Annotated in this window: 52 protein-coding genes (1 of these 52 only partly in view); 28 read left to right on the forward strand and 24 right to left on the reverse strand. The window is 70.5% G+C overall.

Annotated features, from left to right (window positions below; genetic code table 11):
- Positions 1–36: 36 nt before the first annotated feature.
- Entirely contained in the window at positions 37–1230 is a 1194-nt protein-coding gene (locus ABZU75_RS17320) for an MFS transporter (protein ID WP_355554999.1), read from the reverse strand.
- Positions 1231–1422: 192 nt separating this feature from the next.
- Positions 1423–1929 (reverse strand): TetR/AcrR family transcriptional regulator, encoded by a 507-nt coding sequence (locus ABZU75_RS17325; RefSeq protein ID WP_355555001.1) that lies wholly within the window; start codon positions 1927–1929, stop codon positions 1423–1425.
- Between the two features lie 112 nt (positions 1930–2041).
- On the opposite strand from ABZU75_RS17325, the gene ABZU75_RS17330 reads away from it, so the two are divergent.
- Complete coding sequence (locus ABZU75_RS17330) at positions 2042–3205, forward strand: cysteine desulfurase family protein (RefSeq protein WP_355555003.1); 1164 nt, start codon at positions 2042–2044, stop codon at positions 3203–3205.
- Between the two features lie 73 nt (positions 3206–3278).
- Here the strand turns inward: ABZU75_RS17330 and ABZU75_RS17335 are convergent, their stop codons facing one another.
- Positions 3279–4325, reverse strand: a complete 1047-nt coding sequence (locus ABZU75_RS17335; protein WP_355555005.1) for a DUF695 domain-containing protein — start codon at positions 4323–4325, stop codon at positions 3279–3281.
- Between the two features lie 59 nt (positions 4326–4384).
- Here ABZU75_RS17335 and mnmA point away from each other — a divergent pair, with 59 nt between their 5' ends.
- A complete protein-coding gene (gene mnmA / locus ABZU75_RS17340) occupies positions 4385–5455 on the forward strand; it encodes a tRNA 2-thiouridine(34) synthase MnmA (RefSeq protein WP_355555007.1) in 1071 nt (356 codons plus the stop codon).
- Between the two features lie 81 nt (positions 5456–5536).
- Here the strand turns inward: mnmA and ABZU75_RS17345 are convergent, their stop codons facing one another.
- The 5 genes from ABZU75_RS17345 to eccCa all read right to left on the reverse strand — a co-directional run bounded on the left by ABZU75_RS17345 (position 5537) and on the right by eccCa (position 12222).
- Complete coding sequence (locus ABZU75_RS17345; RefSeq protein ID WP_355555009.1) at positions 5537–6178, reverse strand: MBL fold metallo-hydrolase; 642 nt, start codon at positions 6176–6178, stop codon at positions 5537–5539.
- An 87-nt stretch (positions 6179–6265) separates the two neighbouring features.
- The gene (locus ABZU75_RS17350; RefSeq protein WP_355555011.1) at positions 6266–7390 is read right to left on the reverse strand and encodes a transglycosylase SLT domain-containing protein; all 1125 of its coding nucleotides are present in this window, start codon (positions 7388–7390) and stop codon (positions 6266–6268) included.
- Positions 7390–7692, reverse strand: coding sequence for a hypothetical protein (locus ABZU75_RS17355; protein ID WP_355555013.1), 303 nt, complete (start codon positions 7690–7692; stop codon positions 7390–7392). Before ABZU75_RS17355 ends, ABZU75_RS17350 begins: the two co-directional genes overlap by 1 nt.
- A gap of 60 nt (positions 7693–7752) precedes the next feature.
- Positions 7753–8064, reverse strand: coding sequence for a hypothetical protein (locus ABZU75_RS17360; RefSeq protein WP_355555015.1), 312 nt, complete (start codon positions 8062–8064; stop codon positions 7753–7755).
- A 186-nt stretch (positions 8065–8250) separates the two neighbouring features.
- A complete protein-coding gene (gene eccCa, locus ABZU75_RS17365; protein WP_355555017.1) occupies positions 8251–12222 on the reverse strand; it encodes a type VII secretion protein EccCa in 3972 nt (1323 codons plus the stop codon).
- A 176-nt stretch (positions 12223–12398) separates the two neighbouring features.
- Here eccCa and eccD point away from each other — a divergent pair, with 176 nt between their 5' ends.
- The gene (eccD, locus tag ABZU75_RS17370; RefSeq protein ID WP_355555019.1) at positions 12399–13811 is read left to right on the forward strand and encodes a type VII secretion integral membrane protein EccD; all 1413 of its coding nucleotides are present in this window, start codon (positions 12399–12401) and stop codon (positions 13809–13811) included.
- A 1-nt stretch (position 13812) separates the two neighbouring features.
- On the opposite strand, the gene ABZU75_RS17375 is transcribed toward eccD, so the two are convergent.
- Together ABZU75_RS17375 and ABZU75_RS17380 are read right to left on the reverse strand one after the other, a co-directional pair.
- Complete coding sequence (locus tag ABZU75_RS17375) at positions 13813–14571, reverse strand: hypothetical protein (RefSeq protein WP_355555021.1); 759 nt, start codon at positions 14569–14571, stop codon at positions 13813–13815.
- 42 nt (positions 14572–14613) lie between these two features.
- A complete protein-coding gene (locus ABZU75_RS17380; protein WP_355555023.1) occupies positions 14614–15033 on the reverse strand; it encodes a hypothetical protein in 420 nt (139 codons plus the stop codon).
- 176 nt (positions 15034–15209) lie between these two features.
- On the opposite strand from ABZU75_RS17380, the gene ABZU75_RS17385 reads away from it, so the two are divergent.
- The 11 genes from ABZU75_RS17385 (at position 15210) to ABZU75_RS17435 (ending at position 23349) form a co-directional block, all read left to right on the forward strand.
- The gene (locus tag ABZU75_RS17385) at positions 15210–15653 is read left to right on the forward strand and encodes a YbaB/EbfC family nucleoid-associated protein (RefSeq protein WP_355555025.1); all 444 of its coding nucleotides are present in this window, start codon (positions 15210–15212) and stop codon (positions 15651–15653) included.
- Between the two features lie 101 nt (positions 15654–15754).
- A complete protein-coding gene (locus tag ABZU75_RS17390; RefSeq protein WP_355555027.1) occupies positions 15755–16195 on the forward strand; it encodes a YbaB/EbfC family DNA-binding protein in 441 nt (146 codons plus the stop codon).
- Positions 16196–16507: 312 nt separating this feature from the next.
- Positions 16508–16840 (forward strand): WXG100 family type VII secretion target, encoded by a 333-nt coding sequence (locus ABZU75_RS17395; protein WP_355555029.1) that lies wholly within the window; start codon positions 16508–16510, stop codon positions 16838–16840.
- Between the two features lie 58 nt (positions 16841–16898).
- Positions 16899–17204 carry a WXG100 family type VII secretion target gene (locus tag ABZU75_RS17400; protein WP_355555032.1) on the forward strand — a complete coding sequence of 102 codons (306 nt, stop codon included), beginning with the start codon at positions 16899–16901 and terminating at the stop codon, positions 17202–17204.
- An 85-nt stretch (positions 17205–17289) separates the two neighbouring features.
- A complete protein-coding gene (locus ABZU75_RS17405; RefSeq protein WP_355555034.1) occupies positions 17290–17712 on the forward strand; it encodes a hypothetical protein in 423 nt (140 codons plus the stop codon).
- A 15-nt stretch (positions 17713–17727) separates the two neighbouring features.
- Positions 17728–19257, forward strand: coding sequence for a hypothetical protein (locus ABZU75_RS17410; protein WP_355555036.1), 1530 nt, complete (start codon positions 17728–17730; stop codon positions 19255–19257).
- Positions 19241–19720 (forward strand): hypothetical protein, encoded by a 480-nt coding sequence (locus tag ABZU75_RS17415; protein ID WP_355555038.1) that lies wholly within the window; start codon positions 19241–19243, stop codon positions 19718–19720. The genes ABZU75_RS17410 and ABZU75_RS17415 overlap by 17 nt, the downstream gene beginning before the upstream one ends.
- Before the next feature lie 12 nt (positions 19721–19732).
- Positions 19733–21007: a hypothetical protein gene (locus ABZU75_RS17420; protein WP_355555040.1), complete on the forward strand. Its 1275-nt coding sequence runs from the start codon at positions 19733–19735 to the stop codon at positions 21005–21007.
- A gap of 23 nt (positions 21008–21030) precedes the next feature.
- A complete protein-coding gene (locus ABZU75_RS17425; RefSeq protein WP_355555042.1) occupies positions 21031–22059 on the forward strand; it encodes a hypothetical protein in 1029 nt (342 codons plus the stop codon).
- A gap of 67 nt (positions 22060–22126) precedes the next feature.
- On the forward strand, positions 22127–22879 hold the full coding sequence (locus ABZU75_RS17430; protein WP_355555044.1) for a hypothetical protein: 753 nt from the start codon (positions 22127–22129) through the stop codon (positions 22877–22879).
- A 32-nt stretch (positions 22880–22911) separates the two neighbouring features.
- A complete protein-coding gene (locus ABZU75_RS17435) occupies positions 22912–23349 on the forward strand; it encodes a YbaB/EbfC family nucleoid-associated protein (RefSeq protein ID WP_355555046.1) in 438 nt (145 codons plus the stop codon).
- A gap of 97 nt (positions 23350–23446) precedes the next feature.
- Here ABZU75_RS17435 and ABZU75_RS17440 read toward each other — a convergent pair whose 3' ends face one another.
- The 5 genes from ABZU75_RS17440 to ABZU75_RS17460 all read right to left on the reverse strand — a co-directional run bounded on the left by ABZU75_RS17440 (position 23447) and on the right by ABZU75_RS17460 (position 29766).
- Positions 23447–24592, reverse strand: a complete 1146-nt coding sequence (locus ABZU75_RS17440; protein WP_355555048.1) for a hypothetical protein — start codon at positions 24590–24592, stop codon at positions 23447–23449.
- Between the two features lie 97 nt (positions 24593–24689).
- Complete coding sequence (eccB, locus tag ABZU75_RS17445; RefSeq protein ID WP_355555050.1) at positions 24690–26135, reverse strand: type VII secretion protein EccB; 1446 nt, start codon at positions 26133–26135, stop codon at positions 24690–24692.
- Positions 26136–26194: 59 nt separating this feature from the next.
- Positions 26195–27361, reverse strand: coding sequence for a S8 family serine peptidase (locus ABZU75_RS17450; protein WP_355555052.1), 1167 nt, complete (start codon positions 27359–27361; stop codon positions 26195–26197).
- Positions 27362–27399: 38 nt separating this feature from the next.
- Complete coding sequence (locus tag ABZU75_RS17455) at positions 27400–27561, reverse strand: hypothetical protein (RefSeq protein WP_355555054.1); 162 nt, start codon at positions 27559–27561, stop codon at positions 27400–27402.
- A gap of 42 nt (positions 27562–27603) precedes the next feature.
- Complete coding sequence (locus ABZU75_RS17460; RefSeq protein WP_355555056.1) at positions 27604–29766, reverse strand: serine/threonine protein kinase; 2163 nt, start codon at positions 29764–29766, stop codon at positions 27604–27606.
- Positions 29767–30133: 367 nt separating this feature from the next.
- On the opposite strand from ABZU75_RS17460, the gene ABZU75_RS17465 reads away from it, so the two are divergent.
- The 8 genes from ABZU75_RS17465 (at position 30134) to gatB (ending at position 41652) form a co-directional block, all read left to right on the forward strand.
- Positions 30134–31138 (forward strand): methionine synthase, encoded by a 1005-nt coding sequence (locus ABZU75_RS17465; RefSeq protein ID WP_355555058.1) that lies wholly within the window; start codon positions 30134–30136, stop codon positions 31136–31138.
- Between the two features lie 100 nt (positions 31139–31238).
- The gene (gene ligA / locus ABZU75_RS17470; protein ID WP_355555060.1) at positions 31239–33419 is read left to right on the forward strand and encodes an NAD-dependent DNA ligase LigA; all 2181 of its coding nucleotides are present in this window, start codon (positions 31239–31241) and stop codon (positions 33417–33419) included.
- A gap of 127 nt (positions 33420–33546) precedes the next feature.
- Positions 33547–35628, forward strand: coding sequence for an EAL domain-containing protein (locus tag ABZU75_RS17475; RefSeq protein WP_355555062.1), 2082 nt, complete (start codon positions 33547–33549; stop codon positions 35626–35628).
- Between the two features lie 765 nt (positions 35629–36393).
- Complete coding sequence (gene gatC / locus ABZU75_RS17480; protein WP_030913706.1) at positions 36394–36693, forward strand: Asp-tRNA(Asn)/Glu-tRNA(Gln) amidotransferase subunit GatC; 300 nt, start codon at positions 36394–36396, stop codon at positions 36691–36693.
- Positions 36690–38180, forward strand: a complete 1491-nt coding sequence (gatA, locus tag ABZU75_RS17485; protein ID WP_355555064.1) for an Asp-tRNA(Asn)/Glu-tRNA(Gln) amidotransferase subunit GatA — start codon at positions 36690–36692, stop codon at positions 38178–38180. The genes gatC and gatA overlap by 4 nt, the downstream gene beginning before the upstream one ends.
- Before the next feature lie 54 nt (positions 38181–38234).
- Positions 38235–39323 carry an AAA family ATPase gene (locus ABZU75_RS17490; protein ID WP_355555067.1) on the forward strand — a complete coding sequence of 363 codons (1089 nt, stop codon included), beginning with the start codon at positions 38235–38237 and terminating at the stop codon, positions 39321–39323.
- Positions 39320–39886, forward strand: coding sequence for a hypothetical protein (locus ABZU75_RS17495; RefSeq protein ID WP_355555069.1), 567 nt, complete (start codon positions 39320–39322; stop codon positions 39884–39886). The genes ABZU75_RS17490 and ABZU75_RS17495 overlap by 4 nt, the downstream gene beginning before the upstream one ends.
- A gap of 260 nt (positions 39887–40146) precedes the next feature.
- On the forward strand, positions 40147–41652 hold the full coding sequence (gene gatB / locus ABZU75_RS17500) for an Asp-tRNA(Asn)/Glu-tRNA(Gln) amidotransferase subunit GatB (RefSeq protein WP_355555071.1): 1506 nt from the start codon (positions 40147–40149) through the stop codon (positions 41650–41652).
- Between the two features lie 179 nt (positions 41653–41831).
- On the opposite strand, the gene ABZU75_RS17505 is transcribed toward gatB, so the two are convergent.
- From ABZU75_RS17505 to ABZU75_RS17530, 6 genes are all read right to left on the reverse strand, one after another.
- Positions 41832–43970 carry a peptidase domain-containing ABC transporter gene (locus ABZU75_RS17505; RefSeq protein ID WP_355555073.1) on the reverse strand — a complete coding sequence of 713 codons (2139 nt, stop codon included), beginning with the start codon at positions 43968–43970 and terminating at the stop codon, positions 41832–41834.
- Positions 43967–44383 carry a hypothetical protein gene (locus ABZU75_RS17510; protein ID WP_355555075.1) on the reverse strand — a complete coding sequence of 139 codons (417 nt, stop codon included), beginning with the start codon at positions 44381–44383 and terminating at the stop codon, positions 43967–43969. Before ABZU75_RS17510 ends, ABZU75_RS17505 begins: the two co-directional genes overlap by 4 nt.
- On the reverse strand, positions 44368–45354 hold the full coding sequence (locus ABZU75_RS17515) for a TIGR04500 family putative peptide maturation system protein (RefSeq protein ID WP_355555077.1): 987 nt from the start codon (positions 45352–45354) through the stop codon (positions 44368–44370). Before ABZU75_RS17515 ends, ABZU75_RS17510 begins: the two co-directional genes overlap by 16 nt.
- Complete coding sequence (locus ABZU75_RS17520; RefSeq protein ID WP_355555079.1) at positions 45351–46361, reverse strand: MvdC/MvdD family ATP grasp protein; 1011 nt, start codon at positions 46359–46361, stop codon at positions 45351–45353. Before ABZU75_RS17520 ends, ABZU75_RS17515 begins: the two co-directional genes overlap by 4 nt.
- 133 nt (positions 46362–46494) lie before the next feature.
- Complete coding sequence (locus tag ABZU75_RS17525; protein ID WP_355555081.1) at positions 46495–46644, reverse strand: putative ATP-grasp target RiPP; 150 nt, start codon at positions 46642–46644, stop codon at positions 46495–46497.
- A gap of 63 nt (positions 46645–46707) precedes the next feature.
- Positions 46708–46848 (reverse strand): putative ATP-grasp target RiPP, encoded by a 141-nt coding sequence (locus ABZU75_RS17530; protein WP_355555083.1) that lies wholly within the window; start codon positions 46846–46848, stop codon positions 46708–46710.
- A gap of 430 nt (positions 46849–47278) precedes the next feature.
- On the opposite strand from ABZU75_RS17530, the gene ABZU75_RS17535 reads away from it, so the two are divergent.
- Positions 47279–47662: a hypothetical protein gene (locus ABZU75_RS17535; protein WP_355555085.1), complete on the forward strand. Its 384-nt coding sequence runs from the start codon at positions 47279–47281 to the stop codon at positions 47660–47662.
- 43 nt (positions 47663–47705) lie between these two features.
- On the opposite strand, the gene ABZU75_RS17540 is transcribed toward ABZU75_RS17535, so the two are convergent.
- The 3 genes from ABZU75_RS17540 to ABZU75_RS17550 are packed head-to-tail and all read right to left on the reverse strand — an operon-like array spanning position 47706 to position 50779.
- Positions 47706–49199 (reverse strand): tripartite tricarboxylate transporter permease, encoded by a 1494-nt coding sequence (locus tag ABZU75_RS17540; protein WP_355555087.1) that lies wholly within the window; start codon positions 49197–49199, stop codon positions 47706–47708.
- Complete coding sequence (locus tag ABZU75_RS17545) at positions 49200–49814, reverse strand: tripartite tricarboxylate transporter TctB family protein (RefSeq protein ID WP_355555089.1); 615 nt, start codon at positions 49812–49814, stop codon at positions 49200–49202.
- On the reverse strand, positions 49814–50779 hold the full coding sequence (locus tag ABZU75_RS17550; protein ID WP_355555091.1) for a tripartite tricarboxylate transporter substrate binding protein: 966 nt from the start codon (positions 50777–50779) through the stop codon (positions 49814–49816). Before ABZU75_RS17550 ends, ABZU75_RS17545 begins: the two co-directional genes overlap by 1 nt.
- Before the next feature lie 175 nt (positions 50780–50954).
- Here ABZU75_RS17550 and ABZU75_RS17555 point away from each other — a divergent pair, with 175 nt between their 5' ends.
- The 5 genes from ABZU75_RS17555 to ABZU75_RS17575 all read left to right on the forward strand — a co-directional run.
- Entirely contained in the window at positions 50955–52598 is a 1644-nt protein-coding gene (locus tag ABZU75_RS17555; protein WP_355555093.1) for a sensor histidine kinase, read from the forward strand.
- On the forward strand, positions 52595–53290 hold the full coding sequence (locus ABZU75_RS17560) for a response regulator (RefSeq protein ID WP_355555095.1): 696 nt from the start codon (positions 52595–52597) through the stop codon (positions 53288–53290). The genes ABZU75_RS17555 and ABZU75_RS17560 overlap by 4 nt, the downstream gene beginning before the upstream one ends.
- A gap of 348 nt (positions 53291–53638) precedes the next feature.
- Positions 53639–55444 carry a VanW family protein gene (locus ABZU75_RS17565; protein WP_355555097.1) on the forward strand — a complete coding sequence of 602 codons (1806 nt, stop codon included), beginning with the start codon at positions 53639–53641 and terminating at the stop codon, positions 55442–55444.
- Positions 55445–55671: 227 nt separating this feature from the next.
- Positions 55672–56580, forward strand: coding sequence for a 2-hydroxyacid dehydrogenase (locus tag ABZU75_RS17570; protein WP_355555099.1), 909 nt, complete (start codon positions 55672–55674; stop codon positions 56578–56580).
- A gap of 268 nt (positions 56581–56848) precedes the next feature.
- Positions 56849–57021 carry the beginning of an EAL domain-containing protein gene (locus ABZU75_RS17575; RefSeq protein WP_355555101.1) on the forward strand. The gene runs 2485 nt beyond the window's last position, so 173 of the gene's 2658 nt are visible here — the first part of the coding sequence; its start codon is at positions 56849–56851; its stop codon lies beyond the right edge, outside the window.

Consider the following 57021-nt stretch of genomic DNA (forward strand, 5'->3'; position numbering starts at 1 on the left):
CGCACGACATGTGCGGTGCCGTCTCGCGTTCCCGGGTCAGGCCGCCATCGAGAGCTCTCGCCCGGCGGTCTCCGCGGGGACGGCCGCCGCGCGGTGGCGGGGCAGGAACCACGCGACCGCGGCGATCAGGACACCGAGCAGCACGGCGATGCCGAGACTCGTCCTGAGCGTGGCCAGATCGGAGAGGAAACCGATGATCACCGGGCCCAGCAGCAGTCCCGCGTAGCCCATCGCACCGGTCTGGGCGATGGCGGGTCCCGGGGTGCCGGTCGCCTCGCCCGCCAGGGACATGGCCATCGGCGAGACCGTCGCCACGGCGACGCCCACGAACAGCATGGCCGCGAGGGCGACCGGTGCGCTGGGGGCCGTGATGACCACGCCGAAGGTCGCGGCGGTGGCCAGGCCCGAGGCGACCATCATGCCGCGGGCGCCGAAGCGGGCCCGGACCCGGTCGCCGGCCAGCCGCCCGGCCAGCATGCCCGCCTCGAAGATCGGGTAACCCAGGGCGGCCACCGCCTCCGGGGCACCCAGCGCGTCCCGCAGGTACAGGCCGTTCCAGTCGGCGACCGTGCCCTCCACCATGAACGCGCAGAAGGCGATCACGCCGAGCAGGTAGATCACCGGAGGCATCCGGCGGCGGGGCGCGGTGGGGGCGGTGCCGGAGACCACCGTCGGGTCGGGCAGGTAGGTGCGGCTGATCAGGACCGTCGCGGGGAGCGCGAGCAGGGCGATCAGCACCAGGTGGGCGGTGATCGAGAGTCCGGCCGCGATCGCCGCGGTGCCCAGCAGGCCCGCGCCGATCGCTCCGGCGCACCAGCCGGCGTGCATGCCGTTCATCAGCGGGCGGCCGTAGGCGCGCTCGACCGCCGATCCCTGCGCGTTCATCGCGACGTCCACCGCGCCGAACGCCATGCCGAACAGGCCGCTCGCGGCCACGGCCAGGGGGAACGACGGCGCCACCGCCAGCAGGGCCAGGGTGGCCGCGGTGAGGGGGGCTGCGACCCGGAGGATGCTCCGGCTGCCGAAGCGCGCCATCACGGCGCGCATCGACTGCATGGTGATGAGCGCTCCCAGCCCCCATACGAGGAGGGTGACACCGACCGACGCCTCGGACAGGCCGAGCTTGTCGGAGAGCGCCGGAATGCGCACGGTCATCGATCCACACATCAGACCGGCCAGCACGAATGTGAGAACCGCCCCGGTTCGAGCCGTTCTCAGGTCGCGGGTCATGCTCAATCCCTTCAATAAATGTTTTGACAAACCGGTGAACGGGCACACCAAAGACGGTCGCTTTCGCGCGTGCGGAAGCGACCACCAATTTGTGTGATGGGTTTTCCCTGGCCGGGCACGCGATCAGGCGCGCGGGCGAGTGAGGGGTGCCAGGGGAACCAGGAGAAGTAAGGTGTCAGGGGCCTATCAGGGTCAGGCGGGCAGCATGGCCAGCAGACGCCGTTTCAGGCTCTCGTAGCGCTCGTCGTCATAGAGATCGGGGTCGTGGCTCGCCACGTCCCACAGTCCCTCGCAGGCGAGGCGCACGATCTGCGCCGCCTCCGGGTCGGGCTCGCTGTCGAGCCCCTCGCGATGCCATCGGGCCATCGCCACCCGCAGCGGTGCCAGAAGATAGAGGTTGCCGGAGGCTCCGGTCACCACGGCCCAGCGCCGCAGCCTGCCGCTTCGCACGGCGGCGAACGTGGCCGCCAGGTAGTTCTTGGTGTAGGTGTCGTGGCCCTGGGCGGCGATGAGCTCGTCGAACTCCTCGATCAGCCGCTCGACCATGCCCTTGATCAGGGCTTCCTTGGTGCTGAAATGGTAGAGCAGGCCGCCTTTACTGCATCCGGCGCGCTCGGCGACGGTCGCCAGGGTGAGCGCCTGGGAGCCCTGGTCGGAGAGCAGATCCTCTGCCGCGTCCAACAGTTCACCCCGTCTCATGGCCGCTACTGTACCGTCTGGACGGTTTAGTGGTCAACTCCGGGGGTGAGGCCCTTCCCGAGCACGGATACCCTTGGAAGGTTGACAGCGATGTGGGGGAGGGGATGCGGCCGTGCAGTCCGCCTATCTCGATCACGCGGCGACCACGCCGATGCTTCCCGAGGCGATCGAGGCGATGACAGCCCAACTGGGCCAGGTCGGCAACGCGTCCTCCCTGCACGCCGCCGGCCGCCGCACCCGCCAGGTCGTGGAGGAGTCGCGGGAGACCATCGCCGCCGCGCTCGGCGCCCGTCCCAGCGAGGTCGTCTTCACCGCGGGCGGCACCGAGGCCGACAATCTCGCCATCAAGGGCCTGTACTGGGCCCGTCGCGCCGGGGGCGCGGACAGGATCCTGATCAGCGCCGTCGAGCACCACGCCGCCCTGGACCCCGCGCACTGGCTGAGCGATCACCAGGGTGCGACCGTCGAGCTGCTCGACGTCGACGAGTTCGGCCGGGTGCATCCGCAGACCCTGCGCGAGGCCATCGAGCGCGACCCGGGCAGCGTCGCGCTGGTCAGCGTCATGTGGGCCAACAACGAGGTCGGCACCGTCCAGCCCGTCCACGCGCTCGCCGAGGTGGCCCGCGAGTACGGCGTCCCCTTCCACACCGACGCGGTCCAGGCGGTCGGTCAGATCCCGGTGGTCTTCGCCGACTCGGGGATCGACGCGCTGACGCTCTCCGGTCACAAGGTCGGCGGCCCGATGGGCGTCGGCGCGCTGCTGCTCGCCCGGGGCGTCGACCCGGTGCCGGTACTGCACGGTGGCGGTCAGGAGCGAGATGTCCGCTCCGGCACGCTCGACGCCCCCGCCATCGCCGGTTTCGCCACGGCCGTGCGGACCGCGGTGGCCCGGCAGGCCGAGACCTCGACCCGGCTGGCCGCGCTCCGCGACGACCTGATCCGCCGGGTCCGTGAGGCGGTGCCCGATGTGATCCTCAACGGCGATCCGGTGAACCGCCTCCCGGGCAACGCCCACTTCTCCTTCCCCGGCTGCGAGGGCGACGCGCTGCTCATGCTGCTGGACGCCAAGGGCGTGGAGTGCTCGACGGGCTCGGCCTGCTCGGCAGGTGTCGCCCAGCCGTCCCACGTCCTGCTCGCGATGGGCGCCGACGGGTTCCGGGCGCGCGGCTCGCTGCGCTTCTCCCTCGGCCACACCTCGACCGAGGCCGATGTGGACCGGCTGGCCGAGATCATCGGCCTCGCCGTCGAGCGCGCCCGCCGCGCGGGTCTGAGCTGATCCGTACGGCTCTGAGTGATCCCATACGGCCGCCGGTACCCCGGCGCCTCCTTAGGACCCGTGCCGGGGATTCCTAGGTCAGGAAGGGCGAGACGGCGATCCAGCCGGGGTCGCCGACCACGTCGACCCGGGGCCGCCCCTCCTCCCAGCTCACGATGAGCTCCTTGGCGTGGATGGCCGTCTCGCTCACCGGGTCGGCGTAGACGTGCAGCACCCGCTGCCCCTCGGCGCTCATGTGCGCGGCGAGCAGGGCCTGGCCGTTCAGCCTGCTGATCCGCCCGGCGAGGCGCTCCTCGAAGTCGCGCAGCGCCTCCAGCGAGGGGCCGGTGGGCAGCCCTTCGGCGTCGCGGTGCGCGTACGGCAGCGTGATGGCGATGTGCTGGTCGAACAGCGGGTGGTCGACCGGGCGGAGCGGGTATCGGGCGGTGGCGATCAGGCGGGCGCCGGTGGCGGTCTCACCCTCCAGCAGCGCCCACTGCTCGTCCCGGTAGCCGGAGGCCAGATCGGAGACCACGCTCGGCAGGTGCACGGCGGGCACCGCGTCGATCGGCTCGAAGGCCGCGGCGGAGATGTCACCCACCCAGCGGGCCACGTCGTCCTCGCCGAGCAGCCAGTCGAGGGCGAGCAGCGCCGCCTCGGTGCGCGTCTCGTCGTCCAGGATGGTGAAGATCGGATGGTAGGCGACCACGTCGACCCGGGGGTTGCCGTGCGGGGCGCGCAGGCCGAGCACGAGCTTGTCGAGCGCGAACTCGTAGCCGCCCACGTCGAGCGTGAGGTCCATCGCGTGCGGGTTGGCCCGCCGGGACGGGTGGAACTCCCACAGGCCGTCGGCGGGCGGCGCGGCGGCGGCCCAGCGATGCGCGATGGGGCGCAGCTCGGGGTCGCCGGCCGAGGTGACCACGAGGGCCTGGTCGGCGCTCCGGCCGGGGGCGATCTCCCACACCAGCGACGGGTGGACGACCAGCACCGCGGGCCCGATCCACTCGGCCAGCCGCTCGGCCTCGCCGGCGGCGACCATCGCGTCCAGTTCCGGTCTCGCCTCCGCCCACCACGCCCAGAACTCGCCGATACCGTCGGCAGGGTCGGCGGCGGGCTCGTTCTTCCGCCCGAACAGTCGCATGACCCCGGATTCTCCCAGCCCGACGGGGTGCCCGCCAACACGGGTACGCTCAAGGGGTTATGAGTCTTCGTGTGCTTGCCGCCATGTCCGGCGGCGTCGACTCCGCCGTGGCGGCCGCCCGCATCGCCGAGGCGGGCCATGACGTCACCGGTGTCCACCTCGCCCTCTCGGCCAACCCCCAGTCCTATCGGACCGGCGCCCGCGGGTGCTGCACGGTCGAGGACTCGCGAGACGCCCGCAGGGCCGCCGACGTGATCGGCATCCCCTTCTACGTCTGGGACATGGCCGAGCGGTTCCACCGCGACGTGGTCGAGGACTTCGTCAGCGAGTACGCCGCCGGCCGCACGCCCAACCCGTGCCTGCGCTGCAACGAGAAGATCAAGTTCGAGGCGGTGCTCGACCGCGCCCTCGCGCTGGGCTTCGACGCGGTGGCCACCGGGCACCACGCGCGGGTCACCGACGGCGTGCTGAGCCGCAGCCCCGACGAGGGCAAGGACCAGTCGTACGTGCTGGGCGTGCTCACCAGGGAGCAGCTCGGTCACGCGATCTTCCCGCTGGGCGACTCCACCAAGGCCCAGGTGCGCGAGGAGGCCGCGCGGCGCGGGCTCATGGTGGCCGACAAACCCGACAGCCACGACATCTGCTTCATCGCCGACGGCGACACCAGGGGCTTCCTCGCCGACCGTCTCGGCACGGCGCCGGGTCCGATCGTCGACGAGTCCGGCGAGGTCGTGGGCGGCCACGAGGGCGCCTACGGCTTCACGGTCGGCCAGCGCAAGGGCCTGCGCATCGACCGCCCGGCCCCCGACGGCCGCCCGCGCTACGTGCTGTCCATCGAGCCGGTCTCCAACACGGTCACGATCGGTCCGCGCTCGTCCCTGGCGGTCACGGAGATCGTCGCGGGGCGCCCGGTCTGGAACGGCCCGACCGGCGAGCCGCGCGAGCCGCTGACCTGCACGGTCCAGCTCCGCGCGCACGGCGAGGTGTACGGCTGCCGTGCCCGGCTCTCCGGCGGGGAGGTGCACATCACGCTGGACGCCCCGGCCGCCGGGGTCGCGGCGGGCCAGGCCGCGGTGCTCTACCTCGGCGACACCGTGATCGGCTCGGCCACCATCGCCTCGGCCCGCTGAGCCCCCTCCGCCGCCGAGCGGGCACGTCATCGGCGGCCGCGTCCCCGCGCCCGGTTCCCGGCCCGGGCGAGCAGGTCCGCGTCAGGGCAGGGTGATCGACTCGCCGGGCTTGAGGCGGCGCATCTCGGCCTTCTGCTGCTTCGACTCCATGTCCAGCCACATGTCGACCAAGCCGAGCCCGGTGTCGTTGAGCAGGCCGTCGTGGGTGGAGAAGGCCCTGTCCGGGCGGACCTGGCGCAGGTACTCGACCATCTCCGACGCCTTCATCCACGGCGCGTTGGTCGGCACCAGGAGCGTGGGCACCTCGACGCCCGGCGGGGTGAACGCGTCCCCCGGGTAGAAGACCTCCTCGTCCACGAGGAAACCGACATTGCGCACGATCGGCTGGTCCGGGTGGTTGGGGGCGTGCCACTCGCCGACGACCCTCACCCCGAAGCCGGCCGTGTCGAACGCGTCGCCGTGCCGTACCACCTGGATCTTCGCGGGGACGTCGGTCAGCGTGGCGGCCACGCCCTCGTTGGTCCAGATCTCCAAGGACGGGTCGGCCTCGGCCGCCCGGCGCAGCCGGCCCGCCTCCACGTGGTCGAAGTGCTCGTGGGTGATGAGCACCGTCCGTGCCCCGTCGAGCGCGGACTCCTCACTGAAGGAGCCCGGGTCGATCACGAGAACGGAGTCGTCCTTCTCCAGGCGGACACAGGCGTGTCCGAATTTCGTGAGTCTCATTCCCACACCCTAAAGGGCGCGCCGAATCATGATCCGCAGTGGGGCGGGGGCATCCGATCTTCATCGGCCGCCCCGCGGCGGCGGGTGTCAGTACGGTTTGTAGCCGCCGTCCTCGCTGAGGGACTTGAGGCCGGGGTGGCCGTCCAGGGAGCCGTAACGGCTGATGGTGTAGCGGACACCGGCCATGATGTTGTGCACCGGGTTCCAGACGTCGTCGTAGCCGGGCTGTTTGTGCGCCTGGAACGTGGGGTCGATCGTCTGCATGAGTCCCTTGGACGGGATGCCGGCGGCGGCGTTGGAGTCCCAGTTGTTGATCGCCTGCGGGTTGCCGCCCGACTCGTGGAAGATGATCGTCCAGATCTTGTCGATGGTCGCCGGGTCGTCCGGGTTCACGGCCACGCCGTTGTCCCGCAGGATCGTGAGCGCCTCCCGGATCCACTCCACGACCTCCTTCTTCGGCGCGGGGGTCCCGCCGCCGCCGCCCGGCGACGTGCCGCTGTGCCCGACCGGGCCGTAGCCGCCCTCGGAGCCGTTGCCGCCGTTGCCGCCGTAGCCGCCGGAGTCGCCGAGAGCGCGGATTCCGGTCGGCGGCTGGTAGCCGGGGGTCCGTTCCCAGCCGGAGGTGGGTATGGAGGCGTCGCTGCCCGGTGACCTGACGAGGGAGAAGTGGGCCAGCTCGTCTTCCGTGTGTTTCTCAAGGGTGGTTGTGGCCAGGGTCACGGCGTCGCTGGCGGGTCCGATCGCGCTGTGAGCGTCGGAGATGGCCGTCTCGACCCACGGTCCGAAATCCTGGTCGAGGTCTCGCTGCTCCCTGTCGGGGTTGTTCCTGCGGTGGGTCTCCACCCGGTTGAGGAGGTTGCCGCAGATGTTGTCGACCGTCGAGCTCGCCTCCTCCAATCTCGCGGCGACCGCGTCGAGGGAGTTGGCGCAGCTCACCAGCGCGTCGCGGAATCCGTCGCAGGCCCGGTCGTACGTCCGCATGTAGCCCCTGAAGGTGTCCGCGGAGGCGCCCTGCCAGGCGTTGTCCACGTCGATCACCGTGGTGTTCAGGCCGCTCACCAGCTCGATCGCCGCGTTCGCCGTCGTTCGCCAGCGGGTCGCGACCTTGCGGATCGACGCCGGGGCGCCGGCGACCTGCCTCCTGAGGCCGACGAGCTCATCGCCGCGTGGCAGCCCCGAAAGAGCCGCCGCGATACCGTCCGGGGCAGCCACTATCGCCCTCCGGCCTCGCTGGCGTTGTTCGCCCCGCGGACGTTGTCCTGCACCGTCTCCAGAGCGCGCTCGACGCCTCTGAGCTTCTCCCTGACCTGCTGGAGCTCCTCGTCGATGAACCCCTCAAGGCTGTCGACGAGCCCGGCGAGCCTGGTGGAACCGGTGAGACCTCCGTAGTCGGAGGTGTTGGACGGCGGAGCCGGATGATCGTCACTGAGCTCGTCGCGGACCTGGTTGGCCAGCTTCCCCACCTTCGTACGGCACCGTTCGAGCGCCTGAAAGTGAAGGTCGATGCCTGCCACGCGGCCGCCCCCTTCCGGGCTCGCCCTGAGCCGATCAAGGTCGAGCATAACGGACAGGGGTTACACGGGACCCGCGCCGTCGGCGCCCCGGTAGGTGTAATTGTTGATCATCAGCCCCACTCCGGAGCCTGACAGGTCCACCTGCAGCGCCTCCAGGATCTGGGTGGTCTCTCGGAAGAAGTCCTGGTAGCCCTCGGCGAGTTCCTCCGACCCCTGAGGGACCAGGCCGAAGCAGCTCGACGTGGGGGCGGCGTTGATTTTGAACATTTCCAGGGGGGCTTTCAGGGCGTCCCCGGCGTCCTTCAGGTCGTTCCCGCTCTTGGTCAGCCCGTCAGAGGTGTATCCGAATCCCTGCTCGTCCGCTTGGCCCATGCCGGCCTCCTCGCGCACCGCGGCCGGGAAACGCGCAAGGGCCCGGTGCCTCGTGTTAACGACTGTTGATCAAGAGTTTACATATTGTTGGCCTTTTTTGTACTTTTTCGGAGGAGCAAGCGATCTTTTGAGTCTGCGAGGGATTCGACTAGTAGTGGGTGGTATGTCCGACACGGCCTGCGTGGCCTACCCGTCCGAGGGGGCCAAGAGGGCGGTCTGGATGAGGCGGGCGCCGGACTTCCTGTCGACGTGGTATCCCCGGCCCGCCGGAAGCGGATGGGGGCGCACATTGCCGAACAGGGAGCCCTCGTCCTTGTTGCCGGAGAGGATGACGGCGGGGCTGGCCATGTCCTTGACCCGCTGGATGACCGGGTCGAACATCGCCCGGCCGATGCCGCCCATCGCGCGTGACATGACCAGGTGCAGTCCGATGTCGCGGGCCTGCGGCAGCAGGTCCACCAGTGGCAGCAGCGGGTTCGACGAGGTCGCGACGAGATCGTAGTCGTCGACGACGATGTAGAGGTCACAGCCCTTCCACCAGTCCCTGGCCCGGAGCTGGTCGGGGGTGAGGTTCGCCGGGGGCAGCCGTTTGAGCAGCGCGCCACGCGCGTCGTTGATCAGTTCGAGGGCGGCCGCGCCGGAGGCGGCGTAGCCGATGCGGTGCTCGGTGGCGGCGGAGTCCAGCAGCGACCGCCGGTAGTCGACAACGATCATCATGGCCTCCTGCGGAGTGCGCCGGGCGACCAGGCCCTCGGTGACGAGCCGCAGCAGGTTGGACTTCCCGCTCTCGGTGTCGCCCACCACGATGAAGTGCGGGTCCGTCTCGAAGTCGAGCATGACAGGCGAGAGGGTGGCCTCGTCGATGCCGATCGGGATGCGGCCCGGCCCGCTCTGGGCGACGTCGGGCAGCGTCCCGGCGGGCAGTATCGACGGCAGCAGCCGTACGGGCGGTGCGGAGGCACCCTTCCAGGCGCTCTTGACGGCCGAGACGAGTCCGCGCACCCCCGCCGACAGGTCCTCGGCGTTCCGGACGCCGTCGATCCTGGGGAGCGCGGACAGGAAGTGCATGCCCTCCTTGGTGAGCCCGCGTCCCGGTACGCCCGCCGGCACGGCCAGCGATGACTTCCGGTTGATCTCGGACTCGTAGGCGTCGCCGAGCTTGAGCTCCACCCGGGTGCCGAACAGGTCGCGGATGCCGGGCCGGAACTCCGACCACTTGTTGGTCGCGGCCACGACGTGGATGCCGTAGCCGAGACCGCGCGCGGCCAGATCGGTGATCACGGGTTCGATCGTCTCGAACTCCTGCCGGACGGTCAGCCAGCCGTCGACCACGAGGAAGACGTCTCCCCAGCCGTCGCCCTCGATCGTCCCGTCGGCAAGCCGCCGCCGGTAGGTGGTGATCGAGTCGATGCCCTGTTCGGCGAAGTCGCGCTCTCGCCGCTGGAGAAGGACGGCGATCTCGGCGACCGTACGGCGGACGCGGTCACCGTCGAGACGGCTGGCGATCCCGCCCACGTGGGGCAGCCCCTCCAGCGAGGCGAGTGAGCCGCCGCCGAAGTCCAGGCAGTAGAACTGCACCTCGCGGGGTGTGTGGGTGAGCGCCATGCTGGTGATCAGCGTGCGGAGCACCGTGCTCTTGCCGCTCTGGGTTCCGCCCGCGACGCCGACGTGACCGGTCGCACCCGCCAGGTCCAGCCAGAACGGGTCGCTTCGCTGCTCGAACGGTCTGTCGATGATGCCCACGACGGCGTGCAACCGGCCCCGGCCCACCCACCCGGCCGTGGTGAGGCCGTGTTCCGGTGTGACCGACAACGGCGGGAGCAGATGGGCGACGGTCGGGGGCTCGTTCAGCGGAGGCAGCCAGATGCGGTGGGCGGGCGGGCCCTGGCCGGCCAGCCGGCCGACCACGATGTCCAGCAGGCTGCTCCTGTTGTTCTCCACCTGTTCGTCCGACTCCGGCTCCTCCACGACGGGCAGCGGGACGAATGCCGGGCCGTACTCCACCACCTGCCGGATCGATCCCCGCCCGTCCGGTGTCGTCGCGTGGCGCGGGTCCACCTGGTGGGAGCCGGACACATAGGCGGCTTTGAAGCGGGTCATTCCGGTGGTGTCGAACTTGAGGTAGGCGTTGCCCGGGGCGGACGGCAACTCGTAGGCGTCGGCGACCCCCAGCACGACCCGGCTCTCCATCGCCGAGAACGTGCGCAGGCCCACCCGGTAGGACAGATGGGTGTCCAGGCCGCGCAGCCGCCCTTCCTCCAGCCGCTGTGAGGCCAGCAGCAGATGCACGCCAAGGGAGCGGCCAAGCCGCCCGATCATCACGAACAGCTCGATGAACTCGGACTTGGCCGCGAGCAGCTCGCTGAACTCGTCGATGACGACGAACAGCGTGGGCATCGGCGCCAGGTCCGCGCCCTGTTCGCGAGCGCGCTCGTAGTCGCGCAGCGAGGCGTAGTTGCCGGAGGCGCGGAGCAACTCCTGGCGGCGGACCATCTCGCCGTGCAGGGCGTCGTACATGCGGTCGACGAGGGGGAGCTCGTCCTCGAGGTTGGTGATGACCGCCGAGACGTGAGAGAGGCCGTCGAGGCCGAGGAAGGTGGCACCGCCCTTGAAATCGACCAGGACGAAGTTCAGGATCTCCGAGGAGTGGGTGACCGCCAGGCCGAGCACCAGGGTGCGCAGCAGCTCGCTCTTGCCCGAGCCGGTGGCGCCGATGACCAGCCCGTGCGGGCCCATCCCACCCTGCGCCGACTCCTTGATGTCGAGTTCGACCACCCGGCCGTCGGAGCCGAGGCCGATCGGCACCCGTAGCCGGTTGCGTCCGGCTCTGGGCCGCCAGGTCACCGCGGGGTCGAGACGGGTCGGATCGCCGACGCCGAGCAGGTCGGTCAGCGAGGTGTCCACCGAGAGCACGTCCTGCGGCTCCCCGCCCTTGGCGGTCGAGGCGCGCAGCGGCGCGAGCTGCCTGGCCAGTCCCTCGGCCCTGAGGAAGTCCATCCGGTCGGGATCGCCGAGGCGGGTCGAGTTCTCCTTGCCCGCGTGGTCGATCTTGACCATGAAGAAGCCCTCCGGCTGGACGTCCAGCCGGAGCGTGTTCTTCTCCTCGATCGGTGCCGTCGAACCGGACAGGTCGATCACGGTGACACCCTGGATGGCGTCGCCGCCCAGCTGGGAGTCGTGCGGCACGTGCCCGCCGTCGATGATCAGCACGTGGTACGGCAGGGCGTCGGAGGAGGCGCCCGGGTTGAACCGTGCCCGCTCCCTCAACTCGCCGCCGACCAGCTTGTCGAGCTCACCGAGATCGTTGGTCATGAGCCGGACCGGGCCTGCGGCGTCATGCTCCTCCGGGTGCAGCGCGTGGGGCAGCCACTTGACCCAGTCCCACTGCGACATCCATTCCTCGCCCGCGCACACCATGATCCGCATGTCGTCGGGAGAGTGGAACACGGCGATCTGCGCGATCATCGCGCGCACGATCTCGTGTACGGACGCCACGTCGCCGGTCAGCCTGATCCGTGCGAAGGAGTGCAGGGCCACGGCGACCGGCAGCCGGGAGACGGTCGAGTGCGCCCGGACGAACCGTCGCAGCGCGCCGGACGACAGGGCGTCCAGATCCTCGACGGGTTTGGAATCGGGAGGGATGAGCTTGAGAGCGAGCTTCTGTACGCCCGTGCCGAGTCGTACGGTGCCGAAGTCGTCGTCGTGGGAGCGCCGTTCCCACAGGCGCGGACCCATGGCGATCCACCACAGGGAGTCGGGGGCCGGGGCGCCCCACTCAAGAGCCCCCCGCTGTTGCGCGGCCGCTCGTCGTACCCTCTTGCGGATCTGGGCGAGGTAGCGGAAGTAGTCGCGGCGCAGGCTGTTCAGCCGCTGCCTGCGTTCCCCGGCCTGGCGGCTTATCTGCCCCACCGACATGCCCACCATGGAGACGGCGAACAGGCCGCTCGCCACATACATGATCGGGTTGGAGTTCCCCCCGGCGGTGAACATCAGACCCATCGCGGCGCCACCGGCCACCATCGGCAGGTAGGTGAGGATCGCGGTGAAACCCTGTGACTCGACCTCGGGAATCTCCGGTGGAGACTCAAGCAGGATCTCGCCCCGAGGTGGCTTGGGCGGGGGACGGCGTTCGGGACGTCGTATGACGACGATGCTCACCCTGCGTCACCCTCCTGGTCGTTCGCCGGGTCGTCGGTCACGGATACTCGCCTAAGGCTGCCGTGCATGATCCATTCTCGCCCGCTACGGTATCCGGGATATCTGTGATGTTCGCAATGTCGGTGGTGGGACGGAGGACAAAGGTGAGTTCACTTGCTCAACCGCCTGCTCCAGGATTGACGCCGCAGACCGCGCCGGCCCGGGTCGCCGCTCCGCTACCCGCACTGTGTCACGTCACGGTGGTGGCCCCCAGGGGGAAGGCGGATCTGGCGCTACCGGCAGACCTTCCGCTACCGCACATCCTGCCCGGCCTGCTGCAGGCGCTGGGCGAGCCGGGAGGCGACTCCGCGACGGCTCCCGGATGGGCGCTCCAGCGGCTCGGCGGCCCCCCGCTCGACATCGGTCAGAGCCTGGGTGCTCTGGGGGTGCTCGACGGTGAGGTGCTCTACCTGCGACCCCGCGACTCCGTGCTCCCTCCGGCCCTGTTCGACGACGTGGCCGACGTGGTCGCCACGAGGGTGAAGGACGGCCCGGGCAAGTGGGCCCCGGAGCACACCCGCCTGGTGGGCCTGGGGCTCGCGGTGGCACTCCTGGTCGCCGGAGCCCTGTCCCTGATACTGGCGGGGCCGCCGTGGACGGTTCCCGCCGTGCTCTGCGGGGTGTTCGCGGCTCTCCTGATCGCCGCGGGCGCCGTGCTGTCCCGGGCGATGGGCGACTCCGCGGCGGGCGCGCTGATCGGATACGCGGCCCTGCCCTACGGCTTTCTCGCGGGGCTCCTCGCGCCGCTGGCCCTCGGAGGTCTGAGTGGCCTGGGCGCGCCTCACCTGCTGTCGGCGTTCGCCGTCACCGTGCTCGTCGCGACCCTCGGCCTCGTCGCGGTCGCCGACGGCGTGCCCGGACTCCTCGGCTCCGCCGTGGCCTCGGCGGTCGGCGCGGTGGGGGCCGCCGTCGTGATGCTGTCCGGAGCCCCCGCCCAGGGAGTCGCCGCGCTGACCGCCACGGTCGTGCTTGCGTTCGGCCCGCTGATCTCGACCCTGTCGTTCCGGCTCGCCGGGATGCCGATGCCCTCGATGCCCACCAACGCCGAGGAGTTGCGGAGCGACAACCACCAGGTCGATGGCCCGGCCGTCCAGGAGCGCGCCGGCCAGGCACGGCACTACGCGACCGGATTCGTGGTAGCGACCGCCCTGGTGGGGCTGGTGGCCCAGGTCTATCTCGCGCTGGACTCCCGCTGGACCGCCACGGCCACCACGCTCTCCCTGTCGCTGGTCCTGTTCATGCGGGCCCGCGTCTTCCAGGGGCTTGGCCAGCGGCTCTGGCTGACGATCACCGGCACCGCCGGAATCGTCCTCTTCGCGATGTCACAGGCCGTCGCCGGGGGCGGTCTCACGGCGGTCGGTGTGGCGACGGGGTTGTTCTGGATCGCCGCGATCCCGGTGGGCATCGGCCTGGCGCTGCCGCGTGGGAAACCGTCCCCGTTCTGGGGCAGGGCCGGGGACATCGTGGAGACCCTGCTGATCGTCGCACTGTTCCCGCTCGCCCTCGGCGTGCTGGACGTCTACTCCTGGGTACGTGGCCTGGCTGGCTGAGCTACTGCCCGTAAGGCATGGGCTTGTCCTGCTTGGGGGCGATCCAGTCGAAGCCACGGGTGCCCCTCAGCATCGCGTTGTCGTCGGCGTAACCGCGGAAGGTCGGGTAGCGCGTCACGTCGATCGTCGCCTGCTTGAACTCGATGGCGGCCGCGTCGGTCGGCGCGAAGTTGTCCAGGTAGAGGTCTCTGCGCCAGAGGTTGAAGAGGGTGTATCCCACGGCGCCGAGATAGCTGGTCATCACTCCGGCCCAGGCGAGCAGGACCTTGTCGGAGGCGGCTGCCAGCAGGCGCAGGTAGAGCCGGGCCTGGGGGGCGGCAGGGGTGAACGTGAGCGCCACCGTGGCCAAGGTCGCCGTGAGCATCGCCGCGGAGAAGGCGGTGACGGTCCAGATGAAGTTGCGGTAGGCGCTGCCGACCTCGTCCATACAGCCGGCGACGTCGTTGAAGACTCCGCGCAGTGCCTCGGTCTTCTCCAGGAAGGTCGCGAGGACCTCCTCCACCCCCCGTTCGTCCTCCGCCTTCCAGACCGTTCTCAGCTGGTCGTTGATATTGGGGATGAGCCGTTTCGGGCCACCGTCGAGTTCACGCGCGAGCGCGTGCCAGTTGTTGACGGTCCGGATGATCGCGGCATGGTCCGCCTGCAGCGCCTCTACGGCGCCGAACGCGAGCAGGGGGACTCCGGTCAGGAGCTGCACCCGTCTCAGGTTGGAGAGTGCCTGCTCCATCGCGTGCGGCGCGCCCGCGTGCTTCGCCATCATGATCTGCCTTCGTGGTTTCCCGGCCTTCCCGTTGTCTCCCGGTCAGACGTATCGGACGGTGCCCGCGTCCTCGGCCGCGCGCCAGTTGGTGGCGGCGACGCGCATCCCGCCCTGCAGCCGCTCGACGGCCTCTATCGCGTCCCGAAGGAACTGGGCCGACTCCTCCTGAACCTTTCGGTAGGAGGGGGCGATCATCAGGCTGCCCATCATCCCGAGGTCGGAGTCGCTGAGGATCGTGTCGTGCAGCTTCTGTAGATGATCTTTGAAATGGTCGATGAGGTCAGGTTCCAGACGCTCCGCGACTCGCAGGATGCCCGTTGAGGTGACGTACCTGTCCTGGTTGTCCTGGGCGCCGCCGGGGGAGGGGGCCGCCGTGGACACCGTGCTGGACACCGTGCTGGGCGATGACGGCCGCCATACGGTCGGATGAGGGCCGGCGGTGCTCGGTGAGGGAGTGGACATGTGATCTCCCTATCACCGGGTTCGCCACTCCTGCCACGCGTCAAACGGCGTTCATCCAGGTGGGAGGCGTCTGTTCATGCGACGTTCGGGGTGATGACATCTGCCGCTGGAGGTGGGTTCACCGGCTCTCGATCGACTGCGAACCCTGATTTACATGTGATCTTCAAGGGGGGGCTGTGGTCTTCGAGTTCGACCCGGTGGGAGCCGGGCCCGAGGAGTTCGACAAGATGAGCGGCCAGGCGGACCGGGCCGTGCGGGACCTGGCCGGAGCCGTCGAGGAGATCGGTGCGGTGCGGGGGGAGGGGGAGTCCGCCGACGGTCTGGTACGGGCGACGGTGGACGGCGGCGGGATGATCCAGGGAATCCGGCTGGACGCGCGGGCGATGAGGCTGGGGAGCGAGGGCCTCGCCGAGGCGCTGACGGATGTCGTACGGGCCGCGCAGGAGGACGCCCGGCGGAGGACCGAGAGCCTGTTGCGCTCCGCGTTCGGTGGGGAGACCCCGCCGGTGATCGACGTTGGACGGACGCTGCGGCGGTTCGAGGAGGTCCAGGAGTCCTTCGCACGCTCCATGGACGGGAGTTTCGCGGAACTGGACAGGCTCCGGCGTCGACCGTCGTGATCCCGGCCGTATTGCCACCCCGCGGGAATGGCGGCTAGGTTGCCCGGAAAGTGACCGCCTGTTACTCGTGGGGTAAGTGGCGCCCGGGGAGGGGACCCTCGATGAGGGAATTCGGGGAATTCGCGAACATCGATGTCGACAGGTTTCTGAACGGCGTGGAGTCGCAGATCGCGCGCACGGGGAGACTGCGGGAGGACGTCGCCGGGCTGGTGGGGCGTGCCCAGGACGAGGACGAGCTGGTCTCGGTGGAGTACACGACCGAGGGGCTACGCGCGCTCGACATCCATCCCAAGGCGATGCGGCTGAGCTCGTCCGAACTCGCGGAGAAGATAAAGGCGACCCTCCAGGACGCCTCCCAGGATCTGCAGACGCGGGTGAACGCGGTGATGGGCGAGGTGTTCGGCGAGGAGATGAACCCGATGAGATTCGTCGCCGATCCGGAGGCGGCGATGAGCCAGGTCAAGTCCGCCGAGGCCACCTACAAGCGGACGTTCGAGGATGTGATGGGCGAGCTCGACCGAATTCGCCGAGGACTTGAGTAGCGCCCCGGTCCGTCGCGGTCGGCCTTCGGATGTGGGCGGCCTGAGGTGTGATCCGGCCGCCGCGCCGATCGCCTTGGGGTGCCCGTCCGGTCTGCCCCCTCTGGCCTGCATGTTTTTCTTAATGTGACTAAAGTGTTATCTGAGCTTGATATACATTCATGTTAGGTATGTTGCGCTAGATCGCTAACATGCCATTCGATGGCATTTGCGGCTATAGCTCTTTCTGTCCGCGTGTGCGGTGTTGTGGCCGTACGGTCCGTGGCAGACACGGCATCGTCGCGAAGAAGCAGGCTTATGTCACGGAGGTAGCCGGTGGCGGAGTTTTTTGGCGCGAGCGCGACACAGATCAGGAGAGCGTCCGAGCTCGTCGTTGACACCGCGCAGTACGTCGACGGCCTGCGCCGGGGCGTCGAGACCACGACCCAGGAGCTGACCGCCTCGGGCTGGCTCGGCCCGGCGTCCGCCAGGTTCGTCGGCGCGATGCGCAAGTGGGATGAGCAGATGATGATCGTGCGACGGGACCTGGAGTCGATCGCCAGGAAGATGGGCGACAACTCCATCACCTACAGCGCGGCGGACCAGGACGTTCAGTCAGGTATGAACAGGGTCGACTCCCTCATCAACACCAGCACGACGGCGTCCTGACCGTGGACGTCGGCGTGAAGTGAACCTGCTCGACCCACGACCAAGAACGGAGATCGATGTGTCCGATTCGGACTATACAAAGGTCAACTTCGTCCAGATGGAGCAGGCCCAGGAAGGGCTCCTCCGCGTCGTCACGGCCATGGACACCGCCACTGACCAGCTCATCACCAAGCTCCAGGAGGTGCTGGGCGACAGCTGGGCGGGTGACGCGGCGACCTACTTCGAGGATCACCGCAAGATCTGGGACGCGGCCGAGCAGGAGATGGGCCGCCAGTTGAACATCGCCGCGGTCGCCCTCGGCACCGCCAACGAGAACTACCGGGCGGCGGAGGCGAGGAACAAGGCCATCTGGAGCAGCGGCTGAGACGACCGGTACACGTCTCATGTGGTCTCGGCCATCGATGCGTGACGCGATGGCCGAGACCGTTCGTCTTCTTCGAGGGGGAAACGTGAGCAGAGCCTCCGACGGCGGTGCTCCCGGCTGGCCCGGGCTGGACGGTGAGGCGACACTCGAGTACGACACCACGCTGATGCGGAAGGTCGCGGACGAGCTGGAGCGGCATCTCGGCCCCCTCAAGGGGGCGGCCCACGCCGAGGGATACACGACGGGATCGCTGAAGAGCGTGCAGGTCAACGGTGGGCTGACCGAGCGGGAACTGGGAGCCTGGCCGGCGGCGAGCGCGTTCACCAGATCCGTCGGCATGGTGCCCGACCCCGGTGGGATCGTCTCCCTCGAACAGGGGAACGCGGCGCTGCGGTATGTCTACCAGCTGTTCGTGACCCGGTACGAGGAGGCCATCCAGGCAATCCGCGCGAACGCCGACGAGTACGACAGGGCCGATCCCCGCCGAGGAAACGGCTCGAACGCATAGGAGTGGAAGGTCGTCGTGGGCAGCGATTCAGGGAGCCGGCGGATACGCGCCACCGGCGCGGCGCCCGAGCAGGGCGAGGTCACCGCGTCCAGAGCCCAGATCGAGCAGTGGTTGCGGAACACCTCGCCCATGGCGGTCGACGACGCGGGGTTCGCCTACATGCACGCCGCGAGCACGATCGGCACCCTTCGTGACGCACTGCCGTCGAACGCGACGAGACTCAGCCAGTCGTGGCGCGGCGAGACGTCCGCCGAAGTGCAGAGAGCGCTGCAGATGCTGCACTCCACCGCCGAGGAACTGGTCTCCACGATGGAGAAGATGTCCGAGGTCCTCAGATGGTACGGCGGGGTCTGTCTCCCTGAGGCCCGCCGGAAGATCGAGAACCTCGACAACCCCGGCGGGGCGGAGCGGACGCCCAATCCCGAACCCGGGCCCGCCCCGACAGCGACCCCGACGGCGACCGCGTCCGGCGGGTCGACGCCAGCGCCTCAGGAGCCCTCGGCCGGCGCGTCGCCGTCGGCCTCCGCCGTCGAGGACGGCACCTACGCGGCCCGCCAGGCGCTGCGCACGCTGAACGCGCAGATCCTCGAACTCAACCACAGGGTGCCCGAGGCGATCTTCTACGACCTGCCGACCGTGACGATACCGGAGGGCGGCCAGGTCTATCCCGACGTCGTCTACCCCGACGGCGACCCGTACCCGAACGGCCGCCCCGAGCCAGAGGGCAGGGGGCCGGGTGCCTGGACGGCGAGCGGCGGAGCGGGCGCGGAGTCCGGCGGCCGGTCTTCGGACTCCGCCGGCGGGAGCGGCGGGGGAGCGGGCGCTTCAGCGACCGGTGGCGGGAGCCGGGGTGGGTCGGTCTCGACCCCCGGCACGGAGGGTATCGGTCCGGGCGCCCCGGGCCCGGATGGTTCGGCCCCGGGTGGCAGGGATCCCGGCGATCCCGGCGATCCCGGTGATCCCGGCGATCCCGGCGATCCCGGGAACGGCGGCCCGGGTTCGGACGGTCCTGGAGGGACGGGCGGGCAGGATCCGCCCATCGCGGACGGCACCGGCAGCGGCACCGATACGGGCACCGGCACCGGCCAGAACCCGCAGAACGACGGAACCGTCCCCGCGGTGATCGACGGAACGGACGGCACACCGGCCGACGATCCCGGGAGCACCGAGGTGGCGAGCTTCATCCCGCAGACCCCGGCGACGGTTCCGGTGATCCAGCAGAGCCCGGTCGGCCCCGCCGGACCGGTGACGACCGTCGTTCCCCCCGCCACCTCCGTTCCTCCGGTGCTGGGCACCCCGGGTGTGGGAGCGGGGACGGCCGTGCCGCCCCCCAATGCCGCGACGGCGCGGGGAGCGATGAACGGCATGCCGATGGTGCCGCTCATGGGCGGCGGGGCCGGGGGCGAGAGCGCCCAGGAGTCCGAGAGGTTCAGCCCACTGACGGAAGAGCAGGACGTCTGGGGCTCGCGCCCCGACGTGACCTCCGCGCTCATCAGCGGATCCGCCGCGGACCACGGAAAGGTACGGCATGGCGATCGAACTTGACCCGGACTGGCCCGGCCTGACGATCAAGGACGACAGCAGCGGCGACGGCGGCCCCGAGGGGAACCACGCCGAGATCGAGCGGATCGCACGTGCGCTGGACGAGTCGCTGACGACGCTGACGACGCCCACGCAGCCGCCGGCGACATCGGTCGCCCAAGATCAGGGAGGCCCACCCGCGCCGTTACCCGGGCCGCCCCCCGGCGCCGGGTCGCTGCCCGACGTCCGGCTCCAGTGCGCGATCGGCTCCGCCCACATGGGGGAGTGGCTCACCGCGCAGCAGTTCGCCATGGCGACCTACACCGCCTACGCGACGCTCATCGGCGAGACGGAAGGGTCCGGCGGCCTCTACTCGTCGCTGGTCCAGCAGTACGACACGGTCGTCGAGGCGCTCATCGGCATCGCCAGGACCAACACCGCCGCCGAGCAAGCCAACATGGAGCCGGGCGACCGGCGCGACGTCTGACGAGGAGCCACCATGGCGGAAACGGGATCGACCTCGCCCAACCAGACCGTCATCAACATTCCCAAGGAGACGCTCTCGATCACGCTCTTCGAGAGCACCCTGGAGAAAATCAAGGGCTGGATCGACAGCACCAATCCGGATTCGGTACGCCGGGCCGGTGACTACTACCTCGCCGCCCAGACCCTGCTTGAGAACGCCGCGCGAGAGCTCAAGAGCAAGGCCGTCGAACTCGCCGACCACTACCGGGGGCCGGCGAGCGTGGAGACGCAGAAACAGCTGCAGTCTCTGCACGGGACCATCCGCGAGCTGGCCGACAAGATGGGGATGATGGGTCCGCCGCTGCACCAGTACGCGGACACCCTGGTCTGGGCCCAGCAGAACCTCGTCGTGAAGAGGGGGCAGGACTCGCGGTCGGACCACGACACCGACTGGGCGGACCACATCCCGTTCTACGGGATGTACCGGGTGGAGGACCGGGCCAGAGACCACTTCTACGAGGTCAACCAGAGGATCGCCGAGCACTACTCGCTGCTCCCCAGCCAGGTGCAGGAGGCGTTGCCCACCCCGACCCCGCTGGACATCCCCGACTTCAAGGACGGGGGCTTCACCCCCGGCCCGCCTCCCGGACTGCCTCCCGGCGGGCCGGCCGGCCAGGACTCGCCCTACGGTCCCGGCGGCACGGACCGGCCGTTCGACCCGGAGCCGGCGGAAGGAGGGCCGTACGACCTGATCTCCTCGGGGGGCGACACGAACGGTACCGGTGCCGGCGGGCCGGGGACGGATCGGTTCGGGCCGGACCAGGGCGCCTGGGGTCCGGGCCAGGTCCAGCCCTCCGGCCCGTCCGGCTCGAACGGCCAGTCCGTGCCGGGCTGGAACGGCTCGGATCCGTCTCCGCAGTCCTTGGACGGCGCCGAGGCTCCCCGCCAGGACCTGTCCGTACCGGATGACGGAACCCGGCTCACCGGCCTGAACGACACGGCGCTGACCGGGCCGGCGAACGCCTCGACGAACGGCCTGTCGTCGAACGGGGGGCCGGGCATCGGCACGCCGGGCGGGGCGGGAACGGGCGGGGCGGGGATCTGGGGCACGGGCGGCGCCGGAGCCCTCTCCGGAGTCCCCTCCGGAGCCCGCGGAGGGATGAACGGCATGCCGATCTTGCCGCTCGGGGCGCCGCTTCACGGACAGGGAGGCGAGAGGGGGCAGGAGTACGAGAACACCACCGACCTCCTGGAGGATGACGAGGTCTGGGGCAGCGGCGGCCCCACCATACCCCCGCTGCTCACCTAGACGCGGTACCGGAGAGGGTGGAGATGGGCGAACTTGTTCCGGGAATGAACTTCGGCCCGACGAGTCAGGAGATCGGCTACTCGGCCGACGATCTGGACGGACTCGGCAACGGGTTCGGCAGGGAGGCGCCGGGCCTGGAGTCACTGGGGAAGAGGACCGCTGCGATCGGCATCGGTTTTCCCGCGTTCGGCGTCGTCGGCATAGGGCTGCTGACGGCCACCGACCAGGCTCGCGACAGCGCCGCCCAGGCTCTCGAAGCGAGCGCGAAGGTGCTGAACTCCTGGAAGGCGGCTCTTGCCGCGATGGCCGAGGACATGAGGAAGCGGGAGAAGGAGAACGAGGAACTCTTCCCGGGGCCGGGCTCTCCCGGACTCGGCACGCCGGATCTCGGTGGCCTGGATCTGGGGGGCACGGGCCTTGATGACACGGGCCTGCCCGGTACAGGCCTTGACGACACGGGCCTTCCCGGTACGGGCCTTCCTGGCACGGGCCTTCCTGACACGGATGGCCTCGACCCGACCGCGCCCGGTGCGCGGACCCCGGACCTGGAGACGCCCGACCTCAAGACGCCGGGCACGGACCTTCCCGATTCGAACACCCCCACGCCCGACATACCGGCGCCGAACACCGACCTGCCGCAGGTCCCCGACACGAACATCCCGGGCCTCGATCCTGGTGACGCGGCGAACACGCCGGCCACCCCGAACCTCGACCTGCCGGACCCGGGGAAGACGGACCTGGCGGGTTACACCCCTCCCGACCTGACGACGTCGCAGCCGAGGGTGCCGGAAGCCTCGACCTGGTCGGGCGAGTCCGGCCGTTCCGGCGGCGCCTCCCCCTCCGGAGCGGCGGCGGGCGGCGGGCAGTCCTCACTGGCCGGCGCGCGTGGGGCCGGGCTGAACGGCATGGCGGGAATGCCCTTCATGCCGATGGGCGGTGCCGGCGACCAGAAGAGGGAGATCGACAACCCGTTCTCGGGCCTGTCGGGGGACGAGGGGGACTGGGACGACGACGCCGACGTCGCCCCCGCCGTGCTCGGGCAGGAGCAGTGATCGACGAGGATCGGTCCCCCCTGCCCGGAGGCCTGACGGTCCGGCGGTCTGAAGGAAGGCGCTCGCCGTGAGCTACGAGAGTGACAAGGCGATGTACATCGCGGCGGCGGCGGAGGCCGCCGCCGCCGCGGTCGTGCTCATGTCCCCCATCGCGAAGAGCATCGCCGTGATGATCGGCACCATGATTTCCGATCCCGGCGGCATGCAGAGGCTCGCCGAGCAGTGGCGTGACTCGAAGCTGGGGGGCGAGGCCGTGGATCTCAACGACCTGAAGGCCACGATAACCGGCCTGAGGGCGCTGGCCGAGGCCGGAGGATGGAAGGGAGAGGCACGCCAGTTGTTCGACTCCTCCTCGGCCGCCTTCCTTGAGGAGACGGCCAAGCTCGAGAACCACCGGGTCAGTGCCGGCGACACCGTCGAGCAGGCCGCGCTCATCTTCCACGTCGGTGCCCAGGTGGTGTTCTGGGCCGCGCAGCTCATGGCCTATCTGGCGGCCGTGGCCCTGGCCACCATGGTCGTTCCCGCGATGAGGGTGAGCGCGCAGATCGCGATACACCAGGCACTCAGAAGTATCGGCCAGGGCCTCGTGGCGCTGATCAGGACGAAGATGAAGGTGATTCTCTCCGCCACCGCGGTTCTCGGCATCGTGAACATGTACAGCGCGACCCAGGCGCAGTTGCTCCCCGGCCTGGAGGCCGTGACCGACAAGACGCCCGACTACGCGGGCTTGGGATTCGACTACCAGTCCGGCAGCCTCACCCCCTCGTTGGATCTGGGGGGCACCAAGCAGCCCAGCGGCGGCGTCCTGGGCATGTTCTGACCTCGACCGGCCGATGATCACAAGGAGGACATGTGTTTCCCTTCAACTCCTCTCCCGGCGGTTTCCGCTTCGAGGATCTGGACCGCTTGGTCGAGGACGCCGAGCAGGTGAGATACCGTGCGGAGGTCGTGCTACGTGAGCTCGACGACGTCACCGGCGAGGGCGAGAGCGCGAACGGCAAGGTCCGCGCGCGCACCGGCGCGGCCGGGCTCCTGCTGGAGGTGCGGCTCGATCCCCGGGTGATGGAGATGGGCAGCCAGGACCTGGCCGAGGAGGTGACGCTCGCCGTACGGCGGGCGCAGCAAGACGGCGACTACAAGCGGGAGCAGGTGCTGCGTGACGTTCTCGGCCCCTCCGGGCTGTCCACGGAGGAGCTCACCGACCCGTTCCAGGAGATCTCCAACGCCTTCGGCCGCTCCATGGACGAGCGGGAGGCCAGGGTCAGGGACGCGGGGCGCGAGCCCTACTGAGCCGACGGCGCCGGGCTGAGCCGACGGCACCGGCCGTACGGAAGGTTCCCGCGGGCGAGACCTTCCGTACGGCGTGACCTGTACGGCGTGATCGAGGTCAGGGCTTCGTCGGCCTCGACTGCAACGGGTTCTCCGGTATCTGCAGCGGTTCCGGAGCCGGGGCGAGAGGCACCCCGAAGGGCTCGGGGGCGCCGCGGAGAGCCGTACCCGGGATCAGGCCGAAGAAGGAACCGATGCCCATGACCAGCTTCGGATCGGTGATACCGGTCTTGCCCAGGGCTCCTCCCATCCCGGCGTTGAACCCTCCGGACACGAGCCCGAACGTCGCGAAGTTCTTCGCCATCTCCCCGGCGGACTTCCCACCCTGGAGCATGTCGTTCACCGGGGACGGGAGCGCCCCGGCCGTGACACCGGCGGCGAAGTTCATACGCGCGGGGTGGGCCGCGTGCGCCTTGGACCACCACGTGCTGCCGAAGGGCAGCGCGGACGCGATCCCCGCGGCATTGGTGAGCTGCGCGTATCCGAGGCTGAAAGGCTGTACGAAGGACTGGCCGTTGAGCATCCGGCCGAAGCCCGCCGTGGCGTAGCCGCCGGCCCAGGACATGCCGAACACCTTCCAGTAGTTCGAGAGGGCCGTCAGGCTGGTCTTGCCGAAGGAGTACGACTCGGACCCGTTGAGCGTCCAGGCCTTCGCGACCCTGCTCCTGCCCCCGGCGATCCCCAGGCTCCTCAGGGTGGTTCCGAGGTTCTTCAGCAGCGCGGTCAGCCTCATCATGATGTTCCCGGTGGCGACCGCGCCCTTGGCGGCGATGTTCGCGCGGGCGGCCCACGCCACGTAGGCGCCCAGGGCTCCGGCGGTGAGGGAGATGGCGACGCTGGCCGCGATGGACATCCCGATGGACTTGATGAGTTCTTCCAGCGCGCGCTTGGTCTCGTGGCTGGCCTCCGCCGCCGCGTCGAGCACCTCGGCGACGACCCTGAGGTTCTCGCTGAGCGCCCTGCGCTCCTCGGGGCTGAGCTGTTTCCTGTTCACATCCTGGAAGGCCGACGACGCCGCGCCGGACCAGTCGGCCGGGGGTCTGTACGCCGTGGGCTGAAGCATCTCGTTCACGCCCTGGAGATCCCGGTCGAGCTGGCGGCAGGCCTCGGCCATCTTGGTCAGCTGCCGCTGATCCGCGTCGCTGCCCAGCGACGCGATCGCGTTGGAGAGCGTCCGGAAGAGATCTTCTATCGGATCTGCCATGCCTGCTCCTTGCGTTCCCGCACCTACCTGCGCTCCTAATAGATCATGATTTCCCTCTCATCTGTCGACAAAAGGGAAAATTGGCGCGACGGATGTTCTACTGCTGAAGGCGGGCCGTCGGCGGCTGCTCCACGCGCACCGGTGCCCGCGCGGCCGCGGGGTCGAGCACCGGGCCCTCGGGGATCAGGAGCTTGAGCTGCGCGGGGAGTGGGGCGACGTCCTCCAGCGCGTAGCCGAGGCTGCCCAGCGCCTCCGGGGACTGGATGGCGTGCCGCCGCCCCTGGTCTCCGATCAGGTAGAGCGACTGGACCGAGTCCAGCCTGTCGTTTCCCGGCAGCACTCCCACCAGGGCGCCGGTGCCGGGCGGGAGCACCACCTGGTCGGCCGCGTCCTGGTTGAACCGGCCCGCGGGCGGCGTGGGGATCCGCACGGTGCTCTCGATCGTCAGCGTGGCCCGGGTCGAGCCGCGCTCCGCGTCGGAGTAGACGGCGCAGAGCGGGTCCGTCGGATTCGGAGTGATGATCTTCGGCATGACCGTGGGAAGGCCGGCGGAGTCCAGGCTGGTGGCCGACACCTTCATCCCGTTCGCGCTGGCGGCGTCCGTCTCGATCGGCCGCACCTGCCGGTCGCCGTACGCCTTCTTGCTGGCGGGGTTCTGCAACAGCAGGCTGACCTGGACGGGGGTGAGACTCGCCAGTCCGTCGGAGAGCAGGACGTACCACTTCTCGGAGCCGCCGGCCAGCGAGGGCACCCGGTACACCCGGCCCACCGCGGACTGCTTCCCGTCGGGCCCGCGGGCCGCGCGGCCGAGGCCGGGAATCTTCGGGCCTCGGAAGTCGGCCCCGACGGGCAGTGCGTTGAGCCAGGCCGCGGGGACCTGGCGGCGCCCGCCCTCCGGCAGCGCCCGCACGCTGCCGGCCGGTACGAGCATCCGCTGGTTCGACCAGAGCAGCCAGGTGTCGTTCCCCTCCTCGACGACCATGGCGCTGTCCGTCCCGATCGGGCGGCCTCCGACGTTCATGCCGCCGACCAGTGAGGTGTACAGCCGGCGCTCGCCGCGGGTGTCCACGCCCTCCACCACGCAGGCCGACCAGGGGGCACGGACCAGTTTGCCGGGGGCGGGCAGCGACTGGGGGGCGCCGGGGATGCCCACCATCGTGCCGCGCTGGAAGTCCGCGAGGGAGGCCGAGGTGACGGTGCGCACGGTCACCTCCCGCTCGCGTAGCAACAGCCGGGCGGAGGTGATGTTGGCGACCGGGAGCATCTCCTTCCGCGGCGCGCTGTAGACGAAGACCGCGCCCGACTCCTCCTCCACGATCACGGTCCCCGGCTCGGTGAGCGCGGTCGCGCCACCGGGGAAGAGCAGCCCGACTATGCCGAAGCCGACCGTCACCAGCACCGCGGCCAGCACACCGCAGAACATCGCCACGTTGAGCCTGCGCATCGGCGATTCGGGCAGGTCCGGCTCGCCCTGGAGCAGGGCCATGTTCAGGCGCTGGACCATCAGCTTGTGCGCCTGGTAGAGGTCACGACGGGTCTGCATGCCGCCCCCACCTCGCCGCCTCCACCGGGGAACGATGGATGAGGAGACTCATCGCGCTCTCACCCGCCACTCTCGATCCGGGCCGGCCGCCATCCCCGGCGGTGGCCCAGCGGGGTCACCACCCTGGCCAGGACGGCCAGGAGCGCCAGCGAGAGGGAGAACAGGGCGACCCAGGCGGCGACCGCGATTCCATGGGAGTCCTCCACGGGGACCCGCGGGATCGCGTCAGCCGGCAGCGGGGCGGCCTCGTCCGGAGCGATCGCCACCGACTCCGACGGCAGGATCGCCGAGACGGCCAGCAGCGGATTGATCACTCCCTCGCCGGTCCCGACCCCGGAGCCGCCACCGGCGGTCAGCTTGATGCGCCGATGCACGGCCAGGTGGTCCAGCCCGGGGTGACGGGCGCGCACCAGCGCCACGACTCCCGCGACGTACGGCGCGGCGAAGCTGGTGCCCTCCAGGCCCTCGCTGTAGGCCCTGCCCGGCGAGGTGGAGGTGAGGTCGACGCCGGGGGCGAGCACGGAGACCGGGGTGGTGGTGCTGGAGGAGGAGGCCCTGGTGCCGTCCGGGTTGGCCGAGCCGACGGAGATGACTCCGGGATAGGCGGCCGGGTAGGCGGGCGGGGAGGTGCCGTCATCCTTGGTGACGTTGCCCGCGGCGGCCACTATCACCACGTCCTGGGCCAGGGCGTAGTTCACCACCTTCCTCAGATCGGGCTGGTCGTACGCCTTGGCCGACACGTTGATCACGTCGGCGCCGAGCCGGACGGCCCGCAGTATCGCGTGGGCCAGCGACCCCGCCTCGCCGATGTCCTTGTTCGTGTGCTTGACGGATATCAGCTTGGCCTCCGGCGCGATGCCGGCGAACGGCACTCCCTTGATCTCACTCGCCCCGATGATGCCCGCGACCTCCGTGCCGTGCCCGATGCAGTCGCCCCCGCCCGTGCCGGTGAGGTCGATCAGTGACTTTCCCATCTTCGTCAGCTGCGGGTGTGTGACGTCCACGCCGCTGTCGACGATCGCGACCGTCACCCCCGCGCCCCTGGTCAGCTTCCACACCTCCGGCAGGTTGAAGCGCCGCTGGGCCCACGACTCCCTGATGCTCTTCGTCCCGCGGGGCGGGGAGCAGTCGGCTGCGCCTCCCACCGCCCCTCCCGCCGCCGAGGCGGGGACGGGAGCGGTGACAGTCAGCGCGAGCACTCCCGCGACAAACTTCCCACCAATCATTGAAACCCCCGAAACAGGCGGACGTCAGACAGCACTCTTCATCTCTCGAAGGGCCGGGCAGCGGCTCCACACCGTCCCATGGCCACGGGTGCGTGTCGCCCGATCTCTCCCGCCCGGTTCACCTGCTCCTGGAGCCCGGCGAGCATCCGGTCGGCCGCGCGGTCGGCGGCAGGGTCGGCGCCGGGGGAGAGCGGCGTCATGCTTCTCTCCTCCCGCCGCGTTACCCGCGTTCGCCTCGGAGGTCATCCGCAGTTGGCCCAGCCCGTGCTGGTGCTGCCGCCGGGGCCGCCGCCGGAGATGCGCACGCACTTGCCCTTGGCCGGAAGGAAGACCGGGCCCGCGTAGTACTCGAAGTTGCCCCGGTCGGTTTTGGAAGCGCCCCCCTGTACCTCCAGGGTGGCCCAGACCTGCGTCGCCTTTCCGACGTCGGCGGTCTTCATCGTGACCGCGCAGTTGGTGCCGGTGGAGGTGTTGTAGAGCTGGTAGGTCGTCCCGCCGCCGAACTGGGCGGACCGCTGCACGTAGTAACCCGATCCGCAGACCTGCTGCGGGCTGTAGGGGTTGGAACGCGGCGGCGCCGCCGCGGTCGGTTTCGGAGCGGCCGTGGTCGGTTTGGCCGCGGGTGGTTTGGCCGCGGGTGGTTTGGTGGTGGGCGGTGATTCCGGGGCCACGGCCGGAGGATTGGTGGTCGGCTTCGACGACGGCGGCTTGGACTGTGTCGGGGCCGGTGGCTCGGGGGCCTCCCGTGTCGGGCTCGGCTCGGACCGCGTCGGGGGCGGTGGCTCGGGAGTCTCCCGTGTCGGGCTCGGCTTCGGCTGCGACGTCTGCTGAGGTTCTGTGGTTCGAGGAGTCGGCTTCCGCTTTTCCCCGGCCCTGGCGGTCGGCGTCGCCCTGGCCTTCTCCGTGGCCTGGGGCGGGGGAGCCGGCGCGGCGGTCGGCGCGGCGGTCGGCAAGGGGGCGGCCGGAATCGTCGGCACCGCGGTCGGCGGTGGGGTGAGCGGATCCAGTGCCGGGGGTGTGGGGACGTCGGTGGGCAGCTGCAACGGCCCGACGTCTCCCACCCGCGGCTCCGGTGTCATGCCCCAGGGCACGGTAACCCGGTTGGCCGGGTCGTCCGTGGTGCCCTGGCCCGGATCCACATTGCTCTGGCCCGGGTCTCCGCCCGCCCCGCCCGGACCTGCACTCCCCCGGCCCGGATCTCCACCCCCCTGCCCCTGCCACCGGCTCGCCAGCGCCAGCGGGGCCCTTTCGTTCGCGGCGGCCACCTGTCCGGTGTTGCCGAGGGAGGCGTAGTTTCCGGCGGCCCAGATTCCGAGGCCGGACATCAGGGCGACCACACCGACACCGGTCACCAGCATGAGGGGGAAACCGGCGGTCTTCCGCTGCTCCCTGGCGGGTTCGGTGATCACAGTCCCGCTCATCGGAGGCGGGCTTCCCGGCAGCGGCGGTGCGTTCCAGAGCGGCGTCGCCGGCGGCTGCACCGAGGCCGGGTACAGGGCCCCGTCCTTCGCGCCGGGGAGGTTCCCGCCGCCCTCGGCGGGCGGCGGGGGAGCCGGCAGGAGCGTTTCCACGGGCTGCCCGCCGAGCAGCCGCAGCATGGCCGCGCCGGTGTCGGGCCGAGCCTCCGGGCGGCTGTCCAGGCAGACGGCGATGAGGGAGCGGAGCCCGGACGGGATGCCGGTCAGGTTCGCCGGGCCCTCTGGCGCCGTCTCGGGCCGCTCAAGGAGAGGCGGCTGACCGGTCGCCGCGTAGACGACCGTCGCGGCCCAGGCGAAGAGGTCCGCGGGCCTTCCGGCCACGGTGGCAGGGACCGGTGCCTGACCGGTGCCGGTCTCCGTGATCCGGGCGATGTCGCCGCCGGATCCGAGCGCCGGGTGGATGTACTCGGGGGCGCGGTATCCCGGTTCGGAGCCGGTGTCGCCGAGGCCGATGTCGCAGACGCGGGGCCCGTCGGGACCGAGGAGCACGGTGTCCGGGCTGAGGCCGCCGTGGACGAGACCGGACAGGTGGATGGCCGTGAGCGCGGTGAGCATGCTGACGGCGAGCCGTTCCAGGGCGTCCCCGCTGAGCGGTCCGTCGGTGGTCACCGTCTCGCGCAGTGAACGGCCTCCCAGGTGCTCGCGGACCACATAGGGGGAGTCGTCGAACCAGCCGACCTCAAGGAGCCGGGCGGCGTGTGCGCCGGACACGCGCCTGGCGGCGTGCAGCTCGTTGGTGATTCGTTCGCGGGTCGGTGGGTCGGTGCCCGGACACGCTTCCAGCACGCGGATCACCCGGAGGGTGTCCTCGTCCAGTAGATGCCCCAGGTAGACGGCCTGCGTGGGGTCTTCGACGAGCCGGCCGACCAGGAGGTGGACGCCGATGCGCTTCGGATCTTCTTGCAGCAAAGGGTGCAAATCGCCCACGGGGGTTCCTATCGGCTCAAGTCTCTATATATGTATTTATCGCTTTATCAGGCACCATCAAATCAAATCTGACCCACCCGGATCACCGTTTTCATCCGTTCTTCATGCTCTTTTGCCTGTCGGGGGTGGGATGACTGGTTTCATTTGCGTATCGGAGTAATGGCGAGATTGCTGCCGGTGACAAGGACGGTCAACCTCATCCGCCTGACACACCGCACCGGCACCGGGAACCGGCCGGTGAGGCCGTACGAGGAGAGGTCACTCAGGGCGGGGACGGGATCCGGCGGTCCTAAGCTGGCCAGGGTGGGTGAGCCGGGCGGACGCCGGTGAGCGTCGCCCACGTCCCAACGTGAAACCAGGAGCAGTCTTGAGCCAGTACCCATGGGGTGAGGCGACCGCCACCGGCATCGGGTCGCATCCGGGGGAGGACCACGCCGAGGCGGTCAGGGTGGTCCTCGGCGAGTCGCCCGCGCTGCCGTACCTGCCGGAGCTGCCCGCCCGGGGCGTCGGCGCCGACATGATCGGGCGCACCGCGTCGCTCCTGCTGGAGATGCCCGTGGAGGTACAGCCGTCGGGCTGGCGGTTCGCCGACCGGCCGGGCCGTGACTTCAAACGCGCCCGCGACCATCTCATCCGCGACCTCGACGCCCTGGAGGAGGCGGCCCAGGGGTACGAGGGGCCCTTCAAGATCCAGGTGTGCGGGCCGTGGACGCTGGCCGGAGCGGTCGAGCTCAGGTACGGCGACAAGACGCTCGCCGACCCGGGGGCGGTGCGCGATCTGGTGGAGTCCCTGGCCGAGGGGCTCGCCGCGCACGTCGCCGACGTGCGCCGCAGGGTGCCGGGAGCCTCGAAGATCGTGGTGCAGATCGACGAGCCGGGGCTGCCGGGCGTTCTCGCGGGCACGGTGCCGACCGCCTCGGGCTTCGGGCGGCTGGCCGCGGTCGACCGTCAGGTCGCCGCGGACCGGCTCGGCGCGGTGTTCCCGGCGGGGACGTTCGCCGTCGTGCACTGCTGCGCCCCCGCCGTGCCCTTCCGCGTGCTGCGCGCGGCGGGCGCGGCGGGCGTCTCGCTCGACGCCCACCTGCTGAACAGGCGCGACGAGGACGTGATCGGCGAGACCGTCGAGGCGGGGACGGCTCTCTTCCTCGGTGTCGTGCCGGGGACGGACGCGAGGCTCCCCGACGTCGGAGTGGTCGCCGGACCGGCCGTCGAGCTCTGGCGCCGTCTCGGCTTCCCCGCCGCGACGCTGGCCTCGCAGGTGGTGCTCACCCCGGCCTGCGGCCTGGCCGGGGCCTCGCCCGCCTACGCCAGGGCGGCCCTGGCCACCTGCCGCAAGGCCGCCCGGGTGCTGCAGGACGACCCCGGCGAGTGATCCCGGCCGCCGGGGGCTTCAACTCGGGGTAAGGAAGGACGCGGACTGTCGGTGCTCGAGGATACGTTTGGCTTGGCCGACGACGAGGGGAGAAGCGGCGATGGGCGCTGAGGTCGAGGGCGTGCCGGTGCGGGCGTTGGAGCGGCACGCGGAGCTGACCGAGCTGGTCGAGGAGGCCAACTGGCGCTACCACGTGCTCGACTCGCCCACCGTGAGCGACGCCCAGTACGACGGGTGGATGCGCGAGCTGCGCGAGCTGGAGGAGGAGAGCCCGACCCTCCGCACGCCCGACTCCCCCACCCAGAAGATCGGCGCGCCGATCTCCAGCGATTTCAATCCGGTCAAGCACCTGCAGCGGATGGAGAGCCTCGACAACGCTTTCAAGGCCGAGGATCTCGCCGCCTGGCGGGCGAGGGCCGAGCGGCTGGCCGAGCGCGACCCCGCGCCCTACCTGTGCGAGCTGAAGATCGACGGTCTGGCGATCGCACTGGTCTACGAGAAGGGCCGCCTGACCAGGGGGGCCACCAGGGGCGACGGCCGCGTCGGTGACGACGTGACGGCCAATGTCCGCACGATCGCCAACGTGCCGCACCGCCTGACCGGCGACGACGTGCCCGACCTGGTGGAGGTCAGGGGCGAGGTCTACATCCCGGTCGAGGAGTTCAGGAAGCTCAACGAGCAGCTGGTCGAGACGGGTAAGGCGCCGTTCGCCAACCCGCGCAACTCCGCGGCGGGTTCCCTGCGGCAGAAGGATCCGCGCGTCACCGCGCAGCGGCCGCTGCACATGATCGTCCACGGGATCGGCAAGTGGGAGGGGACCGCCCCGCCCCGCACCCAGTCGGAGATCTACGACCGGCTCGCGGCGTTCGGCCTGCCGGTCAGCGACCTCTACCGGGTCGTCGACGACCTTGAGGGCATCAACGCCTTCATCGACTTCTACAACGAGCACCGTCACGACCCGGCCTACGAGATCGACGGCGTCGTGGTCAAGGTCAACCGCATCGAGCTCCAGCACAACCTGGGCTCCACCAGCCGGGCACCCCGCTGGGCGATCGCCTACAAGTATCCTCCCGAGGAGGTCAACACCAGGCTCCTCGACATCCAGGTCGCGGTGGGCCGCACCGGCAGGGTCACGCCGTACGGGGTCATGGAGCCGATCGTGGTGGCCGGCTCCACCGTCGAGCGGGCCACGCTGCACAACGCCTCCGAGGTCGCGCGCAAGGGAGTGCTGATCGGCGACACCGTGGTGCTGCGCAAGGCGGGCGACGTCATCCCCGAGATCGTCGGTCCGGTCGTCGACCTGCGCGACGGCACCGAGCGGGCGTTCGTGATGCCGGAGCGCTGCCCGGAGTGCGACACCGAGCTGGCGTACGAGAACGAGGGCGACGCCGACCTGCGCTGCCCCAACACCAGGGCGTGTCCCGCCCAGCTCCGCGAGCGCATCTTCTTCGCGGCCGGCCGCAGGGCCTTCGACATCGAGGGGCTGGGGTACGTGGCGGCCACCGCGCTGACCCAGCCGCTGCCGCCGCAGGAGCCGCCGGTCCGCACCGAGGCAGACCTGTTCGATCTGACGATCGAGCAGTTGCTGCCGATCAGGTCGGTGGTCCGCGATCCCGACACCGGGCTGCCCAAGACCGATCCGGAGGGCGGCGAGCAGAAGATCGTCACCTTCTTCGCCAACCAGAGCGGCGAGCCGAGCAAGAACGCCGAGAAGATGCTGGAGCAGCTGGAGAAGGCCAAGAGCCAGCCGGTCTGGCGGGTGCTCGTCGCGCTCTCCATCCGGCATGTCGGCCCCCCGACCGCCCAGGCGATCGCCGCGGAGTTCGGTTCCATCCACGCGATCGGGAAGGCCTCCGAGGAGGAGCTCGCCGCGGTCGAGGGCGTCGGCCCGCGGGTGGCCGCGGCGATCCGCGACTGGTTCGAGGTCGACTGGCACCGGGAGATCATCAAGCGCTGGGCGGACGCCGGGGTCCGGATGGTCGACGACCCGCCGGCCGAGCAGCTCCCGCAGACCCTGGCCGGGCTGACCTTCGTGGTGACCGGCACGCTCGCCGACTTCACCCGCGACGAGGCCGGTGAGGCCCTGGCCACCCGAGGTGGCAAGGTCGCGGCGTCGGTGTCGAAGAAGACCTCCTTCGTGGTGGTCGGAGAGAACGCGGGTTCCAAGTTCGACAAGGCCGTGAAGCTCGGCGTGCCGATCCTCGACGAGGCCGGTTTGCGAGTCCTGCTGGCCGAGGGGCCCGAGGCGGCGGCGGAGGTGACGGTGCGGCCCGAGGAGTGACCGGACCGCCCCGCCGCCGTGCGCAAGAACGCGTGAATTTTCAGTGACGGACCGTGCGCAATCGGTTTCGCGAAGTGGCCCGTAGGCCGTACTCTCCCATAGTGAACTAATGGGGGTTTTGTTACTCATGGCCGACCCAACCGACACTCGCGATACCGGACCGCGTCTGGGATCGCCCCTCTGGGCCTATCTCGCCGCCGTCATCTCGGTCGGGTTCGTCGTCCTGGTCGTGTCCCAGCTGCGCATGGACACGACCGAGATCGTGGAACTCGCCCGAAGCCCGCTGTTCTGGATGCTCACGGTCCTGGTCGTGCTGGGCGAGTTGCGGCCGGTGGTCCTGTCGTCGTCGCTGACCGTGGGCGGCACCTACCCGTCGACCATGTTCACCTTCGCCGCGCTGCTCCACTACGGCCTGCCGATCGCGGTGCTGCTGCAGGCGGTCGCCATGGTCGTCAACGGGGCGGTCACCCGTAAGGCGTGCCACCGGGTCATGTTCAACATCGCCCAGGTGACACTGGCCTGCACCGCCGCCGGGGTGGTGCTCGGCCTCTTCGGCGACCAGCCCGTCACGGTGGGCGCCGGGGTGCCCGACGGCGCCGACCTGCTGGCGATCGGGCTGGCCGGGCTGGCCTACTTCGTGGTTCGGGCCGCGCTGGTCTCCGGCGCGGTGGCGCTGCACGAGCGCAGGTCGATTCACCGGGTGATCAAGACCACGATCGGTCACCAGAGCCTCGTCTACGCCGGGCTGCTCGGCCTGGCCCCGCTCGTCGTGGTGGTGATGAACCACTCGCCGGCCCTGGTGCCGCTCTTCCTGGCGCCCATGCTGGCCGTCTACTTCACGGCCAGCATGTCGGTCCGCCGCGACCACCAGGCGATGCACGACGGCCTGACCGGGCTGCCCAACCGCAAGATGCTCGTGCTCAGCACGGAGGAGGCGCTCGCCGAGGCGCGGGAGGGCGAGCGGGTCGGCCTGTTCCTGCTCGACCTCGACCGGTTCAAGGAGATCAACGACACCCTCGGGCACCCGGTCGGTGACCGGCTCCTGCAGATGGTCGCGCACCGGCTCACCCACAGCGTCCGTCCTGGCGACGTGGTGGCCCGGCTCGGCGGCGACGAGTTCGCCGTCCTGCTGCCCTCGGTCAGGGACGCCGCGGCGGCCAGGGAGGTGGCGGCGCGCCTGCGGGTGGCGATCACCGAGCCGGTACGGCTGGAGGGCATGAGCTTCGACCTGGACGCCTCGTTCGGCATCGCCATCTATCCCGACCACGCACCGGACTTCGAGATGCTCCTGCAACGCTCCGACGTGGCGATGTACCTGGCGAAGGAGAGCAGGACCGGGGTCGAGATCTACGCCGCCGACAAGGACCGCAACAGTCCCGAGCGGCTCACCCTCCTCGGTGACCTGCGCAGGGCCATCGACCGCTCCGAGCTGCGGCTGCACTACCAGCCCAAGCTCGACCTGTCGGGAGGGCAGGTGCGGGGCGTGGAGGCGCTGCTGCGATGGCGCCACCCGGAGCGGGGGATGATCTCCCCGGGAGAGTTCGTGCCGATGGCCGAGCAGTCGTATCTGATGCGCCACCTCACCGGATACGTCATCGACGCGGCCCTGGAGCAGGCCGCCCACTGGTGGCACACCGGCCTGCACGAGCAGATCTCCGTCAACGTCTCGGCCCGCGACCTTCTCGACTCGGCGCTCTCCGACCAGCTGGGAGCGGGCCTGGCGCGATACCGGCTGCCGCCCAAGGCGATCCAGCTGGAGGTCACCGAGCGCATCCTGATGACCGACCAGGCGTACACCGCCGACGCGGTCCGCGCCCTGGCCTCGCTGGGTGTGCCGCTCGCGCTCGACGACTTCGGCACCGGCTACTCCTCGCTGGTTCGCCTGCAGCGTCTGCCGGTGGCCGAGGTCAAGATCGACTCCTCGTTCGTCCGCCGGATCGGCGAGTCCAAGGACGACGAGCGGATCGTCCGCTCGATCGTCGACCTGGTCCGCTCTCTCGGCCTGCGTTCGGTCGCCGAGGGCGTCGAGTCGGCCGAGGTGGCCGAGCGCCTGGCGGACATGGGGTGCGATCTGGGCCAGGGCTGGCTGTTCGCCAAGCCCATGTCGGCCGCGGACGCGACAGTATGGTTGCGCAAGCATCGGGGGCTCGCCCCGCACGACTTCGGCTTCCTGCGCCCCACCGAGATCCTCAACCCCCAGCGGGCCTAGCTCCCGGACCTTCCGCCTGCCGCGGCCGGACGGTCGGTGCCTCGCACGTGCCGCGGTGGCCGGTGACAATCCGGCGAGGCGGGACCCGGCCGTTCTGTCCCGCGAGTTTTCCGTCCAGGTCCTGGGCGATGGCGGTCACCGTCGGGTACGGCGCGGGTATCACATCCGGCCGGCCAGAACCCGGCCGCCATGGCCGGCACCGGTTCCGTGTCACGTTGTGTCACATCCGTTTGTCGGGCATTAAAACGTTCTTGACATAGGTGCGCAAGATCCCGCTTTGGCAGCGATTCTCCAGTGGGACGGGGCCGCGATCGCGGGGCGCCCGGGACCGAACGCGAGGTGGAACGTGATTCGGGGTGCGAGCTGGGAAGCCGGTGCACCGGTGCCCCTGACCCGCCGGGCGGGAACGTTTCAAGCCGGGCCCGCGGCGCGCCTCCGCGACCCGATGCCCATGGCGGCGACGTGGATCATCGGGCCTCCCGGCAGTAAAACGTTTCGCAATCTCCCGGCGGGCAGGGGCACGGCGCGGCCGATGTACGGCGATCTCGGCGGGCGACGGCAACCGGCTCAGGGCCTCCCGGATCGGTGCGCACCGGACAGGCCGGGAGCCGATTTCTCCGGCCTGGCGGGCCGGGGGCGGTCTGACCGCTTCGAGTAAGAGATCTTCGGTTGGTTGCGACGGTGTTAATGAGTCGGGACCCTCAGGTCGCGAGCCATAGGATGACAGTGTCCAATTGCCATTCCACGAAACGGGTTCAACGACTCATGTCCGCCATAACCCGCGACGAGGTCGCTCACCTCGCCCGGCTGTCCCGGCTGGCGCTGGCCGACGAGGAGCTCGACCACTTCGCCGCCCAGCTCGATGTGATCATCGGTGCGGTCGCCCGCGTCGCCGAGGTGGCGGCCGACGACATCCCGCCGTCCTCGCACGCGTTGCCGCTCACCAACGTCTACCGCCCCGACGAGGTGCGGCCAGGACTGACGCCGGAACAGGCGCTGTCAGGCGCCCCGGCAGTCGAGGACGACCGCTTCCGCGTGCCGCGCATCCTTGGGGAGGAAGCATGAGCCTCATCCACAAGACCGCCGCGGATCTGGGCGCGCTGATCGCCGCCGGAGAGGTCTCCGCCGTCGAGGTCGCCCAGGCCCATCTCGACCGGATCGCCGCCGTCGAGCCGCAGGTCAACGCCTTCCTCCACGTCAACGCCGAGACGACCCTGGAGCAGGCGCGGGCCGTCGACGCCCGCCGGGCCGCCGGCGAGGAGCTCGGCCCGCTGGCCGGCGTGCCGATCGCGCACAAGGACGTCTTCACCACCGTCGACATGCCGACCACGGCTGGATCCAAGATCCTTGAGGGCTATCGCCCGCCGTACGACGCCACCGTGACCCGCCGTCTGCGCGAGGCCGGCCTGGTGATCCTCGGCAAGACCAACCTGGATGAGTTCGCGATGGGCTCCTCCACCGAGAACTCCGCCTACGGCCCCACCCGCAACCCGTGGGACCTGTCCCGCATCCCCGGCGGCTCCTCCGGCGGCTCGTCCGCCGCGGTCGCCGCCTACGAGGCCCCGCTGTCCACCGGCACCGACACCGGCGGCTCGATCCGCCAGCCCGCCGCGGTCACCGGCATCGTGGGCATGAAGCCGACCTACGGCGGCTCGTCCCGCTACGGCCTGATCGCCTTCGCCAGCTCGCTCGACACGCCGGGCCCCTTCGCCCGCAACGTGCTGGACGCCGCGCTACTGCACGAGGCGTTCTCCGGCCACGACGTGATGGACGCGACCTCCGTCGACGCCCCGGTGCCCTCGGTCGTGGCGGCGGCGCGCAACGGCGACGTGGCCGGGCTGCGCATCGGCGTGGTCAAGGAGTTCGGCGGCGACGGCTACCAGGCGGGTGTGCTCGCGCGCTTCCACGAGACCGTGGAACTGCTGGAGTCGCTGGGCGCGAAGGTCTTCGAGGTCTCCTGCCCCTCGTTCACCACCGCCCTCCCGGCGTACTACCTCATCGCCCCCTCGGAGTGCTCCTCCAACCTGGCCCGCTTCGACGCCATGAGGTACGGCCTGCGCGTCGGCGACGACGGCACGCGCAGCGCCGAGGAGGTCATGGCCCTGACCAGGGCCCAGGGCTTCGGCCCCGAGGTCAAGCGCCGCATCATCCTCGGCACGTACGCGCTGTCCAGCGGTTACTACGACGCCTACTACGGCCAGGCGCAGAAGGTCCGCACGCTCATCGCACGCGACTTCGAGGCCGCCTTCCAGCAGGTGGACGTGCTCATCTCGCCGACGACGCCCACCACGGCGTTCCCGATCGGCGAGCGCGCCGACGACCCCATGGCGATGTACCTGGCCGACCTGTGCACCATCCCGACCAACCTGGCGGGCAACGCGGCCATCTCCGTGCCGTGCGGCCTGGCGGACGAGGACGGCCTGCCGGTCGGTCTGCAGATCATGGCTCCGGTGCTCGGCGACGACCGCTGCTACCGGGTCGGTGCCGCGGTCGAGCAGGCCCTCCAGGCGCGGTGGGGCGGCAGCCTGCTGTCCAGAGCCCCGGAGCTATAAGGGTTTTCTGGATTTCGGGGCGAGGGGGCGACAGGTGACAGGGAGAACGGCGGCATGATCACTCGGATCGAGATCGACGGGTTCAAGTCCTTCTTGAGCTTCGATCTCGATGTGCCGCCCTTCCTCGCGCTGGTCGGACCCAACGCGAGCGGCAAGTCGAACCTCTTCGACGCCGTGGGGTTCGTGGCGGCCGAGATCGAGGGGCCGGGCGGGCTGCTGGGTGCGACCCGCGGGCTGCCGGGCGAGCAGTTCCACCGGGTCGCCCACGGTTCCGCCGTGGGCGGGTTCGTCGTCTCGGTGGAGGCGCTGGTCACCCCGGAGCCCGGCTCCGTGGTGCCGGTCAGGTTCGACGTGGGTGCGGAGATGGTGCTGAAGATCCCCAGATCCAGCGGGGCCGTCATCAGCCACGTGGCCCAGCGGATCCCGCACGAGCTGCTGGATCTCCTGGTCGAGGACCCGGATCCGGAGGGCACGCCCCGCCGTACGGTCTCCTCGTGGCGCCGCTATTCGCCGTCCCCGGCGGCGATGCGCCGCCGCTGCCCCTCGGCCAACCAGGGACCGCTCGTGGCCGACGGCGCGAACCTGGCCGCGGTGCTCGGGCGGATGGCCGGTACGGAGGCGCTGGCCGACCTCGTGGTCGACCTCGCGGGGGTGCTCCCCGACGTCACCGGGCTGGTGCCGCGCACCGACCGGAGGGAATGCTCCTTCGACCTGCTCGTCGACGGCCAGGGAGCGGTGCCGGCCACGCTGCTCTCCGACGGCACCCTGCGGGTCCTCGGCCTGCTGACCGCCCTGCACGACCCCGACCACCCGGGCACGCTGCTGGTGGAGGAGATCGAGAGCGGCGTCCATCCGGGGCGCCTCGGCGAGCTGCTGCGGCGGGTGCGCCAGAGGACCTCCGGGCCGGGGGGTGCCGAGCCGCCGCGGCAGGTGATCCTCACCAGCCAGTCCCCGATCGTCGTCGCGGAGGTCTACCGGACCGAGCCGGACGCGCTGACGTTCCTCGACACCGCGGTCCGCGTCGACCCCGACAACGACCGGGTGTCGCGGGTGACCGTGGCCAAGCCGATCCAGCCGGACGGTGAGCCGGGCACGTTCGTCTCACCCCGGCAGGTCCGCAAGTACCTGGGCGCGGCCGCATGAGCCGCCCGCTGGTTCCTGGACTCATCGCGGAGGGGGAGACCGACGAGGGCTTCCTCAGCATCGTGATCGCCAGGCAGCTGCGCGAGCTCACCTGGATGTCACCGTACGCGGTGGACGTCAAGGAGACCGAGGTCGTCTCCCACGACCGGGAGCACATGGTCACCGCGCTGGAGGAGCTCGCGGCCGACTGCCACCTGCTCTTCACCCACGACGACGGGCGGGAGCGCCGCCGTAGCGACGGCGTCCGCTATCACTCGCACTACCTGGTGCCGGTGATCGGGCTTGGCGACACCGAGGCCTGGCTGCTCGCCGACCGCGCGGTGTGGGCGGGGCTGGCGGGCAGTGACCTCGGCGGGCTGCCCACGCGGCCCCGCGACGTCGAGAGGATCGCCGATCCCGCGGGGGTGCTGGCCGCGACCGTCCCCCGGCGTGGCAAGCCGGTCCGCGACTACTTCGAATACATAGGACGCAACATCGATCTCGCCGTCCTGGCCCAGGTGCCCGCCTACGCGAACTGGGTGGCCGAGACGAGGAACGCTTTGAAGGGACTTGGTTACCTGTGAGTGCTGAGAGAATCCGACGCAGTGAGCGTAGTGGCGCGCGAGGGACGAGCGCTCCGCGTAGCGAGGGAGGAGTGGTGAACGACAGTGAGCGCTGAGAGAACCCGACGCAGTGAGCGTAGTGGCGCGCGAGGGACGAGCGCTCCGCGTAGCGAGGGAGGAGTGGTGAACGACAATGAGCGCTGAGAGAACCCGACGCAGTGAGCGTAGTGGCGCGCGAGGGACGAGCGCTCCGCGTAGCGAGGGAGGAGTGGTGAACGACAATGAGCGCTGAGACACTGATGCCGTACGACGAGGCGCTGGAGCGCTTCGAGCCGGTGCTGGGCCTGGAGACGCATGTCGAGCTGGGCACGGCGTCGAAGATGTTCTGCGGCTGCCCGACCACGTTCGGCGCCCCGCCGAACACGCACGTCTGCCCGGTCTGCCTGGCGCTGCCCGGTTCGCTGCCCACGACCAACGCCGCCGCGATCGAGTCGACGATCCGTATCGGCCTGGCGCTCAACTGCTCCATCGCCGAGTGGTGTCGGTTCGCCCGGAAGAACTACTTCTATCCGGACATGCCGAAGAACTACCAGATCAGCCAGTACGACGAGCCGCTCTGTTTCGACGGCTACCTCGACGTCGAGGTCGACGGCAGGACGGTGCGGATCGAGATCGAGCGAGTCCACCTGGAGGAGGACACCGGCAAGTCCACCCATGTGGGCGGCGCGACCGGCCGCATCCACGGGGCCGACTACTCGATCGTCGACTACAACCGGGCCGGCATCCCGCTGGTGGAGATCGTCACCAAGCCGATCCCGGGGACCGACAGGCTCGCTCCCGAGATCGCCCGCGCCTACGGAACCGAGTTGCGCGAGGTCATGCGCGGCCTCGGCGTCTCGGACGTACGCATGGAGGAGGGCTCCATGCGCTTTGACGTCAACGTCTCGCTCATGCCGCGCGGCTCCTCGGAGTGGGGCACCCGCACCGAGACCAAGAACGTCAACTCGCTGCGCAGCGTCGAGCGCGCCGTGCGGGGTGAGATCGAGCGCCAGGCCGCGATCCTGGCCGATGGCGGCCGGATCATCCAGGAGACCCGCCACTTCCACGAGAACACCGGCACCACCACCTCGGGACGGTCCAAGGAGGAGGCGCAGGACTACCGCTACTTCCCCGAGCCCGACCTGGTGCCGATCGCCCCCGACCCCGCCTGGGTCGCCGAGCTCAAGACGACCCTGCCGGAGCTGCCGGGCGTGCGGCGCAAGCGGCTCCAGCAGGAGTGGGGCGTGTCGGACCTGGACATGACGTCCATGCACAACGCCGACGCCATCGGCCTGGTCGAGGCGACGGTCGCCGCCGGGGCCCCGCCCGCGGACGCCCGCAAGTGGTGGATGGGCGAGCTGGCCCGCCGCGCCAACGAGGCGGGGCTCTCGCTGAGCGCGCTGCGGATCACCCCGGACCAGATCGCCAGGGTGTGCGCGATGGTCGCCGGGGGAGCGTTGAACGACAAGCTGGCCCGCCAGGTGCTGGAGGGCGTGCTGAACGGTGAGGGCTCCCCAGACGAGGTGGTGACCGCCCGCGGCCTGCAGATCGTCAACGACGAGGGCGAGCTGATGGAGATCATCGACCAGGTCCTGGCCGGCAACGCCGACGCGGCGGACAAGGTCCGCAACGGCAAGGTCGCCGCCGTCGGCGCCCTGGTCGGCGGTGTCATGAAGGCCAGCCGGGGCAAGGCCGACGCGGGCCGGGCCAGGGAGCTCATCCTGGAGCGCCTCGGCGTCTCCGGGTAGGCCGCGCCAAGGGTTTCCGGGGAGCCGATGCGAAGGATCCCGGGCGCGCTTTTCAGCTGGTCCGGCAGGACGCTGTGAACGGTGCCCCCGTCCCTCCGACGGGGGCACCGTCGCGACCGCCGTGCTCGGAGTGCCGTCCGGGTTCCGTACCGGCCGCCGGGCGGACCCGCGGAGCGAGGTCAGGCGGGGGCGGTCTGGGCGGCGACGAGTTGTGCGTACTTGCCGCCGGTGGCCATCAGCTCGTCGTGGGTGCCGCGTTCCACGATGCGGCCGGAGTCGACCACCAGGATCAGGTCGGCGTCCCGGATCGTGCTCAGGCGGTGGGCGATGACGATCCGGGTCTGGGTGAGCCAGAACAGATTGGACTCGATGGTCGCCTCGGTGGCGCCGTCCAGGTTGCTGGTGGCCTCGTCGAGCAGCAGGATCTTCGGCCGGGGCAGGATGGCGCGGGCCAGGGAGAGCCGCTGGAGCTGGCCGCCGGAGAGACCGCCGCCGTCGGTCAGCACCGTCTCGTACCCCATCGGCATCGCCATGATCTCCTCGTGCAGCGCCGCTACCTCGGCCGCGGCGACCACCCGTTCCAGGGGCGCGTCGGGAAAGTTCAGCGCGATGTTCTCCCGGATCGAGCCGTTGAACAGGGAGGTGCTCTGGCCGACCACGCCGAACTGGCGGCGCAGGGTGCGCAGGTTGAGCTCGGAGGCCGGGACGCCGTCGTAGAGGATCTCGCCCTCCACCGGGGTGTGCAGCGTCAGTAGCAGCCTGGCCAGCGTGCTCTTGCCCGAGCCCGAGGCGCCCACCAGGGCGACCTTCTGCCCCGGCCGGATGGAGACCGAGACGTCCCGCACCACCCACGGGCTGCGGGGGTCGTGCCGGAAGCCCACGCCGCGCAGCTCCACCGCGCCGCGCAGCCGCAGCACCTCGATGCCCTCGCTGGGCTCGGGCTCGGAGGCCAGGATGTCGGACAGGCGGTCGAAGTGCGCGCCCACCTGCTGCAGGCTCTGCAGGCCGGTCATCAGCGAGCCGAGCGGGGTCAGGGCGCCGAGCGCGATGGCGTTGAGCGCGATCAGCGCGCCCACGGTCAGCTGCCCGTCGAGGACCCGCCACGCGCCGAGCCAGAGCAGCCCGAGCGGGGCGATCACCCGGGTCGCGGACAGCGCGGCCTCCACCAGGCCCTGGGTGAGGCCGCTGCGCACGTCGGCATTGAGCTGCTGGGCGAATTGAGCCGACCACTGCTCCACCGCCCGGTTCTCGGCTCCGGACGCCTTCAGCGTCTCGATGCCGGTGATGGCCTGGATGAGGCTGCTCTGCGACGCGGAGAAGGCGGTCAGTTCCTGCTGGGTGAGCAGGTTGATCCGGCGGGTGGTGGCCAGCACCAGCAGCCCCTGAAAGGCGATCACGCCGGTCAACGCCAGCCCGAAGACGGGGTCCCAGACGTACACGAGCACGAGGTAGCCGACGGCGAGCGGACCGTCCAGCAGCGCCGCCACGATCTGGCCGGTGAGGATGTCGCGCAGCGTGGAGACGCTGGCGGCCCGGGTCAACAGGTCGCCCTTGCCGCGCTGCGCGAAGTAGCGGTACGGCAGCGTCACCAGGTGGCCGATCACCCCCTCGGTGAGCTCCTGGTCGGCGCGGGCCCGTACCGCCACCAGCAGTGCCACCCGCAGGTAGCCGATCACGAACTGGGCCAGCCCGGCCAGCAGCACGGCCCCGCCCAGCAGGGGCAGCAGGTCCGCGCCCCGGGTCGGGATGATCCTGTCGATCAGCAGCTGGGAGAAGAAGGGCAGGGCCAGCCCCAGCAGCTGCAGCAGCAGCGAGGCCGCGACGACCTGCGCGAGCAGGCCGCGCCGCCGCCGGAACAGGGTCCGGACGAACTCGCGCCGCCAGGCGCTCGCCATCGAGGACGTACCGCGACGGAACCCCTCGCTGGGTTCGAAGACCAGCAGCACGCCGGTGAACCCGGCGCTGAACTCCTCCGCGGTCAGCCTGCGGCGGCCCTGCCCGGGATCGACGAGGTCCACCCGGTCGGGCGACCAGCGCTCGACCACCACGAAGTGCCTGAACTCCCAGTGCGCGACCGCGGGGAGCGGAACGCGCGCCAGGTCCTCGGGCGCGAGTGAGAAGGCACGCGCCTTCAGGCCGTGCTCGCGGGCGCCGTCCACGATGGCCTTGGCGCTCAGGCCGTCCCTGCCGACCTGGAGCTGTTCGGACACCTGGTGCAGGGTGGTGCGCTGGCCGTGGTGGCAGAGCACCATGGCCAGGCACGCGGCGCCGCACTCGGTGACGGTGTTCTGCAGCAGGACCGGTACGCGATTCCTCATCCGCCGACTCCCAGCGCGAGCGCGATCAGCGTGGCGCCGGCCGCCAGGACGGCGGCCACCAGGATCCACAGCAGCAGGAACGACGGGCCGCTGATCACCAGCGGCATCCGGGCGGCGGGGCGGGCCTCGGCATGCCGGCGCAGCGCCTCCGCCCGGTAGATGGGCCGTCCCGGCGGGCCGCCTTCGGGAGGGGACCCCGCCGGCTGCCCTCCCGGAGGCGCTGACGGGGAATGCGGCCGGTGGCCGGGCGGGGGCGTCGGCGGGGCCGCCGCCGGGGGGCGCTGCGGAGGGGCCGGAGGTGAGTACGGCGCCTGGGGACGGTACCCCTCGGTGTCCTCCCAGTGGCCGGCCCGGTGCCGGCCGGGTGCGGGGACGGCCTGGGTGCGGTCCGGGTCGATCACGACCAGTGCCATTCGACCGTGGCCGCGGCGCGGCGCTCCGCCAGCCAGCCGGCGAACGCGGCGCGTCCGGCGGCGGCCAGTGTCTCCCGGTCGTCGGTGGCCGGGCTCCTGTGCAGGACGGCGCCGGTCAGGAAGCCGCCGTCCGGCAGCTCCACCGGGCCGACGATCCCGCCGGGCGGCGTACCGCGCAGGGGCGCGGGCAGATCCGCCTCCCAGCGGGTCGCGAAGGTCACCGTGGCCTCCCCGGTGTCCCCGAGCGAGGCCAGACCGGTCAGGAGGTCGGACACGGTGCCGGCGGTCACCTTCTCCTCGCCGGTGACCCACACGGCCCTGACCCGGGCGAAGTCGCCGGGGCTCGCGGCCAGGTGGGCCCCGGCCAGTTCCGCCTCCTTGCCCCGGCGGAACCGGCGGCGGCGGGCGATCCCGGTGATGTACGCCTCGAACTGCTCGCCCGACATACCGGCCTCGGCCATCCAGGCCAGGGTCGACTCGCGGTCGTGCAGTCCCCGGCCCCTGCGGAACTCGTCGGCCGTGGCCTGGAGGTCGGCGGCGCTGAGCGGTTCGGTCTCGTCGACGGCCTCGACGAGCAGGCACTGGTCGACGATCTCCTGGTACGGCGACGCGTCCCGCCGGGAGAGCGAGCGCAGCATGGTCAGCGCCTGGGGGACCGTCACGTCCACGTCGTTGACGCTGACCAGGTGCCCGGCCGCCCAGTGCGTCGAGTGGTCGATCAGCCAGGGCACCCCGTCCTCGGGCGGGGCGGTCAGCGCGACAGTGCCGCCGTCGGGATGGTCGAGGAGCAGGTCGTAGTCGACCACCGGGGTCCCGGGTCGTCGGTCGACGACGAGCTGTGCCCGGATCTCCGGATGCCGCGCCGCCCACTCGCCGACCGCGCGGCGGGCGTCGGCGACGCCCACGCGGCGGCGGGGCAGCGTACGTAGCAGGGAGACCCCGGATTGCAGGGCCTTCGCGAAATCGGTCACGGTGTTCCTCCGTCAATGAGCCAGCCCGCGATCGCGTCGCTGACGGGCAGCCCGGTCCACAGCTCGACGAACCCCCACGCGCCGTTGGAGTTCAGCTCCAGGAAGACGTACTCGCCGCCGGGGGTGACGATGAAGTCCAGTGCCGCGTAGGTCAGGCCGACGTCGGCGACCAGCCGGGCGCAGCGCGACGCCACCTCTGTGGGCAGCTCGTGCACGCCGTACCTGACCCGGTCGTTGTCGTAGTGCCGCCAGTCGTCCCTGGCCGCCCGGGATCCCGACGCGTCGATCTCGGCCGCGAACACCCGCGCTCCCACGACGATCACCCGCAGCTCGACCGCCTTGGGGACGTAGGGCTGCAGGATGACCGGCTCGTGCTGGATCCGGTGCCGGGAGGTCAGGTGGCGGCGGGTGACCACCGTCGTGAACGCGCGGTGCTCGGCGCCGTCGACCTGGAACGGCTCGGCGGTGATCTGCTTGGCGACCAGCCGCCCCTCCGCCGCCTGGTACGCGTCCGCCAGCTCTGCCGGGTCGTTGGTGTACACCGTGTCGGGTACGGAGAAGCCCAGCTCGATCGCCCGCGCCATGTGGAAGATCTTGTTGTGCGCGCGGCGCTCGTCCGCCCGCCGCCCGGGCAGCCAGCGCGCGGTCAGCAGGCTCCACACCCCGTCGACCATGAACTCCGCTTGCTGGTCGACGTGCGCGCGGTGGCTCGGCTCGGTCACGGTGTCGGCGGCGGAGGGTGCGCTCGGCCGGCTGCGCCAGACCGCGGTGATCCGGGACAGGTCGATCGTCTCCGTACCGGTGTCCAGCAGTAGCCGCCGTTGCCCGCCGGTGAACGAGGCGGTGATCCGGCTGCGCCCGGGGAAGTCGCCGGTGTCCCACCACAGCACCGGCGGGCCGGTGCCGTCACCGGTATCGTCACCCAACAGCCGGGCGCCGCGCCGCCGGAGCGCGGCCAGCACTCTTTCCGCGGCCCCGTCCCCACGGCTGCTGACTATCAGAATCACTGCCCGGTCCCATCTGCGTAGGCGCGGCGGAACCGGTTTCCCATCCCGCCGCGCCGTTCGATCCAGTACGCCGACCGGGGGGCGCGGCCCGTCCTACGGCGAGCCGGCCTCCCGGTACGGCGGGGTGGCTTGATCAGCCGTCGATCCACTCGCGGCGGCAGGGCCCCGACCCGTCGTAGGTCAGCACCCACCTGCCCACCTGGCCGCCGGCGACCTCGCCCAGCTGGGCCTCGGCCAGCTCGGCGCCCTCGAAGGGCAGGTCGTCAATCGTGATCTTCGACATGATCACTCCTCTCGGCCGCGTGAGGCGGCACGGTCGTATCGGACTAGCGGCCGTGTGCTCGGACTAGTACTGCCACCACTCGCAGGGCAGGCCCTTCTTCCACGCGCTGACGGACCACGGCCTGCCGCCGGACACCTCGCCCAGCTCGGCCTCGGCCAGCTCGGCGCCCTCGAAGGGCAGGTCGTCAATTGTGATCTTCGACATGATCACTCCTCTCGGCCGCGTCGCCGCGACCTCCGCTGGTCTTCCGGTCCCGTGATCGGGAACCGGTCACCGGGTCCTCGTTCTCGACCCTGGTTGTGCGGAGAAATCTAGGAATAAACACTTGTGGGTCACTTGTGACCTGGTTGTGTCCGAGGGCGGAGGCTCCTGACCGTCGTGGCCGCCTCCGGACGATCCGCGGGACCGGGCGGCCTCCCCGCGCGGCCCGGCCCGTCGAAGCGGTCCCCGTCCCGCTGAATCCGGGAAACGCGAAGAAAAGCACCCGGCGATCGGCGGGGCTTTTTCATGTGGTAATTCATATTTCTGAAATTCAACAGGTATTGACGAAATTCTTGATGGCTTGCAAAGTGATCACTGCAGTCCCGTCATTCACTCTGGTATGACCTGACCTCACATTCGGAGAGTGCGAAAAATGAGAAGGTTCCTGGCACTCGCCGCCGCGACGTTGACGGCCGCGGCGGGAATGGTCGTCGCGGCGGTTCCCGCCCAGGCAGCCACTGTGAACAGGCTTTCCGTCCTGTCGGCGCTCCCGGCGGTGGACGCCGTGGTCGTCGCCGACGGGGTGCGCCTGCGGACCAGCGCCGGCGGGTCGACGGTTATCGGCTATCTCTATTACGGCGACTACGGACAGGTGCTGAATCCGAACTCGACGAGCGGCTGGTGCAATTTCCGGCTGGGCGGCAGATCGGCCTCGGGACTGGCGGCGGGCACCACGGGATGGGTCTCGTGCAGCTACCTGGCCAGGGAGGACGGTCTGGGCACCGACGGCTCGGACGTCGACACCCTGCGGGGATAGACCCGGCCGCCCGGCTCCCCACGGCCGGGCGGCCGTCATCCCGTCAGGCACCGCGGCGGGCGGCCACCTTCCTGATGAGGGGCGTGAACAGCGCCAGTACCGCCACGACCAGCAGCGTCGCCGCGATCGGGCTTTTGACCAGGACCGTCACGTCACCCGCGCCGATGGCCAGGGCCCGGCGAAGCTGGATCTCGGCCATCGGGCCCAGGATCAGGCCGATCACCGCGGGGGCGACCGGCAGGCCGAACCGGCGCATCGCGAAACCGAGCAGGCCCAGGAGATAGAGGATGACCAGCTCCACCCAGGAGGAGTTCAGCGCGTAGACGCCGAGCGCCGCGAACAGCGCGATCCCCGAGTAGAGGTAGGGGCGGGGGATGTGCAGCACCCGGGCCCAGAGCGGGGCCAGCGGCAGGTTGAGCACCAGCAGCATGGTGTTGCCCACGAACAGCGAGGCGATCATGCCCCAGACCAGTGCCGGGTTGTGGTCGAACAGTTGCGGCCCCGGCTGCAGCCCGTACTGCTGGAAGGCCGCCAGCAGGATCGCGGCCGTCGCGGAGGTGGGCAGGCCCAGGGTGAGCAACGGGACCAGCGTGCCCGCCGCCGAGGCGTTGTTGGCGGCTTCGGGACCCGCGACGCCCTCGATGGCGCCCTTGCCGTACTCCTCGCGGGCGATCCCGCGCGCCAGGCGCTTCTCGATCGAGTACGACAGGAACGTCGGGATCTCCGCTCCGCCACCGGGCAGCGCGCCGAAGGGGAAGCCGAGCGCGGTGCCGCGCAGCCAGGGCCGCCAGGAACGCGACCAGTCGGAGCGGCCGAGGAACGCCCGGCCGACCGGGATCACCTCCGGCGTGCCGTGCCGCAGCCGGGAGGCGACGTAGAGCACCTCGCCCACGGCGAACAGGCCGACCGCGACGATCACCACGTCGATGCCGTCGAGCAGTTGCGGCACGCCCAGCGTCAGCCGGGCCTGGCCGGTCTGCTGGTCGATGCCGATGAGCCCGATGACCAGGCCGAGCCCCAGGGACGCCAGCCCCCGTACCACGGAGCGGGACAGCACGGACGAGACGGCCGTGAAGGCCAGAATGGCCAGTGCGAAGTAGTCCTCGGGGCCGAAGGAGATGGCGAAGTCCACCACCAGGGGCGCCGCGACGACCAGCAGCGCGGTGGCGATGGTGCCCGCGACGAACGAGCCGATCGCGGCGGTCGCCAGCGCCTGGGCGGCCCGGCCCCGCTTGGCCATCTTGTTGCCCTCTAGCGCGGTGATCATCGAGGAGCTCTCGCCGGGCGTGTTGAGCAGGATCGAGGTGGTCGACCCGCCGTACATGCCGCCGTAGTAGATGCCCGCGAACATGATGAACGCGCTGGCCGGAGGGACGGTGAAGGTGATCGGCAGCAGCAGCGCCACGGTCATGGCCGGGCCGATGCCGGGCAGCACGCCCACCAGCGTGCCCAGCGTGACGCCCACCAGCGCGTACAGCAGGTTGACCGGGGTGAGGGCGGTCGCGAAGCCCTCCAGCAGCAACTGGAACGAGTCCACTCAGATCACCCCGGACAGCAGCCCGGCCGGCAGCGTCACGCCGAGCCCTTTGACGAAGGCCAGGTAGGTGGCGGTGGACAGCAGGATCGCGATGACGCCCGCGCGCAGCCGGTGGGGGGCACCGAGCGTCACGGACAGGCCGAAGAAGAGCAGCGCGCCCGCGATGATCCAGCCGAGCAGGTCGAGCAGCCCGGCGAAGGCCAGGAAGATCACGCTGACCAGCGCGACGGTGCGCCAGTCCGCCCGCGCGCCGGAGTCGGCGTCCTCGGCGTCCTCGGGATCGCCGTGGCCTCCCCTGAGCACGTCGATCACGTAGAACAGCCCGATCAGCAACATCGCCGCCCCGACCAGGGCGGGGAAGAACCGGGGACCGAGACCGAAGGAGGAACCCGGGGCGGTCACGTCCGCGGTGCCGACGATCACGAACGCCCCCAGCGCGAGGACCAGCACCGCCAGCCCCAGCTCGGGCCGCCGCCATGACCAGCCGGCACCGGTCTCGGAGGCCGGACGGGGATGCGCGCCGGTCTCCTGGTCGGTACCGCCGTCGCCGGCGCGGGCGACGGCGACGGCGACGGGTTCGTGTCCGGTGCCGGACGGGTCTTTCGCGGACGACATCAGGAGACGAGGCCCATCTCCGCGATGACCGCCTTGACCTTGGTCTGCTCCGCGGCGAGGAAGTCGGCGAACGGCTGCCCGGTCTGGAAGACGTCGGCCCAGCCGTTCTTGATCACCGCGTCCTTCCAGGCCGGCGAGTCGTGCATCTTGGTGACCAGCTCGGTGAGCTCCTTCTTCGCCCCGTCGTCCAGTCCGCCGGGCGCGACGAAGCCTCGCCAGTTGGCCAGCTCCACGTCCAGGCCGCCCTCCTTGAGGGTCGGGGCGTCCACGTTGTCGAGCCGGGCGGGCGAGCTGACCCCGAGGGCGCGTAGCTTGCCGGACTTCACGTGCTCGGCGAACTCGCCGATACCGGAGATCCCGGCCGAGACCTTCTCGCCGAGCAGCGCGTTGAGCGCCTCGCCGCCGCCGGAGTGGGCGATGTAGTTGACCTGCTTGGGGTCGATGCCCGCGGCCTTGGCCATCAGGCCCGCCACGATGTGGTCGGTACCCCCGGCGGAGCCACCCGCGATGGCGATCCTCGCGGGGTCCGCCTTCCACGCCGCCGTCAGGTCGGCCAGCGTCTTGTAGGGCGACCCCGCGGGAACCACGACGATCTCGTACTCCTCGGTCAGCTTCGCGATGGGCGTGGTGTCGGCCAGGGTGACCTTCGACTTGTTCTGCTCCACCGCACCGACCATCACCAGGCCCATGGTCATCAGCAGGTTGCCGTTGCCCTTCTCACCCGCGAGCTGGGCGAGGCCGATGGTGCCTCCGGCGCCCGGCACGTTGTAGACCTCGACCTTGCGGGACGGGTCGGCGGACTTCAACGCCTCTCCCGCGACGCGGGAGGTCTGGTCCCAGCCGCCTCCCGGTGAGGCCGGAGCCATGATTCTCAGCGCGCTGGTACCTGAGCTTCCACCGGAACCGCAGGCGGTGAGGGCGGCGAGGGACAACACCGCGAGGGTGGCGAGTCTCCGAAGAGGCATGGTCGAACTCCCAACAACATGAACAGAGCGTGGTGAGGATGGTGACCTCAGCCGGTCGCCGTGTCGATCCTTTGCGTGTTTGCCGTCGTATCGGTCATATTGGTCACACACCCCCGCGACCTCGCCGTTATCTCGGGCTGCTTTCATCGACCTTCCCTGACCAGGGAGTCAACTCGTGCGACGCTTAGTCAACGCCTCGCTCGGCACCCAGCTTTTCGTGCTGCAGACAGTGATCGTGTTTCTCGCGGTCGGCGGTACGGCGGGCGTCTGGATGGAGCACACCCGTGAGCTGCTGGACCGGCAGTACCAGCAGCGTGCCCTGGCGATCGCCGAATCCGTGGCGGGGCTTCCCCAGGTGCGGGAGGCGTTCACCAGGGCGCGGCCCGAACTGAGCCTGCAGCCGATCGCGGCCGGGGTGCAGGCGGCCACCGGCGCCGACTACGTGGTGATCGCCAACCGGAACCAGATCCGCTACGCCCACCCCAACACGGCCCTGATCGGCAAGCGGCTGTCCACCGACGGCTCTCAGGTGATGACGGACGGGCACCCCTGGACCGGCATCCAGACGGGAACGCTCGGCCGCTCGGTGCGCGGCAAGGCGCCGATCTTCGACTCCTCGGGGAAGGTCATCGGCCTGGCCTCGGTCGGGATCCTGGAGGAGACCGTCGACGACCAGCTCGGCGCGGCGCTCCCGCCGCTGTTCTGGACCGTGCTCGCGGTCCTGGCCGCCGGGTCGGCCGCCGCCGCGCTGATCGTCCGGAGGGTTCGCCGTCAGACGTTCGGCCTGGAACCGGCGGAGATCGCGGCCCTGCTCGAACAGCGTGAGGGCGTGCTGCACGGCGTCAAGGAGGGGGTGCTCGCCCTTGATCTGGCGGGCCGGGTGACGCTGGTCAACGACGCGGCACGCGACCTGCTCGGACTCTCCCAGCACGACGTCGGCCGGAGCCTGGGGGAGATGCCGCTCTCCGGCCGGATGCGGGACGTGCTGGACGGTGTGGACCCCGGTGACGACCGGGTGGTGCTCCACCGTGACCGGGTGCTGGTGCTCAACCGGACCCCGGTGGCGGTACGGGAGCGGCAGAGCGGCTGGGTGGTCACCCTGCGGGATCGGACCGAGCTGGTGCGGCTGGCACGCGAGCTCGACCAGGCCAGCACCACGACCGGCGCGCTGCGCGCGCAGGCCCACGAGTTCGCCAACCGGATGCACACCGTGGTCGGCCTGCTGGAACTCGGCGAGTACGAGACGGCCGTCAGTTACATCACCCAGACCACCGAGGCGTACAGCAGGCACGCCTCGGGCGTCCGGGAGAAGATCGCCGACCCGACGCTGGCCGCGCTGCTGCTGGCGAAGTCGGCAGAGGCGGCCGAGCGGGGCGCCACCCTGGTGCTGTCCGACGACTCCCGGGTGGAGGAGGGCATGCTCGGTGATCCGCACGACGCGGTCCTGGTCGTCGGCAACCTGGTCGCCAACGCCCTCGACGCGTTGCAGGAGAGTGGGGGAACGGTGGAGGTCTCGGTCCGTACCGAGGCGGACGGGCTGCACATCCGGGTCGGCGACTCCGGTCCGGGGATCACCCCGGGCCTGGTCCACGAGGTGTTCCTGGAGGGCTTCACCACCAAGGTGGCCCACGCCGGGCCACGGGGCCTGGGGCTGGCACTGACCCGCCAGACGTGCTCGCGCCGGGGTGGCTGGGTACGGGTGCACAACGCGGGCGGCGCCGTCTTCACCGCGCTCCTCCCCACGGGTGAGCCCGCGCCGTCTCCCGAGGGGGAGCCCGCCGGCCCCGGGGAGCTCACGGAACGGCAGGTGCGGAGATGACCGGGGACGGGCACGCGGGGGAGATCCGCGTACTGGTGGTGGACGACGACTTCATGGTGGCCAGGATCCACGGCGGCTACGTCGCCAGGGTGCCCGGCTTCACGGTCGCCGACGTCGTGCACACCGGGAGTGCCGCCATCGAGTCGGTCACGACGCACGGGCCCGACCTGGTACTACTCGACATCTATCTGCCGGACATGTCGGGACTCGACGTACTCATGACGCTCAGGGGGGCCTCGCACCCGGTGGACATCCTGATGATCACCGCCGCGCGTGACGTGGCCACGGTCCGGGCGGCCATGCGCGGCGGCGCGGTCAACTACCTGATCAAACCTTTCACCGCCCGCGCCCTCACCGACCGCCTCGAACAGTACGCCGAGATGCGCCGGAGGCTCGCCACCCTCGGGGACGAGGCGCGCCAGGACGAGGTCGACCAGCTCTTCGGCACGGTCAAGGGGGTCCCACTGCCGCTGCCCAAGGGGTTGTCGGCCACCACGTGCGCCCTGGTGGCCACCGCGCTCAGGAAGAGCGACACCGACATGTCGGCGGCCGAGGCGGCAGTGATCACCGGTCTCTCCAGAGTCAGCGCCCGCCGGTACCTGGAGCACCTGTGCGCGGCGGGTCAGGCGGAACTCCGTCCGAAGTACGGCACCGCTGGTCGGCCCGAGCACCGCTACCGCTGGACTGGTTGATTTGTTATTTCTTTTCGGGTGTTGGTTGACCGATGTGGTTTAGGGTTGCGGGAGGTGGAAGCTGCGAAGCAGGAGGAGACGGAGGCCGTGCGGAACGCCGGAGCGTCTGTGGACCCGCCGACGGACCCATTTGAGGCGATACCGCTTCCCTCACGTCCTGTCCCGCCCGGCGCCCGTGATCCGCGCCTTCCTCCGGGAGCACCGGGCGGCCAGTCCAAGGACGGCTCGCGCCTCCCCCCGGGAGTCTCACCCGACATCTTCGGCCCCACCGGCTTTGGCGGTCCCGCCGCACCGGCCCGCGGGGCGACGGCGCTTCCGCCCGCGGCACAGCCTCCGCAGCCCTGGCAGATGGCGGCCCCGCCCGAGCCCTCGTTCCGGCGAGACGAGCCCTCGCTCGTTCCCGGCGGCGACGGGGGGTTCCCGCAGTCCAGCGGCCTCCGTTACGAGGAGCCCTCCCCGAGCCGGCGCAAGGGCCGCAGGATCGTCCTGATCATCCTCGCCGTGCTGTTCGTCGCCGGTCTCGCCTACGCGGTGCCCGCGGTCGTCATGTCCGGCAAGATGCTGCCGGGCACCGTGGTGCGGGGTGTCGAGATCGGCGGCCTGACCGCGACCGAGGCGGCCGACAAGCTCAGAGACCGTCTGGCGGGTAAGGCGTCGGAGGAGATGACCCTCCTGGCCGCGGGCAAGCGCCACGAATTCGACCCGGGCAAGGCGGGTCTGGAGTTCAACGTGGTCGCCACCATCGACCAGGCGCCCAGCGACTTCCCCACTCCCGCCGAGGTATGGCGGGCCTTCACCGGCACCACCGAACTGGAGCCCAAGGTCTCCACCGACGCCGAGGCCATGAAGACCGCGGTCGCGAGCCTGGCCAAGAAGATCGACCTCAAGGTCCGCGAGGGCTCGGTCACCTTCGAGGGCGTCAAACCCGTCGTCGTGACGCCCCGCGACGGCAGGGAACTGGAGAGGGAGGCCGCGGTCGCCGCGATCACGGACGCCTTCCTCGGTCCGGCGAAGGAGGTCAGGCTCCCGGTCTCGGTGATCAAGCCCAAGGTCGGCGCGGAGACGGTCAAGAAGGCCGCGAACGACGCGGTCAAGGCCCTGTCCGGGCCGGTCACCCTGACTTTCTCCGGCAAGCAGGTCCAGTTGCCGGTGGAGACCCTCGCCGCGCACCTGTCCTTCGAGCCGGACAGCTCCGGCGGCATGCGCCCGGTGTTCGACGCCAGAAGCGCGGTGGCCTCCGTGGAGGACAAGCTCGTCGATCCGGCCCTGGCCCCGCGCGACCCCACCTTCCAGATCATCGCGGGCAAGCCGAAACTGGTGCCCGGCCGCAAGGGGAAGGGCGTCGACGACGAGCGGCTCGCGGCCGACGTGGCCGAGATGGTCTCCCGCAACGGAGAGCGGACGATCCCGGTGGCCATGGCCACGGTCCGGCCGCGGATGTCCGACGCCGAGGCGCGCAAGCTCGGCATCAAGGAGCGGATCAGCCAGTTCACCACGCCCTACGAGTGCTGCCCGCCACGGGTGACCAACATCAGGACGCTCGCCAAGCTGCTGGACGGTTACCTGGTCAAGCCGGGCGAGACCTTCTCGCTCAACGGCGTCATCGGCCAGCGCGACACCGCCCGCGGCTTCGTCCCCGCTCCCATGATCCAGGGCGGCAGGCTGGTCGACTCGGTCGGCGGTGGAATCTCCCAGTTCGTAACCACGATGTACAACGCGGTGTTCTTCGGCGGCCTTGAGGACGTCCAGCACATGGCACACGAGTTCTACATCTCCCGCTACCCCGCCGGACGGGAGTCCACGGTCTCCTGGCCCGAGCCCGACTTCCGCTGGAAGAACGACTCGCCGTACGGGGTGCTGGTGAAGACCTCCTTCGACAACAACGGGGTCACCGTCGCCTTCTGGAGCACCAAGCGGTACGAGATCGAGTCGATCTCGTCCGAGCGCTACAACATCACCCCGTTCAAGAGCGCGACCGACAGCGGCCCCAACTGCATCCCGATGGTCGGCCAGCAGGGGTTCACGATCGACGTCTGGCGCGTCTTCAAGCAGAACGGCAAGGAGATCAAGCGCGTCAAGGAGACCACGGTCTACCGCCCCGAACTCGACCTGAAGTGCGTGAGTGCCGATGGCGACGCTGACGCGTCGCAGTGAGGCTGTGTTGATTGCGACGCTGCGCGTCGCGGTGAGGCCGCTCTTACCCGGCTCCTTCCCTCGTCGATCGGGGTCGCTCGTTCCTCACGACCCCGCTCTCCTCAGTCCAGTCCCCGGCGCGGCCTCACGGGTCGTCTCTTGGGGACGGAGTAGGGGCACTTCCCTGAGGGTGGTCTTTGGGGTGGTCGCTGGGGCGATCTTTTGGGGAGCGGTTGGATAATGCGGGGATGAAGATCTGGGTCCCCTCGAAAGCCGCCGCTGACGTTCTGTGTGATCTGCCCGAAGTGGAGTGCGTCGTCTATGACGGCACGGAGCCGGTGCCGGAGGGGGCGGAGCAGGTCGAGGTCTGGATCCCACCGCTGACGCCGGTGGCGGGTCTTCCCGATCTGCTCGCCCGGATGACCGGCCTGCGGTTGCTGCAGACCGTCACGGCGGGTGTCGACGCCTACCGGCCGCACCTGGCGGAGGGGGTGACGCTGTGCAACGCCCGGGGCGTGCACGACGCGGGTACCGCCGAGTGGGCGGTGGGAGCCATGATCGCCGTGCTCCGGGAGTTCCCCGGGTTCGTCCACGCGCAGCGGAGAGGTGAGTGGACCTACCACCACACCGGGGTGCTGGCCGACTCCACGGTCCTGATCGTCGGCTACGGCTCGATCGGTGAGGCGCTGGAGAGACGGCTCGACGGTTTCGAGGTGGACGTCGTCCGGGTGGCCAGGACCGCCAGGCCCGGCGTGCACGGCATGGACGAGCTGCCCGCCCTGCTGCCCGCGGCGGATGTGGTGGTGCTGCTCGTACCGTCCACCCCTGAGACCGCGGGCATGGTGGACGCCGGGTTCCTGGCGGCGATGAAGGACGGCGGCGTCCTGGTGAACGCGGCCAGGGGCCCGGTGGTGGACACCGCCGCGCTCGTCGCCGAGCTGGGCAGCGGCCGGATCCTGGCCGCGCTCGACGTCACCGATCCCGAACCGCTGCCCGAGGGACACCCGCTGTGGAGCGCGCCGGGGGTCTTCATCACCCCGCACGTCGCGGGCAGCAGCCCGGCGTCCGTACGGCGCACGCTGAAGCTGCTCCGCTCCCAGCTGCTGCGTTACCTCGCGGGGGAGCCGCTCAAAAATGTGATCACGGGTTCCTACTGACCGGCAAAGGAATCCGGACCGTGGCTACCTCGTGACCTGCGGTGCGTAGCGTCGACGGAAGCGATGTCCATCGCCCGCGCGGTTATCAGATCGGTGACGACTACGGCGTTGTCACCCCTCGCGCGGGCCGGACGGCCCACACTGGCCGTGTGTCGGTACGAGCGCCGAGGACGAAGGACGACGCGCTCGCGCCGGTGACATGAGCGCAGCGAGCAGGAGATGCTGCGGGAGCAGAACACACTGAAACGACACCGATAGGCAGACGACATTGATCCGCTGGCGTGACCCCCGGGTACCGCTGACCGCCGCCGCCGTCGGCGTGGTGGGGCTCGTTGCCGCTCTTGTCAGCGGCGCTCCCGCCGTGGTCGTCGAGGCGGTGGCAGGTGTCGTCACCGCGGCGGCCGCCGCGGGTTCACTGTTCGCCGCGGCCTCCAGGGTGAT

It is taken from the genome of Streptosporangium sp. NPDC005286 (genome assembly GCF_040607515.1).
GTDB lineage: Bacteria > Actinomycetota > Actinomycetes > Streptosporangiales > Streptosporangiaceae > Streptosporangium.

Excerpts from the sequence above, each read along its gene's own strand:
- ABZU75_RS17455 (WP_355555054.1), bottom strand. The coding sequence starts at position 27,561 with ATGACGCCGCTCTCCCCCGGCGCCGACCCTGCCGCCGACCGCGCGGCC.
- ABZU75_RS17565 (WP_355555097.1), top strand. The coding sequence starts at position 53,639 with ATGGCGGCCCCGCCCGAGCCCTCGTTCCGGCGAGACGAGCCCTCGCTC.
- ABZU75_RS17375 (WP_355555021.1), bottom strand. The coding sequence starts at position 14,571 with ATGATGGCGAAGCACGCGGGCGCGCCGCACGCGATGGAGCAGGCACTC.
- mnmA (WP_355555007.1), top strand. The coding sequence starts at position 4,385 with ATGAGTCTTCGTGTGCTTGCCGCCATGTCCGGCGGCGTCGACTCCGCC.
- ABZU75_RS17345 (WP_355555009.1), bottom strand. The coding sequence starts at position 6,178 with ATGAGACTCACGAAATTCGGACACGCCTGTGTCCGCCTGGAGAAGGAC.
- ABZU75_RS17495 (WP_355555069.1), top strand. The coding sequence starts at position 39,320 with ATGAGCCGCCCGCTGGTTCCTGGACTCATCGCGGAGGGGGAGACCGAC.
- ABZU75_RS17425 (WP_355555042.1), top strand. The coding sequence starts at position 21,031 with ATGGGCGAACTTGTTCCGGGAATGAACTTCGGCCCGACGAGTCAGGAG.
- ABZU75_RS17415 (WP_355555038.1), top strand. The coding sequence starts at position 19,241 with ATGGCGATCGAACTTGACCCGGACTGGCCCGGCCTGACGATCAAGGAC.
- ABZU75_RS17550 (WP_355555091.1), bottom strand. The coding sequence starts at position 50,779 with ATGCCTCTTCGGAGACTCGCCACCCTCGCGGTGTTGTCCCTCGCCGCC.
- ABZU75_RS17510 (WP_355555075.1), bottom strand. The coding sequence starts at position 44,383 with ATGGCACTGGTCGTGATCGACCCGGACCGCACCCAGGCCGTCCCCGCA.
- gatA (WP_355555064.1), top strand. The coding sequence starts at position 36,690 with ATGAGCCTCATCCACAAGACCGCCGCGGATCTGGGCGCGCTGATCGCC.
- ABZU75_RS17475 (WP_355555062.1), top strand. The coding sequence starts at position 33,547 with ATGGCCGACCCAACCGACACTCGCGATACCGGACCGCGTCTGGGATCG.
- ABZU75_RS17525 (WP_355555081.1), bottom strand. The coding sequence starts at position 46,644 with ATGTCGAAGATCACGATTGACGACCTGCCCTTCGAGGGCGCCGAGCTG.
- eccB (WP_355555050.1), bottom strand. The coding sequence starts at position 26,135 with ATGCAGACCCGTCGTGACCTCTACCAGGCGCACAAGCTGATGGTCCAG.
- ABZU75_RS17530 (WP_355555083.1), bottom strand. The coding sequence starts at position 46,848 with ATGTCGAAGATCACAATTGACGACCTGCCCTTCGAGGGCGCCGAGCTG.
- ABZU75_RS17505 (WP_355555073.1), bottom strand. The coding sequence starts at position 43,970 with ATGAGGAATCGCGTACCGGTCCTGCTGCAGAACACCGTCACCGAGTGC.
- ABZU75_RS17380 (WP_355555023.1), bottom strand. The coding sequence starts at position 15,033 with ATGTCCACTCCCTCACCGAGCACCGCCGGCCCTCATCCGACCGTATGG.
- ABZU75_RS17450 (WP_355555052.1), bottom strand. The coding sequence starts at position 27,361 with ATGATTGGTGGGAAGTTTGTCGCGGGAGTGCTCGCGCTGACTGTCACC.
- ABZU75_RS17335 (WP_355555005.1), bottom strand. The coding sequence starts at position 4,325 with ATGCGACTGTTCGGGCGGAAGAACGAGCCCGCCGCCGACCCTGCCGAC.
- ABZU75_RS17360 (WP_355555015.1), bottom strand. The coding sequence starts at position 8,064 with ATGGGCCAAGCGGACGAGCAGGGATTCGGATACACCTCTGACGGGCTG.
- ABZU75_RS17535 (WP_355555085.1), top strand. The coding sequence starts at position 47,279 with ATGAGAAGGTTCCTGGCACTCGCCGCCGCGACGTTGACGGCCGCGGCG.
- ABZU75_RS17490 (WP_355555067.1), top strand. The coding sequence starts at position 38,235 with ATGATCACTCGGATCGAGATCGACGGGTTCAAGTCCTTCTTGAGCTTC.
- ABZU75_RS17320 (WP_355554999.1), bottom strand. The coding sequence starts at position 1,230 with ATGACCCGCGACCTGAGAACGGCTCGAACCGGGGCGGTTCTCACATTC.
- ABZU75_RS17570 (WP_355555099.1), top strand. The coding sequence starts at position 55,672 with ATGAAGATCTGGGTCCCCTCGAAAGCCGCCGCTGACGTTCTGTGTGAT.
- gatB (WP_355555071.1), top strand. The coding sequence starts at position 40,147 with ATGAGCGCTGAGACACTGATGCCGTACGACGAGGCGCTGGAGCGCTTC.
- ABZU75_RS17390 (WP_355555027.1), top strand. The coding sequence starts at position 15,755 with ATGAGGGAATTCGGGGAATTCGCGAACATCGATGTCGACAGGTTTCTG.
- ABZU75_RS17325 (WP_355555001.1), bottom strand. The coding sequence starts at position 1,929 with ATGAGACGGGGTGAACTGTTGGACGCGGCAGAGGATCTGCTCTCCGAC.
- ABZU75_RS17545 (WP_355555089.1), bottom strand. The coding sequence starts at position 49,814 with ATGTCGTCCGCGAAAGACCCGTCCGGCACCGGACACGAACCCGTCGCC.
- ABZU75_RS17420 (WP_355555040.1), top strand. The coding sequence starts at position 19,733 with ATGGCGGAAACGGGATCGACCTCGCCCAACCAGACCGTCATCAACATT.
- ABZU75_RS17440 (WP_355555048.1), bottom strand. The coding sequence starts at position 24,592 with ATGGCAGATCCGATAGAAGATCTCTTCCGGACGCTCTCCAACGCGATC.
- gatC (WP_030913706.1), top strand. The coding sequence starts at position 36,394 with ATGTCCGCCATAACCCGCGACGAGGTCGCTCACCTCGCCCGGCTGTCC.
- ABZU75_RS17560 (WP_355555095.1), top strand. The coding sequence starts at position 52,595 with ATGACCGGGGACGGGCACGCGGGGGAGATCCGCGTACTGGTGGTGGAC.
- ligA (WP_355555060.1), top strand. The coding sequence starts at position 31,239 with ATGGGCGCTGAGGTCGAGGGCGTGCCGGTGCGGGCGTTGGAGCGGCAC.